We start from the raw sequence: 57671 nt of genomic DNA, 5'->3' as shown, positions 1-57671 counted from the left end.
AGCTGCGGCTGGAAAATGCGCTTCCCGATATAATCGCGGTCTCGACAAGCAGCCTGACAGAATATGTCCAAAGAGGATGCAGTCCCATGTATCAGAGAGTCAAGAGCTGCATGCAGGAATGGAGGCAGTCGTATCCCGGTATTTTGTATAACGACTATCATCTGACCAAGCTGACGTTATTGATCATCTCCAGCATGCGCTATAACAGCAAAAGGGCCTTTCTGCTGATCGGCGAGGAATTCTCCATCCGCCATTACGTCGCCAAGCTTATCAAGAATGAAATCGGTGACGAATTGATCATCAACACCTCCATTTTGGAAGGTCTTACTGATGAGATGATTCAGAAGCACGGCATCGATTTTGTGATCAGCACATTTCCCGTTGAGCTGAATTCGGTACCGGTAGTCATCATTTCAACGATACCGACCAAGCGGGATCTGGAAAATATCCGCAAGGAACTAATGCAGCCATGAGACCTCATGGTTGCATTTTTCCGTTAAGCTCCGTAACTTTCTGGTCTTGGTTATCGCTCCGATTCTTACTATGATGAAGGCAGATAGATAATAAAGCGCTTTCCTAAAGGAAGCCAGTAATCAGGAGGAGCAGGATGAGTATACATCTAGGAGCAAAACAGGGAGAAATCGCAGAACGTGTGTTGCTGCCCGGCGATCCTTTACGGGCAAAGTTTGTAGCAGAGCACTTTTTGGAGGAGGTGTATTGTTACAACGAAGTGAGAGGCATGTATGGGTACACCGGCCTTTATAAAGGGGTTCCGGTTTCTGTCCAAGGTACAGGAATGGGCAACCCGACCATGAGTATTTATGCTACAGAGCTGATCCAGGATTACGGGGTCAAAAAGCTGATTCGCATCGGTACATGCGGCGCCATGCAAAAAGAGCTTCAGGTTCGCGACATCGTACTGGCCCAAGCCGTATCTTCGGACAGCAATTTGATGGAAAAAATATTTTATGGCTGCAATTACGCGCCAACAGCCGATTATGGCCTGTTAAGCAAAGCCCATCAACTAGCTCGGGAGAAGCAAGTAAATGTCTTTGTCGGGAACATCTATAATTCCGATGAATTTTACAGGGAAACTCTGGATCGTCTTCATAAATTTATGGATTTCGGAGTGCTCGCGGTTGAGATGGAAAGTGCTGCCTTGTACACGCTGGCTGCCAAATACGGCGTAAGGGCTCTGTCCATATTAACGGTAGGCAGTCATCTGCTGACCAATGAACGCTCGTCCCATCAAGACAGCGAGAAGTCCTTCCATGACATGGTGGAGGTAGCACTCCATACCATCTTGGCTGACGAATAATCTTTAGTTGAATTGCTTTTATGACAAACTATGCTCTAGGGGGAATAAGCAATGGAAATCAAGCGCGGATTTAAATATGATTTTTCGTTGTTGGCCATCTTGTTAATTCCGATCGGTATCGCAATTAACTTTGTCGGTGCGCAAATTGTGCTGCTGCTCAAGCTGCCGATCTACTTGAACACCATCGGAACGATTCTGACAGCCATGATCGGCGGCCCTTGGGTTGGTATGGTTACGGGGGCCAGTACCAATCTCGTCGTCGGAATAACGAATCCGGTCTCGTTCGCATTTACGCCCGTACAAATGGCCGTCGGTCTTATGGTCGGCCTGCTGTCCATGAAAGGCATGTATACGAAGCTGTGGAAAGTGATCTTGTCTTCATTCGCCGTCGTACTGACCGTACTGGTCGTTGCATCTCCGATCCAGGTGCTGATGTTCGGCGGAGCGACCGGCAACTCCTCGGATGCCGTGGTTGCTACATTCCTGGCTTCCGGGCAGCAGATCTGGACGGCGGTATTCTCAACCAAAATTCTGGTGGAAAGCGTCGACAAAATCATCAGCAACGTCATCGCCTTTATCATCGTTATGAAGATGTCCCCGAGATACTTGTCCAAGCTGAACTACGGCACGATTTTCATCAAAAAGAAATGACGTATAGTCAGTAATGGGTACGCTTTCAGAAGGAGGGGGTTCTTGTGAATAACGAACGGTCCATGTTGAGCCGTCTTTATCCAACAACCAAGTTTATGATTACTGTCGCTTTATGTTTGGCTGCATTTATCGTACCCGGCTATGGGTTCAGCTACGCCATTCTGCCGATTTGCATGGTGCTGGCCTACTTTGCCGGCAGCTTCAAGGAGTTTTCCAATCTCGCGGTCAAGGCACTGCTGATGATTGTAGTATTTATCTTTATTCTGCAAAGTTTCTTCTATCCCGGCAATGATATTCTGTGGAGCTGGAGCATTTTTTCCATCAAGCGGGAAGGTGTTGAATTCGCCCTGTTCCTGACCTCCAAAATCGTGGCGGTAGCTTCGGCATTCATTCTGTTCTTCCGCATCACCAAGGTTAAGGATTTGGTTCATTCGCTGGAACAGATCGGCTTGCCGTCCAAGGTAACCTATGTCATCTTGTCCACGCTGCAGCTCATTCCTGAGATGAAAAAGCTGACCCATGTTATCATGGACGCACAAAAAACAAGAGGCGTTGAAACCGAAGGCAAGCTGCTTGTCCGCATGAAGGCCTTCCTGCCGACACTTAGTCCGCTTATTCTCGGATCTGTGGCAAGCACGGAGGAACGGGTACTAACGCTGGAATCGAGAGCGTTCTCGGCCAATGTTAAAAAAAGCAGCATCTACAAACTGGAGAAAACAAAGCATGACCGGCTGATTCAAATTCTGCTGATTGTACTGCTTGCTATCTTAATCGTCTGGAGAGTTGCGCTATGAGTATAATTACGATCAAGAATCTATCATACCAGTATCCGATCAGCGAGTCTGATGCACTCAAGGGAGTGAATATAACCATCGAAAAAGGCAAGCTGTATGCACTGGTTGGTGCCAACGGGGGCGGAAAAACGACCCTGTGCAATGTCATCCGCGGGTTTATCCCCCACTTCTATAAGGGGGATCTGCGCGGCGAGGTGCTGATTGAGGGCAAGGATATCCGTGAATGGGAAATGGGCGAGCTCTCCCAAAAAATCGGCTATGTCTTCCAGAATCCTTTTACACAAATTAGCGGCGTGAAGGATAACGTGTTCGAAGAGATTGCATTTGGCCTGGAGAATCTGGGCATGGAGCCTGAACTCATCCGCGAGAAGGTGGATCAGGTGATCCGGATGCTGGAGATCGATTATTTGCGGGATAAAAACCCGTTTGAGCTCTCCGGCGGTCAGAAGCAGCGGGTTGCCCTAGCTTCGATCATCGTGATGGAGCCGGATGTGCTGGTGATTGACGAGCCGACCTCGCAGCTTGATCCGAAGGGAACGGAAGAAGTGTTCAAGATTATCGAGCTGATGAAGAAAAAAGGAAAAACCATCATTCTCGTTGAGCACAAAATTGAGCTGATTGCCGAATATGCCGACTATATCATCCTGCTAAACGAGGGTGAAGTGGCTATGCAAGGAAACACGAGAGAGATTCTTACCGATGAGCGTGCACTTGCGTTCGGGGCTGCGCTCCCCCAATATTCGCTGTTCGGCCTGGAAATGCGCAAGCGGCAGATGGAGCTTGGCAGCATCCCGTTAACGGAAAAAGAAGCCATCGAAGCCGTGAAGACATGGATGAAGAAGGGGGTTAAAGCATGAGCTTTCTGACTTTGACGAATGTTTCCTTTGCCTATCCGAACGGCTACAAAGCGGTAGATCGAGTCAACATGTCCTTTAGAAAGGGCGAATCCGTTGCCATTGTCGGCCAGAATGGGGCGGGTAAAACAACGACCGTCAAGATGATGAACGGGCTGCTCAAGCCTTCCGAAGGGGATGTCATCATCGATGGCTGGAATACGCGGGATTATACCACCGCACAAATATCGAGAAAGGTCGGCTATGTGTTCCAAAACCCGGACGACCAGATCTTTCATAACGATGTGTACAGCGAGATTGAATTCGGCCCCCGCAAGCTGGGTCTTCCGGAGGAGCAGGTCAAAGCGAACGTCATGAAAGCGGCAGAGCTGGCAGGCGTCGTTCCATTTCTTAAGGATAATCCTTACAATTTGCCTTATTCCATGCGTAAATTCGTTACGATTGCCTCCGTGATTGCGATGGATTCCAGTGTCATCATTCTGGATGAGCCGACAGCGGGCCAGGATATTCCGGCCATGGAACGGCTCTCCCGTCTGATCGAAGCATTAAACAAGGAAGGAAAAACCATTATCACGATCACGCATGATATGGAATTTGTCGTAAACAACTTCCATCGAGTCATCGTCATGGCGAACCGCCAGGTTATTGCGGATGACGACAAGCGGGCCATCTTCTGGAATCTGGATGTACTGGAGCAGGCGATGCTGAAGCAGCCGCATATCAGCAGGCTCAGCTACTCCCTGGATATCGGCAACAAGATCCTGGCGATACCGGAGCTTGCGGACGAGCTTGCCAAGCTTAAGTGAGGGAATAAGGGAGTGACGACAATATGGAGCAGGAGCAGGTAAAGCACATCCTGTTGGATGTGGATACCGGCGTGGATGATGCCCTGGCGCTCATCTTTGCCGTAAAATCCAATAAGCTGCATATAGAAGGCATTACAACGGTATTTGGCAATGTGGATGTGAAGCAGGCGACGGAGAATACGCTCCGGGTGCTGGAATTGGCGCAGCCCCGTTACGAGATTCCGGTTGCCATGGGGGCGGACGCCCCTTTGTTTCGCCCCCGCCGCGAGAATGTAACCGCCATTCATGGAGCCAACGGCCTGGCCGGGTATGAACTGCCTGAGACGCGCCAATTGCCGGTGGACGAGAGAGCGTCCGATTTCATCGTGCGGAAGGTGCGGGAACAGGCACATGACATTACCCTAGTATTCACCGGCAGGCTGACCAATTTGGCGGTGGCGCTCGCCAAGGATTCGTCGATCGCGAAGAAGGCGGAGCTCGTGTTGATGGGAGGCGCCATCAAGGTGCCGGGCAATACGACGCCCGTGTCCGAGGCCAACATCCACGGTGATCCAGAAGCGGCGCACCGGGTGTTTGAGTCCGGGATTCCGATTACGATGGTAGGTCTGGACGTAACCGGGAAGGCCAAATTCAGCGAAGCTCATTTTCATAAGCTCATGAACGGCTTTACGGATGAACAGGCAGAATTAAGAGCATTCATGCATCATATATTTACATTCAGCTTTGAGGCAAGCGACCGCTTGAACGAGGGTAAATACCGGCTGATGCACGATCCGCTGGCTCTGGCTGTCGTCGAGGATGCTTCCCTTGTGGAGACGGAGGATTATTACGTCTATATTGAGACGAAGGGACAGGTATCCTCTGGAGCGACGCTGGTCGACTTCAGACATCCGCAGTCACGGATCAATGCCTCCGTATGCATGCATGTCCGTGAAGAGGCATTCCTTCAGCATTACATTCGCACGGTGCTGTCATAACCGTCAGAGGAAGGAGGAGCATGATTGATGCACCGAATATTATTGGATGTGGATACAGGAGTTGACGATGCGCTGGCGATTGCCTACGCTGTCCGATCCTCGGCTCTGGATGTCATCGGGATTACGACCTGCTTCGGAAACGTACCGATAAACCACGCGACACGCAATACGCTCCATGTGCTGGAACGATTAGGAGCCACCGGAATTCCTGTCGCTATGGGGGAAGCCGCCCCATTGTTCCATCCCTTTACGAAGGCTTATCCTGCCCACTTTCATGGCGAGAATGGACTGGGCAACCTGACATTCCCCGATCCGGCGGGCAAGCCGGTATCAACGCCCGCAGCGGCCTTTATGGTGGATCAGATCAGACGATACCCGAAGCAGGTGACTCTAGTCTGTATCGGCCCATTGACCAATCTGGCCGCGGCCATTATGCAAGCGCCGGAGATACCTTCGCTGGTTCGGCAGATTATCGTGATGGGCGGAGCCGTCAACGTGGCGGGCAACCGCCGTATGCATGCGGAAGCAAATGTATATTCCGATCCAGAAGCGGCCCAACTCGTCTTCCAATCCGGAGCTCCGATTACGCTGGTCGGACTGGATGTGACCATGCAGACCGAGCTCAGACTGGAGGATATTCAGCGCTGGAGAGAGCTGGATTCGGATCTGACCCGCTTTTTGGCTGATATTACCTCCTACTATATCGAAGGCTATTGCCAGGCCTTTAGCGATCGGGTAGGCTGTGCCCTGCATGATCCGCTGGCGGTAGCTGTTGCGATCGACCCCAGCCTGGTCGAGGTTCAGCCGATGGTACTCCAGATAGATTTGGAAGGCATCCACTCCTATGGCAGAACCATCGCCGATCTGCGTCCGCGTTGTACCGACCCGCCGAATGTCAACGTCTGCATCGGTGTCGATGCCAAGCGGTTTCAGAGGCATTTTATTCAGACATTGATGATATAAGCTGCTCGGATAAAATCGAAGTCGATGCTTTGGCCAAAGCTAACGGGGTCAGTTGATCTGGAAATCAAAGTTGGTGAGGTTAAGGGCAAAATCCTTCACAATAAATAATAGCAATGAACCACTCCGTTCCCGCTTCAGCGGATAATAGGGTGGTTCTATGCGATTTAACAATCCTCCTCACATTACCGAGGCCGAAAGTGATATGACGAAGCTTCTATCGCAGAAGGAACCTTTGTCGGCTATCGAGAAAATCAACATGACGTTTTAAGAGCTTAATATGTTCACCCTGTTCCCCAGAACTTAGGACACCATGGTCTGAATGCAAGATTTGCGAACAGTGTTCAATTCCTACCATCAATCCATTTCTCGCCAAAATTGTTCTGGATTCTCGATCTTCACATCATCATATTTGCATACAATCTCTTCAAGCCCGATCGGTGCGTCAAAACCAACTTCATACCATGGATTCATATCTGGTGGACCAAAACTAACCTTCAGCTTCTTTTCAGTTACATCAAATATCATACTTCTAAGTGTACCCATCCCACTTGAATAAAAATGACAGCATGGACCATACGGATACGGAGTTTGCAATAACCCTCTTATCTTATCTTCATTGATATAAGGCGCATCTCGCAATAATGTATTCCACACAGAAGAATAGCGCATTTCGGAATGCCAAAAGTGATATACATCAAATTCTTTCATTTCATGGCTCACATAATGATTTGTGGCGACCAATAAACCACCAACGGGTTTCCTCACAGCCATTCTTTTTTTGTCTGCTGTAAAGCTTGCCACCTCGAAAATTGAAACATTATTAGCAGCGTCCGCTACCAAGAAATTTGTATTCGTACATAATGGTATTTCTTCAAGCAAACATTGCGCTTCATAAACATCTTTACAGCGATCTAAAATGGCACGAATGGCGACCCAGAACTCACAACCATCCCCATCAAGAGGCTTCAAGTACGCAGTACTGGACATGGAAACGACGAGCCCGTATTCATTCATCCCGTCCATTCTTCCCGCATTTTGCAATGAGAACCCCATATGCTTTGGTTTTCCTGTTACCCGGGTAATGCATAAACTTCTTTCATCCCTTACAAAATATTCATAACTCCTTCCCACATAAAAATGCCCGTCGCTCGTGTTTGAAGGAAGCACTGCAAATTGACAGCAATGCTGAGAATCTTGATATGAATTCGCATAGCATAATATTTTTTCCGGCTCTATACCTATTTCATCAGCAAATCCTTGTATTTCATCCACAAAGCCTGGACATATTTTATCAATCAACATCATTCTCTTATGGGCCGTTACTGTAGAGATATAATCCTGTCCTTCCATCGGACTAATAAAATAAGCAATATCCTGCGGATATTTCTCTTTAAATGTAATCGCCCGCTGTTTACCCACCTCATAATTGCTTCCTTCAGCCACATGAATGTCAAAAATCATAGGGTCTTTTTTTTCGTTATTTTCCATATCCACCAACCTATTCTCTAAATAAAAATTATTAGTCAAGATATCTTCCATTTTCCACCGAAATCTTATCATATTAAAAAAATTAGGTCTAATGAATTTGAAAATAATCATTGGTGACCATCAAAAAAGCTGAACCCGATAGTTCAGCTTTCAAATGGACTCATGCCTGCCGTATTTACTTTCTCTCCTTCAATCGAAATCCCCATTCCTGTTGTAATTTTACGATAAAAACCAACACGGCTAGCTATACGACGGTCGGTTTCATCTAAGTTGCCTTCAAGATTGCCGTTAATGATCATAATGGTAACACCAAAGCCCGGCTGTATTAATCCTTTAGAAATATCCGACTCAGAGGGCGTCCAGCTGCCAACCATCACATCATGAGCGGAGGGCTTCGGAGGCTGCGGCGTCATCCAGAACAGGATAGCCGTCATAAAGCCTAACTTGCCATCGTTCACAATAAGCTCAGGCTGCTGAAGCAGCTTATCTTTGGTGCCATAAATAATTCCACTAATCAATCCGTAATTGTAGTTCCAGCTCAGCTGCATCGGCCCACGTCCATGATAAGACTTGCCCTCTACTGGCAGAAAGATGTCATGTGCTTCAACATAATTGACACTGGTGGTGTTAATATAAGATACTTCCTCATTCCAATACAAACCCCAAGCAAGTGAGCCTCCAGGGAATGTTGGCATACCTCCGCCCGTTTCGTGCGAAATATTGGCGAGAAAAGCTGCCAGCTCATGCTTTCGCTTCAAGTCAGACCCTTCTTTAATAAAGGAACCAAAATCAACCGTTTTCGATATAATTGGAACCGTCATATTTGAGGAGGTATTAAAGTTCGTATTCTGGTAGATGAGCGTTTCTGTCTTTGTTTCTTTATCTAATCGAAATATGCGACTGTTCTTAGTATCGTCCTGTCTGTATTCCACCTTATATTTGATATTAGCTACTTCCGTAACGGCAGCAATCAAATTGTTGTACGAATAATAGTCGGTTTGGTCTGCATTGTAATATGGTTGATTAGCGGCAAATTTGTGCCATTCCGTCGTGCCAATTCGATAGGGAAACAATTGTTCATACTTCTCTTGCGGCAGTGCACTTTGTACGGCAGCAACAGCATTGTCTGGTGAAAATTGTGGATCTATTCCACCCCACAAGGATATGACTTGGGAATCGGTAAGAACGCGGCTTTGGCTAACAATTAAATCATCTAAAGCTTCGGATTTCGCTTCACTTTTCATTTCACTTTCCCTCCAGTTTTCACTTTAGATGAGGTGGTTCATGGGGCTTGCGGTAATATGACAGGCAGTACAACGGCGCTAATAAAAAAGCTTTTTGCTTGTCAGCTTTGTTTCCATCCTCATCCTTCAATTCAGAAAATACAACTATAATTCCAATTATAGTAAGCGTTAAAATTGATTTCTATATGAGTAATCAACTATTTTGATAGACAATACCCTTATCTTCAGATCGAACATCCGTACGAATGAAACGAAAGGCACCCAGAATGGGTGCCTTTCTCTCTTAAAGGAGATTTATGAAGTTGTTTATTTAATTTGTTTCCATACGTCTGCTTTATTAGGAAGTTCATTATATGTCCACCATTTAGCTTCATAGGTAGCACCATCAAATTGCACTTTATCTCCACCTACATACGCTTTTTTGGCATCCCATTCCGGGTAAAGACTTCCTTCATTGCCTCCCCCGCCTGCTCCATCTTCAGTTGCTGTCTTCACCGTGAACGGAGATGATGCTTGTGATTTAATACCAGCACCATCAACAGCTACTACCGTAAACACATAAGAAGTGCCCGTTGAAAGTCCCGTTGCTTCATAAACCGCTGATGTCGACTTACCAAGCAAAGTATTATTTAAATAGATTTCGTACTGTGCAGCACCTTCGGAAGCTGTCCACATAAGAGATACGCTTGACGATGTGGTTTTCATCGAGTGAACACCTGTAGGTACTGAAGGGCCAGTAGGTCCCTGACCTGCATCACTAATTAATTTCCATACTTGCGTTTTACCAGGAGTTTCATTCTGTGTCCACCATTTAGCTTCATAGGTAGCACCGTTATATTGTACTTTAGCTCCACCTAAATACACTTTTGTGGAAGCCCATTCTGGGTAATTATTGTTATTGTCACCGCCGCCGCTATTACCTTCAGTGGATGTGGTAACTGTTACAGCTGGAGAAGCTTGTGATTTATCACCTGCTCCGTCAACCGCTCTTACTGTGTACACATAAGAAGTGCTGGCAGTAAGGCCTTGATCTACATAGGTATTTGTTGTTGAAGTTCCAACGAGAACACCGTTACGGTAAATTTCATAACTTGCGATTCCTGTTGGCGCTGTAGAAGCTGTCCACTTTAACGTTACACTTGTAGCTGTTTTGCTCGTTGCGTTAACATTTGCTGGAACAGTCGGCCCTTGTACTGCGCCACTGCTCACAATATTCGCATCGATGACTTGATAGAAGGCATTTGGTGTATCTGCGATTTCCCATACGCCAAGAATAAGATGATAACCTGTGCGATCAGCAGGGATATTGAATTGGTGTGAAGTCGTAGGATTTGGCTTCGCTCCGTTGTCATCAACAGAGAAGAGCAACTCAAGATCATCACGACCAAGTGGCTTATTTGGATCCCAATTTGCTTTCGTAATGTAATATTTCCATTCACTTGTTGCATGAGCAGCCGTTAGCTTCCAAGTAAATGTATTAAGACCTGTTTGTAAGGTTACTTTATTCCAACGATCAGCTTTTTGCTCATAAAGCTCTTTAAAAATACCGCCGCCCGTGATTTCTCCATCTACAGGACCTGTCGTCGGGAAGTTGCCAATCGCTTCAACACTTTGCGGTTCATATTGAATAGCACCACAGTTCGTATTCTCGCCTTGCTTACACATATAAGCACGGCTTGCTGGTGACTCGATATAACCGTGAGCGGAAGCACTATTTGCAAACACGGTTAACAATAAAAATCCTAGTATAAAAGTTGAAAAACCTACCATGAGTGCTTTTGCCTTGGAAGGCAAGCGAAGATTGAAATATTGCGTTGTCATTATTCTTCTCCTTTTTCAATAATTTTGTTGGTGAGGTTATTAGCCGATGGTTAATTCTAGGCTCCCACCTCTTGCAGTTAAATTTTTCACAACCGCACACCAATATTACCCATATTTGAGAGAGTTGGGTATAGGCTATAAGTAACTTTTGCAAATTTCGTAGAATATTGTCAACATGTAATGCAGCTAAATCATAATATTAAGAAAATATATTTGTTTTTTATAATATTTCGTTGTTTTTTGTAACATTTTGTTATCTATTTAACCTATGATAGATTCATATGCTAATTATTAGATATAAATCCCCCTCCAAATGTAAGGGGTACATAGAACCAAAGGCATCCTCTAAAGCAGAGAGTCTTGAATTAATTAATCGTTTTAGACTATATGAATTCCAACGAATCGAGGGGCTTTCGGAGTAAATTTATTGGGTATAATTACCTTGCGCAGGGTCGACTAGACTTCATTGAATCGAAAAATAAGCAGAGAGAAGGACTCTTCTCTCTGCTTATTTTGATAACAATTGGTTTGCTAACCTCCGATTTCTTTATCTTTTGCCATGGTTTAGATATTTTTAATAGTGTCGAATTTTAAAGATTTCAATATCATTGTCTCTGACCATAATGCGATAATGCCGGCCATAGTTGAGCTCGTAGCAGGCATCACCCGTAAGCTGAATATCTGCAGCTGGTACGTGGTCACCTTTGTAAGGAACTAATACAGTCAAGAAGGTAACCGTGCCGCTGTAAATTCCTTGGAATCGGACTCTTGTTGCAGGCCTTGCGATGTCATTCATATCGGACAGCCTTCCCGGCAGAAGCTCTACTTCTTCCTGGGGATACGTAAATATGGCAAGATTCGCAATGTCACTCGTGGCGATGACAGCCTCCGATGCTGCCTCTACCTCTGTATAATCCAAATGAAAATACCGCTGAACTCCGTTATGCTCTAAGCCTTCAACGCAATCTGCAATAACAATGAGTTGGTTATCCACCAAGGCCATATGACGATGATGAACAATAGGCTCATAATTCATATGGTAAGCGCTTGCTATTTGGTAGAAGCCCCTGTCTTCCACATTGTAAACTGCCCCGATCTTCTGTGGACCAAATTGAAATGAACTTATATACTCAAAATGATCCCTCTCATCAATTAGAAGAGTTGAATGATAGTTGGCGCTTTTAAATTGCTTGCGATCCTCATCCTCTCTATAGCAGAAAATACCGGGATCACAAATCATATTTTTCCCTAGTGCTGTAAAGTCAAAGCTCATGAGATCGATATGAGCGTGGGAATTTTGAATCGGGCTTCTGCATGTAAACAGAAAGCTCAGCGCCTCGAAGTCCCATCCGCTGCGAATAATCGCTTGATGAAGTGTTCGGTTCCAGAAGGTTGTAAGCTTATCGCATTCATAATGCTTGCCTTGCAGGGATTTCAAGTCCTCAGAGAACCGCTGTACATCTAAAGCACGCCAAACATGCTTGCTAGCCTCACGCACCGTCTCCTGAGTGCCGATCAGATTAGTTGCTAGCCCTAGCCATGTTAAATCATCTAACGCCATGTAGCCATAAACCGCCCCCATAACAGCCAGATTGTTGGCATGCGAATCTCCTACAGGCACACATTTTCCAGTTGGCCGCAGAGAATAAATAGAATAATCGAGGTTCTTGCGGAACAATTCCATGTACTTATCTGAGAACTGGAAACGAAAACGCTTGGCCAGTACGACAGCCAGCCCAAACCAAAACATACAGCCATTATGGTAGGAAGGACATCCCTCAATCTGGCCGCCGTCTTCGGTCAATTGCGCAAGGCAGCATCTCTCGATCCCCTCGATCGCAAAGGCTCTCCACTCTTCAGCCTCTCGCAGCTCTGGAAAATATAGTGCAGTTGTCAATATACCAAGGCATTCCATAAGAAAATGGTTATGATCCGCCTTAGGCCAAAGCAGCGGCGATACCTTGCGCAAGATCTTGATTTGCTTGTATACAACCTCTAAATACTGCTCCAATACGGCCTCTGTAAACATCTCTGTATGCCCCAGATGCTCTAATATTAGCGGCCAGGTCTTGTAATTCCGAATGCCGAGCTCTAGTGCCCGCAATGGATGGCATCCCTCAAAATAGCTGATCGGATAGTCGATCATGTCATCACGAATCTCGACCGTTCCGATCCAATCCAACATCTCTTCAATAACTTTGCGTCCGTATTTCTCATCCTGTGTTAAAGAATATGCTTCTAATAAGTCCTGCCAATGCGTCATTCGATTCAGCTGCCAGAGAAATTCATTATCATTATGTCTGATATCCAGCCAGCAGGGGGGACTCCCTACAAATTCACGCACGCCTCCTGTGCCTGGAAGTTTAAGAAATCCCCGATAAGCCTCCTCTGCATTGGTTATTGTTTCTCGAACAAGCTCTGGCATGTGATCAGAAATATAGGCGCTCTTGACTGCGATAGGTTCTAATCTAGACCGCAGGTTAGCTAATAATTGCCCGGTAGATATCGGTTCTTTCAACAAGGCTTGTATATTCATCTTTGTTTCTCCTTAAATAATAGGCTGTAGAGTATGACATCTACAGCCTATCCGCATTCTTCTATTTTTCTTCCAGCTCAGTAACATACCGATCATATGCAGCCTGGTTGATCTCTACCAGACGACGCGCATCCAGCTTTTCAAGCTCTTTGACAAATGCTGCATGATCTACTGGCTTCGCACCCAAAATCCATTGCTGTGTCGTTTCAGCAATATAAGTATCGATTTTAGGGGAAATCTTCTGGATTTCTCTTTGCTCCTCCGTTGTAAACTTCAGAACAGGATATTTATCCATGAATACTTGTTTTTCTTTATAAGCGTTAATACCTTCTTTCGCCAGAGGCAATGTCCATTGTTCTTCGTAGAAATAGTCTTGCTGGAAGCCAAAGCTGGATTGAGCTCCTGTCTCCCGAATCACATCTACAGGCGCTTTATCGGACTTCATCACTTTATCTGTGAAAATCGGCTTGCCATCGACCATCGTATACGTATCGCCTTCCATACCGAAGTTCGCCATTCTTCTGCCTTCTTCTGAGAACCAGAAGTCAAAATATTTAATAGTTGCAATCGGATCCGGGTTGCTGTGGGAGATTCCCCATCCAAAGTTTCTGGCGCGATCCCGTTTGGAAGGCTCTTTCACATTGCCATCAACATCCGCTGGCGGAAGCATAGGATTAAATTGGAATCCAGAAATTTTGCTCTCCAATTGCTCGTTATAATTCCCTGTCGAAGCGAAGAAGTCATGAGTTAAACCTCCAACGTTATCAGCAAGCAGAATATCTCTGGCCTTGCCTCCACGAGTGAAGATCTCTTTATCAATAAGCCCCTCTTTATACCACTGCGCCAGATTCTCCATGGCCACGCCATATTCGTTCTCTAGAGGCCCGTATATCACTTTGCCATCAAATGCCCGATAGCCTGGATATCCATTCCACAGCGCCATAAGTCCTTCAATTCCAAGGGAGGTATTTCTATGGAAAAATCCAATTTCGTCTTTCTTGTTGTTGCCATTAGGGTCATTATTCACGAATGCCGTTAATACATTATGCAGCTCGTCAACCGTTTTCGGTTCATCCAATCCCAAATTCTCTAACCAGTCTTTGCGGATAAACCAGCCTTTTTCAGCTTCTCCATCTTGGATGAATGGGATAAACCATATTTTCCCTTCTATATCCGAGGCCGCGCTTCTTACATCCGGATTGTCTTCAAAAAATTTCTTCAGATTAGGAGCATGCATGTCAATCAAATTATTAAGCGGAAGAAAAGCCCCTTCCGGACCAAACTTCAAGAAATCATTGGACAGCGCTTGCATAATATCTGGCAGCTGACCCGATGCCATGACGACACTAAAGGTTTCCGTAAAATCTGACACCGTACTCGGCAATGTTCCTTCCAGTGTCACATTCGTCATTTCTGCCGCTTTCACGAAGATCGGCCAGTCATTCTTAAATACGCCTGATTCTTTCGTTCCCAGATGAACCTTTAATTTAAGCGGCTTCTCAGAAGCCAGATTCGGGTTCTGACTGTCTTGTACCGCCGTTTCGGCTGGAGCAGCAGCTTCTTCTTTAGGTGATGATGACGATGAGCATCCTACAAGAGCACCTGCCAATAACGTTGTTGCAGCTAAAACACAAACGATCTTTTTCAATTTCATGAATGTCACCCCGATTTAGAATATATGATTTATCCTTTTACTGCCCCTACCAACATACCCTTTATGAAATATTTCTGGATATAAGGATACACAAGTACAATAGGTATAATTGAGACAATAATGGTAGCGTAAGTTACGGTGTCCGCAGATATAGTAGAAGAAAAGTCCAATGCAGCTGTAAATTCCGATTGCAGGTCATTTTCCACAACCATTTTCTTCAACAATACTTGAAGTGGAATCTTATCCGTATCCGTCAGCAGGATCATCGACCAGAAATACCCGTTCCATCTCTCAATGGCATAGAATAGTCCAACTGTCGCAAGTCCAGGCTTTACCAACGGTAAGTAAACTTTAAGAAGCACATGCAGATCATGGCCACCATCTACTTTCACCGATTCTTCCAACTCATCTGGCAATCCTTCAAAGCTTGTTCGAAGCAGAATAACCTTAAATGCATTACATGCAAAAGCTATAATAATACCTGTTCGCGTATTTATTAGCCCCAAATCTCTTAAAATAAGATAGAAAGGGATCATCCCCGCATCAAACCAGAGCGTCAACGTGACTAATACCGTAAAAAACTTCCTTCCTCTCAAGCGCTTCTTCGACAAAGCATAGGCACCACAGATCGTAAAGAACATGGATACCGCCGTTCCGGCCACGGTGTAGAATATGGTGTTTCCATAAGCTATCCATATGTCCGGATTGCCCAAAACCTCTTTATATGCATCAAATGTAAGTCCTTTGGGAAATAGCAGCACCTTACCCGTAATTACGTTATAAGGCTTACTTATAGAAGCGGATAATACATATAAAAAAGGATATAACGCCGCTGTCGCCATCAGAGCTAACAGGATATTATTGATGATCTTAAATATTTTCTCTCCTCTTGACTCAATCATATCTATCACCTACCATAAGCCTGCATCAGTTACTTTTTTACTAATCCTATTCGCTAAAACGACCAAAACTAAGGCTACGATGGAGTTGAACAATCCCACAGCTGTCGCAAAGTCATATCTGCCATCAACGAGCCCTGAACGATAGACATATGTACTAATGACATCCGCCGTCTCATACGTTGCCGGCTGGTAGAGCAGAATGATCGTCTCATATCCGACACTCAGCAGGCTGCCGATCTTCATAATGAGCATAACGACAATGGTGGGCAGAATTCCCGGCAGTGTTACATGCATAATCTGTTTAAATTTATTGGCTCCATCCATTTTTGCAGCTTCGTAGAGCTGCGTGTCTATACCAGCAATAGCTGCGATAAAGACGATTGAGGCAAAGCCCGTCTCTTTCCAGAGGTTCATGGTAGTATAGATTCCTCTGAAGTAACCAGGATCGGTCAAGAAATAAATCTTCTCCATCCCCAGCTTTTCTAAAATAAGGTTAATCAAGCCGTTGTCCGGAGCCAGGAATGTGGTTACGATCCCCGCGATAACGACTGCTGATATAAAGTGAGGCAGATACGTAAGCGTTTGCACTACTTTCTTAAAACGCTCCCTGGTAACCTCACTAATCATAATGGCCAATATAATCTGGGCCGGAAAGCAAATCAGGAGTCCATACAAGCTGATGATGACCGTATTTTTAAATACTCTTAAAAAGTACTCGCTCCCCATGAATTCTCGAAGGTGTTCAAAGCCAACCCATTCGCTTCCGCCGATCCCTTTAAATAAGCTAAAGTCTTTAAAGGCAATTTGAATTCCCCACATAGGAAGATACTTAAAAACTAAGAACCATACCAAAAATGGAATAAGCAGATAATACAGCATTCGATCCTTAATTACATCTCTTATTAATTCCTTAAAGTACGTTTTCAGATCTCTTTTAGGCCTCACCCTTTTATCAAATTGGGTAGGTGATTTCATTGGCGCAGCAGAATTTCTCACATTCAAGTTATCACCTCCTGTTATTGTGCTCTGCCATAACTGAATCCTAAAGGAGATGGGGAGAAAGGTATATCTTGAATATTTGATATCATGTTGTTTTATTGATTCGTGACTAAAATTGCCGAATATCGATAAGATTGAAGGTGAACAAAAAATCAATATTCTCCGATATAAATCACGAATAAAGCGCTTTCTGTAAGGTTTTCAACAGGTCAAGAAATGAGTATAGTGCTCATTTGTTAATTTTTTCAATAGGAATCTACCCGAAGAATGATATAGACTCGATTTATCATGAAGATTTGAAGGGGAGTATTTAATGATGGTCAAGAAGAGGTTTTTATATCAGATGCTAACCTTGTTTATCGTAATTGTCCTGCTATATTCCTTGATCACCTCATCCATCATTTTTTATAAAAGCTACCAGATGGCCGATGCCCAGAACAATCATAGTAATAAGCTGTATATCGAACAAAACAGCAATTATGCGGACTTCAAGCTGCGTACTGCAATGGAATTTGTATATAAGATATCTACCCTGCAGGGCTTGATCGATTATCGCTATAATACAGATACAAATTACCTATATATTGCGAACTTATACAATGAGCTGACCGATCAAATGCAAGGCTTCGGCCAGCTAGGCTTCACCTTTGGGATCACCAAGATTACAGATGACCTAGTGGTAACAGCTTCAGGGACTTATAATATTAAAAATTATTTGAAAGAGCTCGGTATCGATGCAAAAGCACTAGATCAGGTTCAGCATATGGATAGCCCATTTCTTGCGTCGAATACCTATGTCGTTCCTGAGTCACTGTCCAAGAAGCCTGGCAATATTGTGATGATCCATCAAATGGTAAATTCAAATTTGGAACCGCTTTATTTCTTTATTGTGATCGATAGAATCTCTTTGTTACCCGGCATTGCCGATAACCCTAAGGGCAATTTCTATCTGCATACCCATGAAACGATCAGCTCCTATATTCATAATAAAATGTTAGATACAGAAGTCTTAACTCAAATCAATACACTGAACAATCAGGAAAATATTAATCATCTGAGGGTGGGATCGACCATCAATTATATTCATCCCTCCAAGGTGATTCCAAATCTTAACTATGTTTATTCCAGTGAAGTAACTTCTTTTGGCACTATATTTGCCCAAATTTGGAAGGCGGCGTTATTCCCAAGTTTGCTTTTGCTGCTGCTGGGTATCGTACTTGCCTACATGGCTACGAGATCAAGTTACAAACCGATCCGTCAGTTGCTTCATTTCCTGGATGAGCAAAGGGGAAATTCAACTGCGGCTTCGAATGAAAATGCCAACCAAATTCATGAGCTTGATTACATTAAATCTAGTATTGAGCAGGTGTATTCCATCAATCATGCCTTGCAGGATAAGCTGGATTATTCCTTCGTACATTTGCGGGAGGATTTCTTCCGGAAGGTGGTTTACGGAATTGCGAGCGACGAGTTTATTCAAGAGAATCTCCCTCTGCTGAAATTAGAGAGATTTAAAGAGGATTTGAATATCATCCTTTTAGAATGCGAAGGGATTGGAACACTGGATATGACGGTGCCTGCTCCAAATCTATCCTTGATTTTCAGTAATCTGATCAATAAAATCCAGTGCGAATACGAGGATTTCTTTACGTTGCCATTAGATAAGAATAAATACTGTATTATTTTCAATCACATCTCATCAGAGTCCTTGAAGCAAATTGCTGAGACGGTTGTCCATACCATCGAGAAGGATCTGTCGCTCGATATTACAGCATGTATTTCCAGTACATATCAGCTAAGCGAGTTAACCTCTGCATTGCAGGAGCTGCTTCGGATGAGCAGCTATCAATATGTGACGGCGAACAAGGTGTTGACCGCACAGTGTGTTCAGGATCTCGAAGAAGCGGTTTGTTATTATCCTATAGAGACAGAGACTTGCCTCATTAACTATGTCCATTCAAATGAATTGGGCAAGGCATACGATCTGCTCAAAAATCTTCTGGATCACAATATAAATCAATCCACACTTAGTCCTGTGAATCTGTCGAGCCTGAAGCATTCGATCTTAACGACCTTTAAACGATGCTTGAATACAAGTGGAACAACGTTGAACCAATTTGTCAAAGAATATCCTGACATTCTGAATGAGTTTATGGAGGCTCCTGCCTCAAAGTTTACGGAAAAAACCTTCACACTATTTGAATTGATCTTTAATTATTGCAACAAGGAAAAATTCTGCTTAGAGAGCTCTACCGCTTCCCAAATCTTTATTTATATCCATAAGAATTTTGATAAAGATTTATCGTTAACAGATATTGCCGATGAATTTAACCTGTCTGAGAGCTATGTCAGCAAGCTATTAAAGAGTTCACTAGACATTAACTTCAAGCAATATGTCAATACATTGAAGGTGAAAAGAGCTAAGGAGCTTCTAAATCAGGGGAATTATAAAGTCCACGAGGTGGCGACCATTGTAGGATGCAATAATACCAATACCTTCATACGAATTTTCAAACAATATATTGGCGTATCCCCCGGGGAATATGTCAAGAGCCTGAATTAATGGCTAAGCTTATTGGATCATGAAAACGGAATAAATTAAAAGCGCCTTACAGACGGATCTGCGAAGGCGCTCTGGGCATTTACTCTGGATCAATTAAACAATACTATTTCTTCAACCATAATGCCGGTACGATAGTCGGTTCCCAGCCCACCATCGAAGTATGTGCTTGACGGCACTGGTACGTTGCTCCACCGTAAGTCACTTCGTCCCCAATCTTATACGATACGCCCGGTGCCCAAGGCGTAGTCGGGGACGGTGTCGAATCGGAATCCGTCGTTACCGTTACGGTATTGCTTGCTGCAGACCGATTACCTGCGGCGTCTCTCGCTTTAACTGTGAAAGTATATGTTGTATTGGGCGTCAAACCGGTGATCGTCGCCGAAGTATTCGTAACTGTGGCCGCTAATGAGCTTCCTTGATATACTTCATAAGCTGTTACGCCCACATTATCAGTAGAAGCGCTCCAGCTAAGCGATACGCTTGTACTGGTTTTACCCGCGGACGTTAAATTGCTAGGTACGCTCGGGGCTTGCGTATCTCCGCCACCGCCGCTGTCGCTGAACTGAATCGATGTATTGGCTGAGCTAGGCTGATAGCCTGAAAGTGTGGTCTCGGCTAAAATTTGATAAGTGCCAAGCATTGTTTGCACGTTGGAGCTTATCGTCCAGGTTGCTATACCCGAACTGTTCGATGTAGCCGCGCTGGTGAGGATGGTGCCGTTTGGACGGGTTAAGGTAAAGTTTACCGAAGCTCCTTGCAGCACATTGCCTTGCTGGTCCGTAACTCTTGATGTGATGTTAATATTGTCCCCACGTTGATACACTGTTTTGTCCGTCTGGACTGTTGTTCTGGTTTCTCGATCTGGCTGAGGCGTACCGCCGCCGCCTGCCGCTTGCACAGCAGCGTACGCATCAACAATGCCATACCCATACTGATTGGAGCTTCCAGCAGGCTGCGCTGTATTCCTGAGAATATCTCTGGCCGCAGCAGGGGTAAGATTCGGATTGACCGATCTCATTAGCCCTAGTACCCCCGCCACATGGGGGGTTGCCATCGAAGTGCCTGACATGCTTGTATATTGACCGTTCGGATATGTGCTGTATATATTCGACCCAGGAGCCATCACATCAATACCCGCTCCATAATTGGAAAAGCTCGAACGCGTTCTGCTCGATGTAACGGAACCAACGGCAATCGAACTGCTGTAAGCTGCCGGATAGGAGATGCTTGAAAGCCCGTCATTACCAGTGGCCGCCACCACGATTGTGCCCAAGCTGACTGCTGTTTGAATCGCCTCATCTATCCCGCGCTCGTAACCGCCGCTAGTTAGCGACATGTTGATGACATCGGCTCTAATATTAGCGGCGTGAAGAATACCTTGTTGAATGCCATACGACGTACCTGAACCGCTGTCGCTAAGCACTTTAATAGGAATCAGGGTCGCGTTCTGCATGACGCCTGACACCGAGCCATAACTGGCGATCGTTCCCGCGACATGAGTGCCGTGCCCATGACGGTCGCTTGTGGTGCCATCTACAAAGCTGCGCCCCAAGCTAGTGTTCACCAGGTTACTCAAGCTTGGATGGTTGCTGTCAATTCCCGAGTCAAGCACGCCAATCCGCACTGAGCTTGACCCGGTCGTAACCCCCCATGCTTGCGAAACCTTAATCATGTCATAATGCCAACGCTGGTTATTGTGAATAGCTTGAACTGAAACATCTTGCATGGTTTCGGTTTCAAGCGCATACACTTTGCGGTTTTCCGAGATGTACCGAACTTTGAGACCGAGGTTGTCTAGTGTTTTTTTCAATTCTTTTTTGGCGGAATCGATTGACCCGTAGTCCTTTACAGAGTACTCGACCAAATATACCAATCCCATTTTTTCTACCGCCGTAGCCTTGACAGCGCTATCTAGCGACTGCACCGTGAAGCTGCCAGCATCCTGTTCGAACAGTGAATCGACAATAGCAAAACCGCTCTTCGTGAGCGAAGCCGATTTCATCAATGTATGATCCGTGCTTTGAATCGAATATACACCGGACTGTTCTGCGATCGACACCACGAGTTGACCTTCAATATAATCATTCGAGCTGCCTTGAGTGGAGCTGCCAAACGATACCCCTGTAAAAAAGCTTGCCATTAACAAAATAGCGACTAGCATAGAGCTTGTAAACTTCTTCATCATTAAACCCTCCTCCATGGAATAAATATGAGTCCATTGTGCTGGTTTTTTGTCTACTACATGATGAAGTGGAGTTCGTCACGATGCTAAGAAAGCGCATTCAAAAAAATATAAATTTACCACAGCTCCTTCCTTCAGCTCTCTTTCCTGATTTTCTTAATTCCCCCCTTCCTAACATCATTAATAATTGGGGATTTCGGGTAAATAAATTACTCTTTTTCCCAATCAGACCCATTCTATCATCTTTTTGTAAAAATAAACACCATTTAATAGAAATTTTTATTGCAACGCGCCGAGTATGAAAAACGAGAACGTACCCTCAATTTACTGTCGATAATGTATCTTTTAATGTGAAAGCGAGCCCATGGCTACCACCGATGACAAACACGACATGCTCGTCCCATACTTTCCGAGCTTGCCGATCTGGGCGGCGAGCTCCTCCGAACTCTACAGCTCGCCGCCCACATCCAAAGCGATGACATGCGCATCACTCTTCACCTGTGCCAGCACACGTTCACCCTCGCGTGCCTTAACCGCCTGCACCTCCGCCTTACTCATCATCTCCGGTGCTTTCTCGTCGGGCAGCTCCACGACTTGAAACTTCACATACAGCCCGATTGCTCATGAGCGTAACATTGTAACATTTCTGCTGAACCAACGGCATAAGGGGCTTTCCCTTTTTTCGGGGATAGGAATATCCTTTTCGATTTCGAATGTCTTGCCCAATTACATTATATTCTTTAGCAAGCTCAACTAGGAAGAGTAAAGACGGGATCAATATCCTGCGCAATATCCGTTTCTGAGAGAGTTCCACCGTTCAAAGTCCGCCTCAGACATTGCTTGAATACCATTATTTGGGGGGCCCGTTTCATAACGGGTTTTTACAATTTCTTCTCTTCATAAGAATTTGAAGCAAGCTTAAAGAACATACTACTTTCTGAAATGCAATAAAACTAAAGGAGTATGCAGATGAAAGCCGCTGTAGTAAAAAAATTCAAAGAAAAATTGGAATTGCAAGATGTACCCAAACCAAAACCCGGACATAAAGAAATCCTTGTCCACATTCAGGCTTGCGGGGTGTGCCATACTGATTTGCACGCCGCTCATGGCGATTGGCCTGTTAAACCGAAACTCCCCCTTATTCCCGGACATGAAGGCGTTGGAATTATTGAAGAAGTAGGTGAAGGAGTTACACACTTAAAGGTAGGCGATCGCGTAGGAATTCCGTGGCTGTATTCAGCCTGCGGTCATTGCGAATATTGTCTGACAGGAAGAGAAACCCTTTGTCTGGATCAGCAGAATTCCGGATATTCCGTAGATGGCGGATATGCGGAATATTGTGTGGCAGCCGCCGATTATGTAGTAAAGGTGCCTGATAATCTAGGCTTCATCGAAGCGGCTCCCTTATTTTGCGCTGGCGTTACGACCTATAAAGCTTTAAAAGTATCGTGCGTAAAGCCGGGGGAGTGGGTAGCCATTTTCGGCATCGGAGGATTGGGGCATCTTGGCGTGCAATATGCAAAAGCGATGGGTATGAATGTAGTGGCGATCGACATGTCGGATGAAAAGATGGAGCTTGCCAAACAACTTGGCGCAGACAAAACCGTCAACGCGTCAAAAGAAGATGCAGCAGCATGGATTCAAAAAGAAATCGGCGGTGTTCAGGGCGTCATTTGTACAGCGGTTGCGAAAAAGGCATTCGACCAAGCCTATCGTGCCATTCGTCGCGGCGGTACCTGCGTTATGGTTGGACTGCCTCCTGAATCCATGGATGTTCCGATTTTTGATACGGTATTAAATGGTACAAAGGTTGTCGGCTCGATTGTCGGCACTCGCAAGGATTTGCAAGAAACATTGCAATTCGCTGCGGATGGGAAAATTAAAACTATCATCGAGACACGTAAATTAGAGGATATAAATGAGATTTACGATCTGATGTTAGAAGGCAAGATCAATGGCCGAATCGTCCTTGACATGACGAAATGACCCAAAATTTTATCCTAAATTCAACAGTAGCCCGAAAGAAAACACGGTGGAAAAGTGTTATTTTTCGGGTTTTTTAATTTGACGAAAATCTCCCTGCTTTCACTGTCTCACTCTAACGGCGAATATGGTTGATCCATCTTTTTCAATATGAAATCTTCAATACAGTGTGACATAAGTTATAAACTATACATTCTAATCCTGATAATTTATATTATGCATACAACATTGTGAAATATTACACAAGGGAGAACGAGCACAATGAATAAAAAAAGCTTAATCGGAATTCTTATTTTAGGACTTATCATGTTATTAGCTGTTGGTTGCAGCCCAGATAAGTCATCGGGAGATAATGAGGAAGCAGGTAAGTTTACACCAGGAACTTACGAAGGCATCTCGACGGGTCATGGCGGAGAAATCACGGCAAAAGTAACGGTATCCAAAGATAGAATTGAAAATATTGAAATTACGGCAGACGGTGAAACAGGAAGTATTGGAGACGGAGCCATTACTCAGTTAACAGAAGAGATTATTAGCACTCAAAGTTTAGCTGTCGACGCTGTTTCAGGTGCAAGTCAATCAAGTGCAGGCATTATTGAGGCAGTTACATTAGCTCTTGAAAAAGCCGGTGGAGATATTGCAGCTCTAAAAGACCCATCAAATAAATTAGTGGTTGAACAAGAAAAACAAGAGGATATAACAGTAGATGTTGTGGTCGTTGGTTCAGGTGGGGCTGGTCTTTCCGCAGCTGTTGAAGCTAAAGAAGCCGGTAAATCTGTTATTATCCTCGAACAAATGCCTATTATCGGGGGTAACACCAACCGTGCTACGGGTGGAATTAACGCAGCAGAAACAACCATTCAAGAAGAGGCTGGAATTACGGATTCAAAACAAACCTTCTATGATGACACTTTAAAAGGTGGACATAATATTAACGATCCAGAATTACTTCAGACTTTAGTTGATAATGCTCCTGAAGCTATTTATTGGTTAAATGATATGGGTGCAGGCATTTCGAGGGTTACTTTATCAGGTGGTGCAACAAATCCAAGAATTCATACACCTACAGATGGCTCACCTATTGGTCCGGTAGTCGTTGATGTTCTATCGAAGAAATTAAAAGAGCTAGATGTTGATATTTTATTAAATACCAAAGCGGTAAAACTAATCGAGCAGGATGGTGTTGTCGTAGGCGTTGAAGCCGTTGATAAGAATGACAATCCATTCAAAGTTAATGCAAAAGCAGTCATCCTAGCTACTGGCGGATTTGGTGCAAACAGCGAAATGGTAGAACAATATCGTCCTGAATTAAAGGGCTTTTCAACTACCAACCATGCTGGTGCTACTGGTTCAGGAATTGTAATGGCTCAAGAGGCTGGAGCAGACTTAATGCAAGTTGAAGAAATTCAAATTCATCCAACAACAGATCCTAAGTCGGGGTATCTATTTACAGAAGGGCTTCGTGGAGATGGTGCTATACTTGTAAATAAAGAGGGTAAACGATTTACAAATGAATTATTAACTCGCGATGTTGTATCACAAAATATTCTGAAACAAACTGATAAAATAGCGTACCTCATTGTAAATCAAGAGATGGCAGAGGAAAATGCTTCTTTAGCAGGTTATATTGAAGATGGATATGCTACAAAGGGTGAAGATCTAGCCAGTTTAGCTAATGAACTCGGAATTGATGCAACAACACTCGAAACAACCTTGAACACATATACTCAATATGTTAAAAACGGTAAAGATGAAGAGTTTGGTAGAGAACATTTAACTCAAACGCTTGAAAAAGGATCTTATTATGCAATCCCCGTAACGCCTGGCATTCACCATACTATGGGTGGTGTAAAGATTGACACTCAAACACATGTGTTGAATACAGAGGGAAAAGCTATCTCAGGCCTTTATGCAGCCGGTGAATTAACTGGTGGCGTACATGGCGGAAATAGAATTGGCGGCAATGCAGTTGCAGATATCATTGTCTTTGGACGTATTGCAGGACAAACTGCAGCTGCGGAAATAAAATAAACTAAAGCACAATGAGGACAGGTCAAGATCAACTCTTGCACTTGTCCTCTTTTTTTGTCCTGTCGCTCCGCAAAAGTTGTCCGAAATGATGTGGAGAATTGCCGCTCCATTCTTCATCTCCTTAAATATTCTGCATGCAAAAACGCTCACTCTTATTGAAAAACTGTGAAGTATGCCCTGACATTTTTACGAGAGTATTAGTATTGTCCTAGCAGACCTTTCTTCATGGCTATTTTTTCGCAGCGATGAAATATAAAGAGCCCTACAATTAGATATACCAGCGAATTTAATATTAAGGCCGCATAGTCCGCCAAAGGCAGTTGTGTCAACGTCAAATCCTCGATCATCACCGTCCTTACCATATTCACTCCTTTGACGAATGGGGCAAATGCTAGAAACGGAGCTACAGTTAACGGAACAAATACAAGTCCCATCAATACAAATTGGAAAATCTGTAAAAACGCCTGAATTTGCTTCACTATAATAGCTAGGCCAGCAATCATAAAGCTAACACCCACCATACTTATCATTGTAATTACAATGATCGGGATCGTCGTCATGGGATTAAGATTCAACCACTGCCCGGAGGTAAGCATCGCAGCAAACAGCAAAATGACCATAACAACAGACTGTAAGCCAAATTGCCCGATGATGCGTGTAAGCATGATTTTCCATACCCCCATAGGAGACATATATATTTGTTCCAACGTTCCGCGTGTTGCCTCTGTGATCACCGAATAACCAATGAAATTCATTGTCATCATCGTTAAGCTCCAGAAGGCTACACTTACAATCGAATACTGGACATTCGTATCAAAGCTTGCTGGATCACCGATGAACATAATTCCGAAGAATGCAGCCAAGAAAATAATATAAAAAGTGAATACTAACGCAAAGGTGTTCGGCAGATAACGTTTCAGTTCGATATATTCCTTACGAAAATTAGCACTCAATAAGTGTAGCCATTTCATGCTTCTTCCCTCCCTTAACAATTTGAATAAACACTTGCTCAAAGTCGATGGTTATACGATCAATACTCTCCACAATGGTTCCTTCCTCTTTTAGAAGATCGAACAACTCGTAGATGTCCTGACTATGCTCTAAATTAACTTCCACGATGCTCTCATGGGAGCTTGCTTTATATATACTTAAAGGGAATCGACTACACAGCTTATTCTCCTGTTCCAAGCTTAATTGCTCACCCAACTTAATAGAATATGCCCTTGTTTCAAACAGCTTAAGTAAATTCTCCACCCTGTCGTCGATGACAACTTCACCTTTATTAATGATAATGGCACGATCACACAACTCCTGAACGACGGGCATGTCATGTGAACTAATAATAATCGTACGTTTTTCTTCCTTAACGATCGTCTTCAAAATTTCACGCAATTCATAACTAACCTCAACATCCAGACCGAGAGTTGGCTCATCCAGCAAGATGACATCCGTATTAGCTAATAGTGCTACTGCGATTGCCAGCTTTTGTTGCATCCCCCGAGACAAACCATTAACCAGCTCATTCTCCTTCTCCTTAAGGTTGAATTGCTCTAATAATTTATTCGCTTGATCGGCAACCTGCTTCCGAGAGTAACCGCGATTACCTGCAAAATACTCCAGGTTTTCCCGGACGGTAAGACGCCAATATAAATTTCGGTTTCCTTCTAATACAGCACTAATATGCTCTAGAGCTTTAAGTCGCTTCTTATTAATATCCAGACCATTAATGGAGATAGAACCAGCATCGGATTCCAACAAACCACAGAGCATCTTTATCGTTGATGTCTTCCCAGCCCCATTGGGCCCTAATAAACCGACAACCTCTCCACGGTTCACAGTGAAAGAAACATCACGAACCGCATGGATCTTCTCTTTCGTTTTTCTTCGTCCATACGCTTTGCTGATGCCCCGTACTTCAATAATTTTGTCCACCTCACAACCATCCTCTCCCGAACGAAATAAAAAAGTGATGCCATTATATACCTTCATTGTATTTTTGTATATTAGTTTTTTTAACTGGCTCCAGATGGAAATGGCCTCCGCCTGAGGAAGGAGATTAATGTTGTAAAAGTAGATATTAGTTTAGACCTACATAAGAGGATTTTGTAAAACCAATATCGAACATGATATTTCTGTGCACGGATTGCAAGGTGCTATCCTCTAACATCCCTTATAGTAACCTTGAAAGGAGGATCTGAATGGATTGGCTGAACCGCATGAATAGGGCAATGGAATATGTCGAAACACACTTATCTGAAGAAATTGATTACGAACAAGTAGCTAGAATCGCCTGTTGCTCCACTTACCATTTTCAGCGGATGTTCTCGTTTATAACCGGCGTGCCGCTTTCGGAGTACATTCGGCGCAGGCGGTTGACCCTTGCCGCATTCGAGTTGCAACAAAGCGATACAAAGGTAATCGACACCGCTTTGAAGTATGGTTACGAATCGCCCGAGGCATTTTCAAGAGCGTTCAAAAAATTGCACGGTGTTATGCCCAGTTTAGCGCGCGACAAAGGAGTTTCACTAAAGGCCTATCCTCGATTATCCTTTCATATTTCAATTCGAGGAGATGTGGAGATGAACTACAAAATCGAGGAAAAACAAGCTTTTGACATGTTCGGCGTCTCGACTGTAGTCAACGTCGACGAAGATTTCTTAGAGCAACCATTTGTTGAAATTCCTAAATTTTGGACCAAGTGTGTATCCGACGGAACCGTAGATCGTATCCGTGCCGCCGCAGGCTTGGGGGAAAACGGCCAGATTCATGGGGTATTATATAACAGCCAGGGCGAGAAATTTTCTTACATGATCGGTTATTTCTTGCCTCAGAGTGGCTTGCCGCAAGGATTTGAAAAACTTCAAGTCCCCCCACAAACGTATGCTATTTTTTCAACTGGCCTCTACCCTGACGGACAGAGCGGTATTCATGAATTGTGGAGAAGAATTTGGGGGGAATGGTTCCCGAGCTCTAATTACGAATTCGCAAACGGATCCGAATTTGAAATAACTTACGATCGAGGCAACAACATGTACGAAATGGAAGTTTGGATCCCTGTCGTTAAGAAGCCTGGTGTTTAGAAAAGAGAGCAGCACAAGTGCCTGTCACTACGTGTTGCTCTCTTTATGAAATCCGGATATTTAAATTTTGTAGAAGTTGATGGATTCTAATTGGCTTTCTATAACAGTGAAAGTACATATTAAATCCAGCAAAATGATAGAATAAAATCATACATACTAAAGGAGACCAAGAGGAATGACCGAAGTTTCAAATTGGAAAACAGGCGCTTGTGGACATAAATTTATAGCTTCCTTTAGCGGAGGAAAGGACAGCACACTAGCCTTATACAAAGCTATGAAGGTTGGAGAGGCCGTTGGACTTATCGTGATGTTAGAAGAAGAAGGATACCGCTCCCGATCCCATGGCTTGCCTCCAGCGTTCTTGCAGGCTCAAGCGGAGTCTATAGGTTTACCCCTTTATACCGCTGCCTCAAGCTGGGCAGATTACGAAGAGAACTTTATACGGCTGCTGGTAAACGCTAAAAATCAAGGGGCAGAGGTGTTAGTAACCGGGGATCTAGATATGCCTGCCCACGGATGCTGGCATGACAAGGTAACAAAAAATGCTGGATTAAAGCTCGGCATGCCTCTATGGGAGATGAATCATCGAGACGTTGTTGAAGAATTTATCGACCTTGGATTCATCACAATTATCGTTACGGTGAATGTATCGTTAGGCATGAAAGAGGAAGACTTGGGACGTGTGCTAACTCTGGATTATGTAAAGGAGCTCGAATCCCGTGGGATCGACCCCTGTGGAGAGGGTGGGGAGTTCCATACGGCAGTCATCGATGGCCCCCTATTCCATAAGCCAATCTCCGTAAGCAAAGGTGAGATCATTCGTAACGGAGATTATGCTTTCCTTCCAATGGAGTTGGTAACGTAAAATAAAATATCTACGTCTACAAATGACAACAGCCCCTCACAGAGGGGCTGTTTTGCAGCTCTACTGTCTCAACGTGTTCTCCCTTGATAATCTTCGCCTGGTCAAGCGGTATCCGTTACGGTTCCGAAGTTCCTTCCACCGTACTTTCACGTATTCGCTCAGCAACTTATAACAGCTCATCTGCGATCATTTTTGCCTTGTCCGCAAGCTCTCTCATATCCTCAGCCGGAACAAGCTCAGCTAACTCATAGGCCAGCGGATTACGGGAGAACTTGTACAATTCATCCCGTAGCAGGATTCTTTTTTCTTCAGAGGCATCTATATAAAGCTTGTACGGCTGCCTGGCCTCATCCAAATCATGCAAATCGACATAGCCTGATTTATGACACTCCAATACAATGGCTGAGAGATCGATTAGAACAGAGCAGGCAATATCAAGCTCCGCTCGAAACGTGCCGTCAGCATTTTTTATATCAAATCCAAGGTCTCCGCCGTTTATCAAGTCTCCCTTGGACAGCAGAACATCCAGACCCAAATCCTTGAAAATCTGATTGAGCGTCACATCCGTTGAGCCCAATTGTTCCAAATAGTCTATTAATGCCAGCGAATCATCGGAACCGCCAATCAAGTCTCCCCACCATTTGCTTATGTACATGTTCTTCTCCTACTTTCTATTAAGCATTATAATTACTTAAATAAGATTCATTATATAAGAGTCATGGGCTTTAATTACGCTTAATCCCTCAAAAGCATACTTATCAATGCCGCTCTCAGCGAGCCGCCGTCAGGCTATACCCGCCGCCTTTAGCAGACGAAGCAGCAGCTCCTTGCGCGGTTCCTGCGCCTTGCGAGCTATTGCAGCCAGCTTCTCCGCCTTGCCCCAGATCGGGTATAGTACCCGCTCGGCCTCGTCATCCGACAGAGTCTCTATATGCTGCACGAATAGCGACAGCTTGTCTTCGTTTTCCAGCTCCGGCTGAATCTTCAGCTTTAGCGAATCGTGGGAGCGCAGCAGGCAGGCGGTCAAAGTAGGAGTCGAACGTTCCGTTATGCCATAGGTTTCGGCAAAAACGGCTGTGAACTTGTCATGCCCCAGCTGATGTTCATCATCCACAAGGTTCATGTAAGCTTCAACAAGCGGAAAATACTGCTCGGACGAAAGCCCCAGCCCGAACACAGCATAACTGCCTGGCATAACGCTTTTTTCGTCATCCGTATCTTCATACCATTCGAATTCGACCATCGCCTCACGAGCGTATTCCTCCAATAACGGATACAGCTCGGAATAAGCCAGCGCATTCGCAAAGAAACGGTGCGTGTCCGATTTGGCTAGCCCCTTGATAGGCAAATACTCTCTCACGGTGGATTTTAGCTTGATTTTGTAGCTTTTCGGGAAGTCCTTTCGGAGCAGGGAGAGAATAAACGAAATCGCCCGCTCGTACGCTTCGGCTTCTTCCCTGCGAATAACGATGGTGAAAAGGGAGAAAACATCGTTAGCCTTGCATTCAACCAACTCATGGCGCATATGGACTTCGTCGTGTGAGAAGCTGTCGCTGCCCTCCTTCAGCATGCGTGCGGCTTTGCCGCTGCCAAGCTGCTTCGCCAGCTCCAGAAAAGTCTGCCCCCTAGATTTGCTGTAGTTCGGCTCATAACGAATAATCATTACCGCTCCGTACAACAGAAGGTCAATAGGCTGATTCGGCTCATCCTTATTCTCAAGAACCGCATCCGGCTTGATCACATATTCATTGGTTCTGTATTCGGAACGGGTAACGTCATAATAACGTGGCAGGAATACATCCTCGGCCCAGCTGATCAAAGCCCCAATGATATCTCTTCGATGCTCCGCGAGAGCTTCAACCCGCCCTTTATTCAACTCCTGAATCCGGTCAAATAAAGCTATCGTCTTTGCAGCCTCCGGTTCGGGAAATAAATACGGATCCAGCAGATGACGCGCCAAAAAGAAGGTTTCCAGCGGCTTTGTCGGATAAGAGCCCTTCTCCAGTTTCTTCTCAATATAGGACTGAATTCGCTCCAGAAGCTGCTGCTTTTTCTCTTCATATACCATTTCCAGCACCGTTAATTCCACAAGCCCGTCTGTTGTTGCGAAGCTTCCTTCGAAGGTAAACCGGTAGTTGATCAACGGCGACGTTTCCAGCTTGTCCAGCCTCTCCCTTACGATTTCCGCCAGCAGGGGCTGAACCTCATGCAATATCTGCTCCCGCGTAAAGGGTGAAGCCTTCATCGACTTCCTGCCTGCGGCACTCCCCATAGATTTCGAACTGTCAACCCTGGTTCTGCCCGGGCGATAATCCAATATGATAAAATTAAAGATCCCTACTTGCAGCGTGGTGCGCAAGACCACTTTCTCTACGTCAATTCGATTCTCCTGTTCGTCAAACCATTTATAAATGGCCGTTTTCATCTCTTCCAGCGCTTCCTTCTGTAGTTCGTCCATTGTCTTCCGCCTTTCCGCGTGTTTCATCTTTTCTCAACATAATCATACTAACACAAGAAGCCACCTCCCTTGAGAAGCGGCCTTTTGCAAAAACCTTTAATAAAACATACCTGTTTAAGCCTGCGCCCCCATGCCATTTTCCGGGACGGAAACAGGCTTCACGAGGGCCTTTTTCTCCCAGGCCCGGCTTCTCCAGCGAAGCAGCATGATCATACCGCGCAGCCATTCGTCCACCGTAAAAGCAATCCATACGCCAAGCAGCCCAAACCCGAAATGAACACCCAGCGCATAAGCAAGCGGCACCGAGACTCCCCACATGGAGAGCACGCCCATGAAGACGGGAAAACGTGCATCCCCGGCGGCCCGCAGCGAATTGATGATGACCATATTGAACGTCCGGCCGGGTTCGAGAATGATGGAAAGCAGAAAAATACCCGCTCCGGCGGCAATGATCTCGGGGTCTTTCGTGAACATGCCGATGAGCTCATGCCGGAATATCGATGCCACACCCACGATAGCTAAAGTTAACCCAAAGCTGATTCTCACGCTTTTCATGAGTCTCTTGTAAGCTGCTTTCATTTCCCCCGCACCGACCATTTGCCCGACAATAATTTCCGTACCTGCTCCGATCGCCAAAGCAATCGCCATAAAATAGTTCGAGATGTTCATGACGTAAACGTGGGTATTTAGCGCAGTAATGCCGATCATATTAACGAAACTGATGATCATGAGGTACTGCGACTGCCAGGCGAGATGCTCGCCTGCAGCGGGCAAGCCGACATGCAAAATCTGTTTTACGTAGGTGCCGTTCCAGACCACGTAATCTTTTCCACGAATCGGTGCAGGACTGCGGCGGTACAGAATGATAAAAAGAACGACGATGCCGAGCAAGCGGCTAACGACCGTGGATACGGCTGCTCCCGTCACGCCCCACTCCGGAAAGCCCAGGTTCCCGAAAATAAGCAGATAATTTCCTGCGACGTGAACGAGATTGACGCCCAGGGTTACAAACATCACGCTTTTGGTGTGTCCGCTCGAACGGATAACCGACGAAACCGCATAAGAGAGCGCCTCAATCCAAATAAAACCGCCGATGATTTTTAAATAATGGCTTGCAATTCCGATTTGGTCGGGATTTAACTTCATCAGCTGCAAGATGGGCTCCCCATATAGAAAAAGGACCAGACTGACGAGCACTCCGAAAATCAGGTTTAACGTAATGGCGTTCGCCGAGATGCGGCCTGCCTCTTTCTCCCGTCCGGCGCCGATATACTGGGCAACCGCAACGCTGGTGCCGATGCCGACAAAGCCGAACATTAGAATACAGAAGTAAATAATTTCGTTGGCCAAGCCTACGGCCCCGGTCACCTTATCGGAGATCCGGCTTAACATAAATACATCCACCGTGCCCAGCAGCATCCGGAGCACGGAATCGATGAGAATAGGCCAAGTTACAGCAAAAAGACTAAGTTTTTTCCATGATGGAATACGATCGGTTAATGTCACTTTTAACAAGCTCCTACCCTATTTTTTCTCTGTCGCTTTACCTAGTGTAGTGCCCACAATCCAACAAGTCTATAATTAAATTTTCCTTCTGGACGAGCCGCTCCAAAGACATATCCTTTTCAATTATACAGCTGCTTCATTAATTGTAATCATGGTTACCATTCCGAAAAAAACTTGCCCTACTTATGGCATGGCTCTCCGCGGTGTCTGTAACGGCAAGTTTTAGGGCCATCCCGCAAAGGATGACCCTTAAAGATGTTATTTATATAAATGAGAGCATCACCGAAGTAATCGTCTAGTGGTAATGAGCTGTCTACTTTTTTGTGATTTTGCCTTCGAAATAGGCAGCAAAGCCAAGCGAGATTCCCCAGACAAGGAACAGTGCATACCATACATATCCCCATGCCGCCATCGGGCTTGCATCCTGTTCTGCAAAAGAGGGAGCGGAAACGACACGTCCAATCGCCATTTGAAACTTCAGGACAAAGAAGCTAAAGCCCCATATGGATAATCCAATACATCCGATCCATGCAGGAATGAGCTTCAACAGCCTCGGCAGCTTATCTCCCCACTTATAAACGAATGATAAGCTGAATAGGGCAGCATCCGGTACCTTTGCAAAATCTCCAGGGAAACCAAAAGAAATCCCCAAACCCCACCAAAAGTGCGGAAGAGCATATAATAACCCGCAGATGAACGCCACATACCCTGCCCATTTCCTCTTCTTAACGTTCATTCTCATCACCTCAACAGCATCCTAACATTCTTAGGTTGGCTTTTTGGTGCCGTCAGGTTTAATCTTTGTTTAATTTTATGTACGAATGTATAGGTCGTCCCCATTTTGGTGAAAATATATAGGCATTTTACAGCTCTCCCTCAAGAAACTTTATGAGGTACATTTCAGGCTGCGTGAGGAACTCGGTAAAGCTGCATAAATCCGCATAAGCCTGATGCTCCACGTCATAACAGCCTATCAGACCTTTTTTCTTCGGATTCCAAACCAACTGCAGATCGGAGTAATTGTCGATATCGGCTGATAGACGCAGCAGCTTTTGCCTGCCGACTTTCATCTCAATCGTATCCGTCAATGTGAAAAAGTCGATATAACCGATTTCATATTCATTTTGCGCCAGCTCAAGGCGGAGCTTGTCTCCAGTAAGAAAACCGACCAGTTCATCGGTTAATTTGTATTTTTTCAGCTCATACTTTTTGTTTTCCACATTATGAAAATCAACCGGCTCCAGCGATTTCAAATAGTCAGCCAAGACTGTATTCTTATTGCTGACTGAAATGGTATACGGCCGCTCGCCGTCCTTTTCCGCTAAAGTAACGTCCGCGCCGTGATCAATCAAAAATTTGACCATAGCCAAATTACCCATACGCGCTGCCACGGTTAACGGAGTTGCTTGGTAAGGATAGACCATATCCGGTTCATTGTAATTAATGTCCACCCCTTGATCGAGCAAATACGTGAGTGTCTTATAGTCATGGCTCGATACGGCTTGACGCAATACAGCACCGCCATGCAGCTTGATATCTAATCCCAGCTCATAAATAAGCGGAATATTGTTTTTGTTGCCATAGTAGGCCTGGGAATATGCGCCTGACCCCGTTTGATTGAGCTTGTCCATCTTGGCGCCTTGCGCTGCAATGTAGCGAATGATATCCTCCTTGCAATAGCGAACAGCTCGCAAAAAGGCCGGATTATGATTAACATTCAGGTTGACGCCATGCTCTACCAGCAGCTTCACAACATCCATTCTCTCCGATACAAGCGCCAGATCCAACGGACTTAACGTGGTATACTTGCTAAGTTCGATGCCATCCTCAATATCCCAGCCTGCTGCAATTGCAGCGTGTAAAGCCGGAATATTTCCTTTGTAGATATGCATCGCGATTTCCGGCAGCTCCTCGAACCTCCCGATATCTTTCAGAACGATCATCCCATACCACACCCCTACTTCAAAATCTTACGAAATCGTTTCGCACCCTTTCGATAAGAGCCATTGCTCTATCACGGCAAACGCCTGTTGTGCATCCTGATCATAGAAGACAGCCACCTCTTGCTGATAGGCATAATTCAATCGCACATAGCCACCCAGTCGCTGGTAGAACAGGAAGCAAGCATATGAGGTCTCAATGGACAAATCCGGTGGAAAATCCACTTGGCACATTCCGGCCAACTCGGGCAGCGAAATCTGGCCCTTCCCTGGTGGTAAACGCAAAAAGAGATGACTCCGAGTGCCCGTCCACGGTTCATAATATACGGCTTCCTCTTGGCTGCTTCCATACACCTTACGGTATATTTCGTCCAGCACCAAGGCATACATCCCATCGTCTTCCTGCTCACGTGTCTGCGGCGAAATGGCTTTTATATGCTCCGCATGCCGAGGCAGCCAGAGCAGCCCAGCCGTCTGGGGATGTACTGCCAGAAAATCACCGTCCACCGTCGTACCTATAGCGATACACTCGCCGATCTGCTGCTCAGTAATGGGGCTGTCTTCGTCACACTCCCATAACCCGTACTCGGCAAAAGGCTTCAGCACCTCCGGATCAGGCAATTGGACATTGATCCACCCTCTGTAAGTCCCTTCGCCGAATCGCCGCAAAAACCGAAGGTAGCCTGGTGGATAAACAGCGGCGTCTTCCTTCGCAAGCACTTGGTTTTGGCCATCAGGCAGCGGTTTTGGCCGTGATACGATGTACATGAGTACTCCCCCTGTCTTTCAATTCGCTCATAGATTTCAAGGTGGACATGCAGGACTCCGTACCGCCCCGACCACCTAATCTACCAAACTGGACTAACTACCATTCATAAAAATTATCCTCGATCAGCTCCCTGAAGGAATCCGCCAGCAACTTGATCTCCCTGTATCGTGATAACAGATGAAAACCTTCCCTGCCTGATTAATGATAATCGGATCGCCGGATCCATCCATAGAAATGACATAACTGGTTCGCAGAACCTCTGCAAAGGGAGGTTCCTTGAATTGATCTCGGAACCCCAGCGTCAAATCGATAACCGTTTCATTTCCGAGACTAGAGCCATTAGAGAATGCATGTATCGCAAGACCTGCATAGGCTCCCCCAAACGTCTTGATAAAGTGTATGTAGTCCTCATGAAAGCTTACATTCAGTCGTTGCTGTGCCTTAGCAATTTCCTCTTCGCTCGCCGGAATGCCTACTAGTGTTCTATTATCTTCCCGATGGAGAAAAATCTTTAATCTCTCCATTAACGCATCTTTCATAGGTAATCTCCTTCCCAGCCAATGCTGTTTTCGGGATAAACTTCGTCTGTTTTTATTGACTTACTTATCAATAATTTCCCAGTTCAGCTCAGCAGTTATGCCTTCTAATAATTGCAGGAGTGCGGATTCAATAAGCTCAAGGCTAACAATGTACTTCTGTGGGAATTCACAGGCTTGGCCGCCTACTGTAATCTCAACAAACTCGTCTTCTTCCTCCAGTGGGCCGAGAAGGTTGTGAATCGCAGCACTGGTCTCCACGGTAACAATGAACTCATGACTGCCGCCGCCGATCATGATCATGTTCTCCATGTACCGAATCGTGACCTGGCTGCATATGAATCCATCCATTCGCCGGATGACTTCCACGCACGTGTCAAGCGATGCATGGGAATGCTCGATCGTTTCCGCTACAGCTCCATTCCGCTGTTCCTCATAAACGGTGATCACCGGTCAACACTCCTCTCCCAATTTTTACTGTTTCCAGTGCCCGTTCATAAGCACATTTTAATCAGTAATCGCGCGCTGCATCGAACCAGTGTTGAGCCATCTCCTCCGTTATTGGCTGGCCAATCAGGTGATCAGACTGGCTGAGTTGCCATACTGCTTCGCCAAGGTCTTCTCTTTCGGTGGTTTCGATGCCTTTGAGGGTATTGAAGCGCACGGTGAAAGCGGTAATGGCTGCCTCGGCATCGGCAAAGCTGCGGGCCTGAGCCAAGGCTGCCTGTGCAGCGTTATAAGCTTCGTTAGCCAGTTTGGCCAGACGTTTAGGCCAGGACGAGAACGGGCGTCCGAATTCGCTCGTCCACCACTCAGACTTTCGCAATTGGCTCACTGAAGCATAGCCGGCCCATGGGCGTGTTTTAGCGCGTGCTTTCATTTGCTGCCTTAGGCGCTTGCCCGTGGTCTCTTCCACATTGTAGGCGATAAATCTGTCAAGCAACGGCCACGTGTCCAAGGAGGGCAAGTCCTTCAAATCAGGCATGAAGCGCAGCTCCAGATTCGTTAACTGGACATGACGAGCCAACAAGTCCATGTCACAGAAGTTCCCCCACAGGCTCAGTGAGTCAAGGTTTGGGAACCGGTCTAGACAGTCCAGCGAGATGGGCTGTCCCAGCGGCGTGTTTTGCAGCGTCAGGCTCGTCACCTGGTGCAATTCATCCAGGTCGGGCAGTGTGAAAGGAGGATCATTCTTGCGTCGGCTGGTGCGCGGGGCTAGTGTCAGTGAAGACGGCATATTTCCAGTGGCCGAGAAGCGTAATAGATCGCCGGACACGTTCAAGCGGAAAGGCTTCTTCGGAAGCTTCAAGCTCAAACGCCCTCCAGACGGGCCCAGCTCGATATGCAAGCCATAAATATTGGACTGGCTGGCGTCCATCACCGTATCGGCAGACAGGACCGGAGCCCACGTCATCTCTTCAATGGGACGCTTCTGCGCCCAATCCAAGAAGCCCGCGTCACTGCCTGTATAGTGCAGAAACCTCGGCCAGGGCGAGCCCGCCGGCGTGGCAAAGGCATCGAATACGGTCCAATCGATTCTCTCGTCTGGCGCAACGTGAAGGTCCGCCTTTTTCCCCAGTTGCGACGGTCCGATGGATAGGCTGCCCACACCGGGCTGAATAACAAGAGTGTGACTGCGGGAACCCGTCAGGTCGATGGGATAACGACCGGCTTCTCTAACAGAAGCCGAAGGGCGAGCATGGTTATCATTTGGCACTTCCGTCATCCTTTCTTCTACTCTTGATTTAGATGCTCCATTTTTGAAAACCCAGCTTCAATAAGGAATCTTGTATTTCTTGATCTGCTTTGCTCTTAGAGGTCATGAATTCCAACTCGGACAATGGGCTTGGAAGCCTTTGCTGGATGAAGGATTCAAAATCGATGGCCGTTTTGAAAATGCGGAGCTTGCGCAGCGACGGCAACCGCTCCATTCCCGACAAACGAGCCAAACCTTTACAATTAGAAATGGTTATCTCCTCCAGCGCCTCCATCCCCCGGTCAAAGCCGATTTCCCGCAGCCTGGCTTGATCCTCAATCTTAAGGCTCGTCAACGCTCGGAATTTCGTAATATTGCTCAGGTCATGAAAACCCCGGGTTCTACAAATCTCCAAGTCGTCGATATCATTCTCTTCGATTTCCTGAATATGCTCTCGCCCTCCAAGCAAAATACGAAGATGCTTCAACTTCTTCAATCGATTTATAAAATGTAACGGTAATTTACTAATCGAATGTAGCGCGAGGTAATTTAAATCTTCCAGATCGCCTATCGCGTCCAGGTTTTTCACCTTGCCCCCAACATGCAAATGTTCCAGATGAGAGAACTCTTTAAAATATTGCAGGTTGAGAATCTTTTTATCCGAGATAATGGTTAAATCTCTTAAAGAGTGCAGCGAGTCTATTCCCAAAATATCCGAATTCTCCAGCTCATATATGCCCAGATTCAAACTGTGCAAGTGTTCCAGCCTGGCCAATGTTTCGGTGTTATGTGCCTGGACGAGACAATTGAGATGCAGCATCTTGACATGGGGAATCCTCAGGAGCGTACGACCATCGAACGAAAGGGAATAATGCCCGTAGAAACGTACTCCGAAGTTCTCATCCAAACGCGCGCAAAGCTCATCTACTTCCTCCAAAATGGAGGCATAAAAATCCGGGTGAGAGAACTGAACAATTACTTGGTTACCGTCGCGCAAGTCCTCCTTGATCTGTACCCGATCCAGCGCAACAGGATTATTGATCAGAATCTTTCTTTTCCATTTTTTGCGCATCCGTAACCTCCTATTTGGCATGAAGCAGAAGTCTGTGATTTACTTGCTGGTCATAACAAGCTTATATTTTTTAAAAATCCAAGAGTTCGTTATGTCATTTATCGCATTTTTGCTTATGCGAAAAGGCGGCTTTTGCTCTTGCAAAGCATTTGCCGCATGTGCAAAAAAACGAAGCGGTGTTGTGATTTTTTTAATATGGTTTGCTACTTCGTTAAAAAACGTATACGTCAATGGCTGATGTTCCCGAATATCCTCGTAAATATAATACTTCCCTTTTTCGTCCTCCAAATCAATTTGAAAACCTTTCGGTAAGGAAAACATAATATATGGCAATTCATCTTCTGCCCATTGTTGGAGATATGGAAACCTAATACTTTCGTTTCTTACAAAGAATCCAGAACTTTCATGATCAGCAGTAAAAGAAATAGAATATACAAAGAAAGGGTGGTAATCGGGCTTTTCTTGCGGTATGAAATATTGGTAGAACTTTTCATAAGCCTCATAAACTTGTGTGTGGTCATGTTTTGTCTGGGCATAATTAGTACGGCTAAATTGTGCTTGTTTCTGCTCAAAAAGTTTTAAAACATCGTTAAATTCCTCTGGCGTTATAAAGAATTTAAGTTTATAGAATCCGCTGTGTTTTAATCTATTCATTTATTTCACCGCCTAATAAGTCAGAGAGTGGATTCATCTTTCTAAAATTCAGATACTCTTACTCCGCCGCCTCCGCCAGCCATGCCTGCATAGCCGAAGACTCCGCCCGATTCAAACGCAGGGCGATTTCGGTATTGATTTCATCCGGCGGCATGACCTCGACAAGAACGCACACCGACTCTCGCGGTTGATTCAAGGCAAACACGCCTTCATCATCGAGCATTTTCATCGCTAGCTCCATAGCCTTCAGCCTCGATTCAAACTCGCGATTCCTTTCATCAGCCTCAAGCCCCGCCATGGCAGGACGCTCCATAAACAATTGTTTAACGTCTCGAAGTTCTCATCCCTGAAACAACAATAGGGCGAATCGGCATAGGACCATTTGATGAGTTCCGCAATCATTGATTCCGGCGTGTTGCTTTCGTCTCCTTGCCTGGCCGCTTCCCTCTCCAAGGCCTCCCATGACCAAGCGGAGATGCTTGGCGCATGTCCCTCTTCAGTAGTAAATAGGGTGCAGTAATAGAAACGCTCACCATTTTCAAAAAGAGTGCGAAAAGACATCCTGGCAGCACCAGCGATCTCTGCCGCCAGCTCCTCAATCTCTTGCGTCGATTTCATAACCGTTGCCCCCTTTCTGTTTTTAAATTTCGGATTCACTATGGATCCCAATCCATATGCATTCTACAAATGGTATGGCGGGGCTTTTTCTGCTGCAATGTTATCCGGATGAGCTTCAGTTGGCTCATAGTCATGCATGCGGAGAAGGATATACTCAATTTCTTCTAATGGCATTTGGAATTGTCGGCTGACCTCGTAAAGCCCCGTATTCTGCGTAAGTAGCGCCCTTGCTCTATTGATCTTTCCATCCAACCAATTGTTTTCTAGCATCCAATTTTTTACCCGGATCGATAATTGATCTTGTGTTTTCTCATCTGCGTGCTTTTTATATTTTGTAATTGACTCCGACATATAATCATAGAGATAAATACCTAAAGCTTCGCGTTGTTCATTTTTTGACATCCGTTGATACTGCTCATAGATGATGCTGATGTCTAAATATAAAACGTGATCCCTGCTATCAAAGCGTCTGAATGTTTTTCGACCGTAACTTTCAGGTAAAACACGTAATATAAAATGAATATCATACGGAAACTTCCATGTTTCTGCCAATTCCTCTAACGGTAACAGTTCATCTCTCAATTGACCGACGCACGTTCCATGTGTATCTAATGAGAAATCTAGCTTCATTTATACCTCCTTGGACAGATCTCAAACAAAATAGGAATCATCAAACGCAATAACATCGTCAGTATACGAAAATTGATTGGACTGGAGCCTCTTTAAAATTTCGTTAGAGAATTCTTCAAATGAGTTTGCAATCACCTCTTGATAGCTCATACCTGAGTGATATTTAAAGATTTGTCCCGAGATGCCGTTTTTCCCCGGGTCTAAATCCAGTATCAGACGCGAGGATGCTTCAAAATCGGTAAACGGAATCCATTTTTTGCTCCAAATCAGAGGCTTGATCCGATCTTCGTCGATCCAATCCACCCGCTCTTCGTCCTCAAACAAATCATTCATCATGGACCATGTTTCGATGATATCCGGGATAGACAAAAAGGAGTTGTAGCCGATAAAAGGTACTTGCTCTTGTTGTCCGTTCCATGTAGACAGATAGCTGCGAAAATGACTAGGTAGTTGGACGTTTAATGTGCTTTCCAAGAGGTTTATTTCTTCCTCTGTAGCAGGAGGGTTTACCGTAGAATAAATCGGTTGCGATATCGTTTCAATATGTTTTAGAATGTTCTCCCATACGTCCTTAGCCATTCTTGGTTCACCGCTACTCTTTCAAAATTCATATTTCTCAAATCTACTTCTAAGAGTTTCTTCGTATGGTATCCACTCCGAATCACTCCATAAAGACATTTTTACAATTTCCGACAGCTTATCTACGGCTTGTCCTGGGCTAGTGATCCTTATAAAATCGTCAAGATCCTCATTACGGATATCCAACGCTTCTCGCAAGTAGTCATCATTAAGACGTTCTTCTTTAAGCTCATATTCATCCCTCGTCCACGGTTCGCAAAAGATTCTTTCGGCCTGGATGTCTCCATCCTCGAAAATCGACAACTCGAATATTTCCTCATTCATATATCCGGCGGTCATTATTGGCTCCCCGGTAAGCTGAGACAATGTTTTGCCGATCTTCTTTACCGTGCCCCATACAAAATAATCATGGAGCACGCTGACCCAGTTCTCGTTGCTTTTGCTTATGTACATAACAACTTTAGCCTCTTGATTCTCATTTTCACCTAATACTTTGGGATGCCCTTTGCTTAACTCTCTTAATGCTTTGATAGTCTTCTCAAGGTTATTCGACTTAATATGCAAATTTGCGAATGATCTCCCCACAGGATAACCTCCATTACCAATAAATTAGCCCTATATAATATGTATCTTATTTTCATTATAGTGTTCGTTTGTCCTGAAACCACCTACTTTTTACCTGAATTCTGGAAATGTATATGATTCACTCCTCATGAGAAAAGAGGGTGTCTCTCCGTCACTTTAGAACTTCGAGACACCTTCTTTTGAACTATTCCGCATCTTCTATATTTTCGCCGTCACTTATGATACGGTTCACCGTATCACTGCAAAAGCGAATAAACTCTTCATGGATAGCATCCATGAAGAGTTCAATTCATAGGGTTTCGATTTTAGAATCGATCATTGGTGAGGATGTCGATTCAGAATGATATCGAGGCGAATGCACGTCTTATATGCGCCAAATTTATACCAATGGATGTGGTATATACAATTCCTCTAAACTGGTAATTTCTTGAGACGTCAATTTAACCGATAACGCCGAAACCGCATCTTCGATATGACTGATTTTGGTCGAACCGATAATCGGTGCCGTGACCTCCTCCTTTTGCAGCAGCCATGCAAGTGCAATTTGTGCGCATGGTATTCCTCGGTTAGCGGCAACCTCCGCAACTCTTTTCGCGACTATGCGATCGGCCTCTTCCGTTTTAATAAACAACGACTTTGCTACTTGGTCATTCTCGGATCGCGAGGTCTGCTCATTCCAATCCCGGGTTAAGCGACCTGCAGCCAAAGGAAGGTAAGGAGTGACGCCAACACCTTCATCTTTGCAAAGGGGGAGCATTTCTCTTTCTTCTTCCCGATAGAGCAAGTTAAGTCTATTTTCCATAGAAATGAATCGCGTCCAGCCGTTGCGCTCTGCGACATGCTGAGCTTTCGCAAATTGCCATGCCAACATGGAGGATGCTCCAATGTATCTGACCTTGCCTACTTTAACTAAATCGTGAAAAGCCTCCATTGTCTCCTCAATAGGCGTATTAGGATCCCAACGATGGATCTGGTACAGATCAACGTAATCTGTCCCAAGTCGTTTTAGACTATGATCAATTTCGGTCATGATAGACTTGCGGGAAAGCCCCATTGCATTTGGGCCTTTGCGCATTGGAACAAATACCTTTGTACTGATAACGACGTCGTCACGACGAGCAAAATCCTTTAAAGCACGTCCAAGAATTTCTTCACTTGTTCCGTCGGAATACATGTTAGCACTACTGAAAAAGTTAATGCCCAGTTCGAGTGCCTTTTTAATAATCGGTCTGCTTTGCTCCTCATCCAGCGACCATGGGGTATTGCCGCGTTCAGGCACTCCAAAGCTCATGGTTCCAAGGCTTAGCTTTGAAACCTCTAATCCGCTACGTCCAAGTTTTACATATTCCATCTGATAACACACTCCTTGTATTTGTGTAGATATCCACATCTTCAGGTTGTCTATACATATCTCAACATCGATCCAGGTTCGAACTGCTTTACCATGAGAGCTGGCGTTTCGCATTGGAATACGCGCCCGCCAGTACGAATTAATCCTACGCGATTTGAGAATTAATTCCTTGATTGGTTCCGGTGTTCAAGGCAACGGGTTATCATGCATGAGCATGAACTCCTTTCAAGTTTATTTACTGTTCGATCATGTACCACAAATTTATAGTTGATACATCAACCATAAATTTGTGGTATCTCCTCAGGTTGACGTGTCAACCTGAGTGTACTTTAACACCTTGATGTTGATATGTCAACCATGCTATTATATATGCATGGATATGAGCGAACTAAACGAAGACGAGATGCAAATATGGAATATGTGGAAAGGCTCCTTTAAACGAATCTTCGGTCGCGTAGTAAAGGAGATGTCTGAACACACAGGACTATCAGAGGGTGATTTTGGGGTGTTAGACCGGTTAGTCCAATTTGGGGATGGTAAGCTTCGCCAACATGAATTAGCTGCCTCAATGGACTGGGATAAGAGCCGATTATCACACCATCTAACGCGGATGGAAAAACGCGGTCTTGTTCTGAGAAAGCCACTAGACACAGATCGTGGCGTTCAAGTCATCATTACTTCCGCCGGGAAGTCAGCCTTAGATGAAGCCCTCCCCATAGTTTCAAAGTCAATACGCAAGCATTTTCTAGATCTATTAACCGATCAAGACATTGAATCGATTACTAAACTGTCGGAGAGAACAAAAAAGCGATCGTAGCCTCAGGTATTCCTGTTGCCTTGATCGCTTTTTTGGTGGTGTGCCCGCTTCATATTTCAAGACCAACAAGAAACTGAACCGGCAAGTTTAAAGCCATCCTTGCGGGATGGCCTATCTTTTAGATGTAAATTTTAAAGTATTGAAATATCCGTTCCATAAAGGTGAAGACGGAGGCGTCTTGCAATGGAAAGCGATGAATAATTATCCCATGATGTACTATACAAGGGAATCCTCCGAGACCGTCGTATCGCTTGGGCCCATGAGGACGTTACGCGCATCGCATATCCTTTTCCACGATAATCTTTCAGTGTCTCGACTCCGGCCTCTGCAGCCTTATCGCTACTTCTTGCACTAAAACAGACAGATACAGCCATGTTGTTTTCCGTCATCATAAAACAAGGCCCTCGAAACTTCAGTTCCGATAATAGAGTAGGGAACCCTGGTTCCAAGCAGTATTTATTGTCTTCCGTAACCAAGGTGGCACCCATGTAATCCTTTACGGTTTCATGAAATGTAAAAGCCGGGCCCATCCATAAGCCTCTAACTTCTCTATCCTTGTCCAACGTGCGTATAACATTGGCAAGTTGCTCAGTTGAATCGCCCTGATCCATAAATTGCAGAATGTCATGGACTAAGCGCTCGGGTACATCGCTCCGGAATCGTACAATACGGCCAGCAACAGTCTGTCCCAAAAAAAATCGGGGAGCAGGCCTGTTCGTTGGCTCATTGATCGTCGTGATCCGTCCAGCATGATCATGAATATAGAGAACCTTTGCTTGAATGCTCATTAGTTCTAAATGGTTATACAAAGGGGGGGCTGCTATTCCCGCCATATTTTTTGAGTACAGCCTTTACTTTGGCAAGCAATATGCTAAGTGTATATGGCTTTTGTATGTAATCATCTCCGCCTATGTTCAGTGCAATGAGAACATCATCATCACTAGAACGGGCGCTAATAAACAAAATGGGGATCTGCGTCGTTTGCCTCAGCCTTTTGCACAAATCAAAGCCAGATGTATCGCCGAGATTGATATCCAGGAGGATCAATGATGTTTCATTTTCCCGTAAAAATTGTACACATCCATCTGCGCTAGTCACATAAGCGGATTTGACCTCGAACATATTAAAATACTCACTCGTAGTTTCCGCAAGGACCGTCTCGTCATCCACAATTAAACAATCATAGTTCATATAGGTTCTCCATTAACGATAGAATTGTAATCGGTTTGCCACCCCCATAAGATACCATGAAATATGAGACTTCCGATATCTTTAATTGCGGCGCGTTTCACTACCGTATTTTTATTGACCGCCTTCAACATTCCCTAACTTTCCCCCAACAAAATTTTTCGCCGTCACTTGTGATAAGGTTCCCCGTAACACTCTAAATGCGGAATTTTAAGGGCACCTGAGTGGGTGCCCTTAATGTGTTCAGAAGGGTATTTAAGCCAACATACCATAGTTTTGCAAAATCAAACTTCAATATTGCATAGTCAGTCACTCTACTAAGATTAATTAATTTGGTTTAGAATACTGATGATTTCTGGAATTAGTTTTAATGATCTTAAAACAATTGTTAAAGTTTCAGCTCTGTTAGAAGGCTCATCTGGAGCAAAGGCTGATGAATCCTTACCTTTAATTAATCCTATCTCGGCTGCTTCTTGTATTTGTTAATTATTCCGATGACCAGATATATCTTCAAAATGAACATTACTTGGTTTTTCTATAGAACTGAAATTAATTATACGAGCAATAACTGCAATAATTTCTGCACGTGAGATAGCTGGACTTCACGTAAGTGACCAGTTGATTCCGGCCGTCAACCAGTCTATTGACAGAGGTCCAAATTAAAATAACCTCGATTGCGTACACTGGTTTCGAATGCAACAAGGTATACTTCTCAGCCTGATCCTAAGTTCATAGCTCTACTAAACATCTCATTTTCCGTTATCTAAAGTATCTCCCTTCAGGGTTCTACTACAATGATTGGCGGGAAGTAGTCATGCTAAACTGGGAAGAACCTAATTTTGCTGCAATGACTTTAAGCCCTTTTCTCTTTGCCGTAAATTCGGTGGAGCATTTCTGTTCGGCTGCTCACTTCTAGTTTGTTATAAATATTCTCCAAATGGGATTTAACTGTATGAAAACTGATATGATTGTGTTTAGCAATATCTCGGTTAGTCATTCCCTTTGCCACCAGACGAACGATTTTCCTCTCGGTCGATGTCAGCTGTAAAATAAGGTTATCCTCTTGATTGCCTTTGGCTAAAAGCCTTTCAGTGGACATTAATCTTTGAGCCTTTATCGAATTGTAATAACTCAATCCCAAATGGCGAGAAAGAAGACTCATGACCTCCTTGTCACGGGGCGTAAAGTTGCCCTCTTTTTCCTCTCTAAAGCACCCAAGGCCGCCAATGAGCCTATTATTATAGTAAAGTGGAACGGCCAATTCATAATAAAGGTTCTCTTTACGGAGGAAATCATTATAATAAAAAGTCCGCTCATATTCATGAAAGCTCATAATATCCTCAATTGACATAACCCCGACAATGGGCTTCTTAGGAATATACAAATGGTTAAACATGTCATAACGGTAGTAAAACTTGGTGTAACTGTCACACAAATGTTGTACTTTATTAATTCCAACGGGGTTTGCTAGTTTATCTGATTTATTGAGTGTAAGAAAGGTAAGGTGATGAAACCCCGGGCCTAGCCCTTCGGCCAGGACATTCAGTGTTCTCTGACGATACGGCTGATCATAATAATCCATCATTAAGCACAAATCAAGTATCATTTGATAGTCCTCTACTGTAATATGTTTCATCTTATATCGCCATCTCCCTTACTGTCAGACTGGCTATGTTAATTTCTATCAGCGCTTTGATTTCCGTATATTATCAAGAAGAAACGGCTTCGCCGTCTTTATAAAGACGGATGCGTTTCTTAAGGTGACACTTAGAATTTATGACACGAAAGTTATAAATTCTATATCACTCAACAAATATCGGTAATATTACCGATGTTTTGTCTTACTCCCTATTATACCATAGAGGCAACAAAAGAAAGGTGGGGTAACTCTATGATTGATATAAACATGAATGGTAAAGTAGCCATTGTAACGGGTGCAGCAAGCGGTCTTGGAAAAGCCATTGCTCTTAGATTTGCACAAGCAGGAGCAGATGTGGTTGTTGCTGACATTAACATAAGCAGCGCTTTGGAAACTGCTGAGGAGATTAAAAGCTTGTGTCGCAAAGCCATTACATTCCAGATTGACACTCGTGATTCAGAATCATTTAGCAAACTTATTGATACAACAACAGATAATTTAGGCGGACTTGATTTTATGATAAACAACGCAGGTATTGGTATCATGAAACCTATCCATGAGTATTCTACCGACGAAATAGACCGTCTAATTGACATCAACTTAAAAGGTACAATTTACGGTTGTAAGGCGGCTCTAGCTTACATGATGCCACGAAATTCCGGACGAATTGTAAATCTTTCTTCCATTGCGGCAAAAATGGCAACTCCAGCTTCCAGTGTCTATGCATCTGCAAAAGCTGGTGTTATGGCTCTTACTGCCGCATTAGCTAGAGAAGCTGCAAGCTCAAATATTAACATCAATGCAATTTGTCCTGGTGTCGTCAGAACCGATATGTGGGAGAAACAGCTTAACGAAATGGCAGGTAACGGAAATGAGGAGGAAAAAGCTAAAATTTTTGCAAGTTTTACCGATATGATTCCACTAAAGCGCCCACAAGAACCAGTAGATATTGCTAACATGGCTGTGTTCTTATGCAGTGATCTTGCCAACAATATCACGGCGCAGTCATTTGCAGTTGATGGCGGCTCTACTATTTAAGTTTAACTGCCGTGTTGCCGATTATCTTACTTAGCATAGCAGAACTACCATCAGGGCCGGTATCCGCTTCAGTTAAAACACATTCGTGTGGTGGATGCTTTTTCGTGGCCAAGCATCCCCTGTATAAAATCTAAGGGGGCACCATTATCCAATAACTGGCATGCATAGGTATGCAGGAACCGGTAGGGTTTAAACTAAATTTTACTTCATTGAACTACCGTACCCGTTAGTTCAGCAACATACCTGTTATTTATAGCACGGTTCTCCACGCTGTCTGAAACGGCAAGATTTTAAGGCATCCCCGTCGGGATGCCTTATGTGATTTATATTGATTATGAATGACGACATAAAAAATGAAATATTTCAGCGTTAAGCCACTCATGAAATTGTCCTCGATCGAATCCCGGTGGATCTTGGGAAGGAAGAAATTACGGGGTTATCAGCGATCGGAGTGCACCTTCAACCCAAAACCAAACTTTACCAAACAAAATCAGTTCCACGTTGATTGTCAGTTTCGGGTCTTATTGGGTCTACATTGTCCATTTTGGCAAGCTTATTATTTATGATTCGCTTCATCGGTCTGGATGCAACCTACATGATGTTGAACATTCCAATAGCCTTTCAACAATTGGTTTTGGCTATATGGCTAATCATTAAAGGATTCAACCGGGCGGAACAGGATTCTGTATCCAATTAAGGTGAATGCTTTACAAAAGAAGGTGTAACTGAACTGAATAAATCAGAAAGTTTTTGGGACAAAAAAGCAAGTAAATATGATCAATTAGAGATGAAGGATGAACATACTTACATCAATATAAAAGAGCGAAACATTGCAAATATAAACTATACTCATTCGACCATTTTTGATGAAAGGTTTAAGAAAGAGCCGTTTCACCAAATATTTCGCCTTATTTATGGTACGGTTCAGCTTAACGGGGCTATCAGCGAAAATTAAGAAAGGAGCAGCCAAGGATGCTCCCCATTCAATCACTTATTTATCACCTAGCTTTATCCCCGCTATTCAACCTGTTATGTACATGAAAAGTTACCTTTGTCCCTATACCTAACGTACTTGTGATATGAAGTCCTGTTCCGAAGTGCCGTTTTAATCGTTGATCCGTATTGATCAATCCGACACCTGACCTCTTATCTGCTTTACTTTGTAAAATTCGTTGCAATTGAGCCTCGTCCATTCCGACCCCATCGTCTTCAACGGTTATCTCTGCATGCGTTTCATGGACAGAAATTCGAATACTAATCTTTCCTCCACGAGTGCGCTTCATAACGCCATGTCTTATCGCGTTTTCCACCAGAGGCTGAATCGAAAGAAATGGAACTTCCAATTCTCCGTATTCATCGATCTCCCAAGCAACCTCCAGCCTTTCTTCAAATCGAACCTTCTCAATATATAAATAAGAGCGTACTAGACTTAGCTCCTCTTCAATTGGAACAAGTCCATCCATATTTTGAAACGTAAATTTATTCCTCAAAAAATTGCTAAACTCATCGAGCAAATCACGCATCTTGTCTAGATTAATCTCACTTAAAGCTGCTACAGCATTTAAAGCATTAAATAAAAAATGAGGCTGGATTTGCGCTTGCAGCCATGCAGCTTCTAATCGCAGTTGATCTCGAACGGATTGTTTAATCGTAGCTAACGTCTCGATCCGCGATTTTATTTCTATTGCTTCCACTGGCTTCGTCACATAATCGTTTGCCCCCGCTATAAAACCGCTCTGAATATCTTTCGGTTGGCTTCTTGCGGTAAGGAGCAATACAGGGAGCTCCGTGAGCGTAAACCGCTCACGAATCATTCGTGTCAGCTCATAACCGGACATCTGTGGCATCATGATATCGGAGATGACCAGATCCCATTCCTTAGTGTCTAGTATAGCTAATGCCTCTTTACCGCTCGTTACCATCGTTAAATCATATTCGTCTGGTGGTAGTATGGCTTCAAGTACTTGAAGGTTGACAGGATCATCATCAACAACTAATAGAATCGGACGTTCACGATTCATTTCTATTAAAGTTGTTTGATTCGTAGCTGGCGGAATTTTCACTTTTTCCATATCCACTGAGGAGGCTATTTCTTGAATCGGCATGAATTGTAATGGTAATGGTTCAAATGAGTTGGTCACATCATTCTCTTCCTCCGCTCCCAAACCTGCTAACCTTAATGAAAATGTAAATTTCGAGCCTTCCCCTAAAACAGAGGATACATCTAGCGTACCTCCATGAAGCTCAATCAGCTGTTTGCTTATGCTTAAACCTAACCCAAAGCCGCCTTCAATCATGGTCACACTCGTACTGCCTTGCTCATACGGACGGAATAAGCGCTTAAGCATGTGCTCATCCATTCCGATCCCCGTATCAGCAATCACAATATACGCTCTTCCATCTTTGGCAAAAGCTTGAATTGAAATTGTCCCTTCATTCGTATATTTCACAGCATTATGAAGTAGATTGAACACGATTTGAACAACCCGGTTCTCATCCGCATTTACTGGAGGAAAATCTTCAGGAATTTGATTTGCAATTTTTACAGACTTTACTTCTGCATTAAATTGCAGCATATCCATTACTCCGGTCACGATCGGCTGAATAAATATGACTTTTTTCTGTAGACGCGGATTGCCTTCCTGTAAGCTCATTACATCAATTAAGTCGTTTAATATCCATGTCAGCCGACGTCCTACAGATAAGACCGTTTCAAGCTCCTTGATGCTTCGTTCCTGCAATAAATGCTGCTCCCTTTGTAAAACAGATTGTGACATGTTAAGAATGCTATGCAGCGGATTTTTAAATTCATGCGAAGTGTTTGCCAGAAATTGATCCTTATGATCATTCATTCTTTGCAAGGTTGCAGCAAGCTCTTTGGTGTTCGCATGCATGATAAAGTAACCCTTAAACCATTCAGAGGCTAAACAGCCCATCGCAATAATCATATCGAACGGATAGTAGACAAGACTCAAACCGCTATCCAACAAGATTAACGACCAAAGAGAATGGTTCATCAACGCAAAAAAAGAGAAAAGCAGTAAAAGATTGCTTTTTAAACCTTTGATTACTTTTTTAAACATTGTAATCAGCGTAATAACTCCAGCAGTACCAAGTAATAGATAATAAACCGGAAAGAGCATAATCACTTGAGTTGGATCTAAAAACAAAGTGATGCCAGCAGTCCCTAGATTCATTACTTTATAGACAGGGTACATCCTACGCCAATATGGAAGCTCGCGATGATCCGTACACTGGAGCAAAGCATAGGCTGCAATAACGAAAGCAATATTAGTCACCCTGAAATCCCAATTAATCCCAATGTAAAATAATTGATGGAACAACTTCTCATCCGTACTAAAGACACTCATGATCGTTACACATAATGCAAGCAAACTGAAATAAAGCAGCTTCTTTTCCTTATTTCCTAGCAAATACAAAATAAGCGCATAGACAGCATGCATAATAAATATAATCGCTGCCAAAAATTGCATAAAAGTGGAAGCTTTCATCTCTTTGGCAATGGCTTCTTCTGAACCAAATTTAACGGATCGGACAATGCCCCCGCTTCGACTATCCACATAATTTGCCGCCTGAATGACGATTTCGATTACACCGTTGTCATCTGCTGTAAAGGTTGTAGAATAAGGTAGGTCCTTCGGAATATATTCATCCTTTGTTGTCGCTACCTGTCCGGATTTAGTAAGCAATCGACCGTTTACATATAATTCTGATGCAGTGCGTACGCTGGGTACACGAATACTATAATTAAGGTGCTTTGCCGGGTCTACATAAAGACGCAAACGATAAGAGCCATACCCGTATGGAGATGGCTTGTCAGCATGCAAAGCTTCACTCCATCCTCCCGGTACCTGAATATGCCTTGGCGCATTATCGCCTAACAATTGTTGCCGACTACCATCTATCAACCATTGCGAGGGATAAAACTCCCATTCGCCATCAAGTAAGAGAATGCTGCCATCTTCTGCATTCCAATTACGCAAATCGGATTGCCCATTATAAATTAACGCCTGTTTGGGAACATGAAACGTTTCCATCCACAAAATGCGCAAACCGGTTAAAACAACTAATATGGAGACTAGCAATAATATAATATAGCTCTTTTTCATTTGATATTTGGATGAGTGAGTTTCCAAGAAGTATTTCTCCCCTAGTCATTTTCTTCTAAGACATTTAAATAAGCACTCTCCATAATTTACCACAGTTAATATAGCAGAGAAACGGACGATAGAGACATCTTTATGTCTATCATATAGAAATACCTACTTGGAATTTCGCGAGTTTATTGTTCAAAGGTAATTTCAAGGTGCCGTCAAGCCGAGGCCCTCGAGCCCGCAAGCGAGCCTCCCGAAAACCGTACTGCACACTCCCTTTTACTACTAAATGAAGTTCCTTATCGAGTATATGTTGTGACTTCCTTTGTACAACACCCATCCGAGCATAGATATGAAGAGCGACAGCCTTGCAATCTCTCCTGCAGCACTCACTACTGATGTTATGATAAGAATAACCACACACCTTGGGGGATTAAGCCAATTAATTCGCCCTATTTATGATATGGTTCCCCCCGATTGATCTTCACCGCGCGATAAATCTGCTCCGCCAGAACCAGACGCATGAGCTGATGGGGCAGCGTCATGCGCCCAAACGACAACCGCTGCTGCGCGCGGCGGAGCACGCTATCGGCAAGCCCATGGCTCCCGCCGATGACAAACACGACATGGCTCGTCCCATATGTGCCGAGCCTGTCGAGAGAAGCGGCGAGCTCCTCCGAGCTCCACAGCTCGCCGCCCACATCCAGAGCGATGACATGCGCATCGCTCTTCACCTGTGCCAGCACGCGCTCCCCCTCGCGTGCCTTCACCGCCTGCACCTCCGCCTCACTCATCGTCTCCGGCGCTTTCTCGTCGGGCACCTCCACGACTTGAAACTTCACATACGGGGCAAGCCGCTTCGCATACTCCGCGATCCCCTGCACCAAATACTTCTCCTTCAATTTGCCGACGGCTACAATTTGTATGAACATTCCAAGCATCTCCTGTCCTGCCTGCCCGATCGCAGCAGCTGATATTTTGCGATAAATCGCTCTTTTATACGATTTATCGTTTATGTAAATTCCTTATAACACTCTGAATAGCGTTACAAATGACAAATGGATTGGCTCTAGTTGGCCCTCATACCCTAAGTAATTTCCGCTCTCCCACCCATTTTACCCATACACAGCCCAACCACGCAAAAAGGCCGCTCCCCATACCCAAGGATGAAGACGCCGCCCTCTACATTCAATCACTGATTCCAATAAGTTCACACTGCTGAAACTAACCCCTGAACCAAAATGCATCTGCAGTATTCCAAACATAAGCCGCAATGCACTTCCCAGGCTAGCCGCACGTCAAATAATCAAAAACTTCGCCCGCTGCTCGCATTCCTGGCACGTTACGGGAGGATCCCATTCGATAAATTTCGTCTGATCCAAATCGACAATGTCCGGTGCTTCCTCGAATTCATCCACGAACATATCAATCGCTAATTCCACATGATCTTTGCAAACTACATACATAAAGTGAAAGCATCCTTTCTCTAGCGCGTCTCACGATCCGACTCTCGATTCCACAATAAACAAAGTATACCCTTTTCAGTTCTACCACACTCCCGGGCAAAAAGGAACATCTTTACGCACAAATTGTACTGTAAATATACCCCGTTTTCGCATCTTCCCGCGCCTAATATTCTTCCGCTGCATCCTCCGGGACAACTGCATTATGCAGCTGCTTCTCTAGCTGCTCCAAATAACGAGCTTGCTCCTCAACACTCCAGCCCAGATAAGAAGCCATATACGCGGCAGCAGGCCCCTTCCATTTCTTCACCCAATCGATATCGAACAGCAACGCCCCTGTCCGACGGACAAAGAAATCCTCTAGCGTCACCGCCATCTCATGCTCCATCGCATACCTCAGCGGCACGCTGACTTCTAGAGGGAGCCCAATAACCTCAAATATTTGGGAACTACCGGATGTTTGCGATGCTTCAGTCGTTTCAATCCCATCTGGAAAACTAATTTCATTAGAAAAATCATTCTCACCAGATAATTCCATCGTTCCAGCCAGTCCAACCTGATAAGCTGCTTCTGTTGTTTCTACTGTTTCTACTGCTTCTGCTATGTCAGATGTTTCTGGTACTTCTGATGCTTCTGCAGCCTCTGCGGCCTCGACCGATCCTGCCGGTTCTATTGCCTCCAATGCCTGCTTCACTTGAGATCCATCCGTCCACATCTCCCGCACCAGCTCAAACAAACGATCCACATTGGATCCATAGCAGGCCGCCCATTGTGCTGCCAATTCACGAGGCAAGCCGAGACCGATCCCTTCTAGGGTCTTCTTCTCTACATAGCTCTGAAAAGAAGCCGATCCCCCCACATGACCGCCCGAAATCGGCAGCTCCTTCGTTCTGCACGGTCGAAACCTCTTGCCTGAACCCAAAGAACCGCCTGTCTGAACCCCGCCGTTCGGAGCGCCATTGTCGAAGCCGCCAGCGCCCTCGTAACCAGAGCATAAACTATCCCTGCTGCCATCGGATAGCTCCCCGCCCCGAGAATCACTCACGCTCTGAGCCCTATCCTTATCCTTATCGTTGTCCTCACCCTTACCCGTATCCTGCCCCTGACGCCTGCCCCCGTTCTCCCCATCACGTCCTTCTCCACCGCGACCAATACCACTGCCTCGGCCGGTTTCCGCCTCTAATTGAGCCACTAGCTGAGCCGCAACCCGATCTACTACGGTCTCCGCCATCTTGCGATAGCCTGTCAGTTTGCCGCCAGCGATGGTGATGAGTCCCGACTCGGATTGCCAAATTTCATCCTTGCGGGATATTTCCGAAGGCCCCTTTCCTTCCTGATGGATGAGCGGACGGATGCCGGCCCAGCTGGATTCGATATCCTCCTCCGTGATTCTCACATCGGGGAACATGCCGTTCAACGCATCCAGTACATACTGCCGATCCTGATCCGCCATGCGGGGATGCATCATATCCCCCGTATATTCCGTATCCGTAGTGCCTACATAGGCCTTGCCGTCCCGAGGGATAGCGAACATCATCCTGCCGTCCGGCGTATCAAAATACACCGCCTGCCCCAGCGGAAAACGGCTCTGATCCACCACCAGATGAATCCCCTTCGTCAACAGCAATCGCTTACCCTGCTTCGAGCCGTCGAGCTCCCGCAGTGTATCGACCCAAGGGCCGGCCGCATTGACGATGCGCCGGGCCTTGACCTTATACAGCCTGCCACTGAGAACGTCCGCAATCTCTGCTCCTACAGCTCGGCCATCCTCATAGCTGAATCGCTCAAGCCGCGCATAATTCACGGCTAGCGCCCCATGGGCAACAGCTTCCTTAAGCACCTCTAACGTCAGCCGGGCATCGTCTGTCCGGTATTCTACATAATAGCCCCCGCCCTGCAATCCCTCGCGGCATATCAGCGGTTCCTTCGCTAGCGTCTCGGCCGAATTCAGCATCTGACGGCGCTCCTCCCGCTTCACGCCGACCAAGAAGTCATACACCTTCAGCCCAAGCGCCGTACTGAATCTGCCGAAAGTGCCTTCTTTATAAATCGGCAGCAGCATCCATTCCGGCGTCGTCACATGCGGGCCGTTCTCATACACGATCGCCCGTTCCTTGCCCACCTCGGCTACGACGCCGATATCGAGCTGCTTCAAATAACGCAGCCCGCCATGGACAAGCTTCGTCGAACGACTCGACGTGCCAGCCGCATAGTCCTGCATATCGATCAGTCCAACCCTCATGCCGCGTGCAGCCGCGTCGAGAGCAATTCCGGCGCCAGTTATCCCTCCGCCGATGATGAGTAAGTCGAGCGGTGCCTGTTCCATATTTTGAAGAAAATGCGGTCTCATCTTGCTTGCAAACGGAGCTGTCATACTCGTCTACCTCCTCTTATTCGCAAGAAAGGGATCACAATTACTTATTCACCGTACGCATGCGGCTGCCTTGTAATGTGATCCCTCTTATTAACTTCATTCACTTCTTTTCAGGCTGATTTATCTCAGGTTCTAAGGACTGGGCTCCAATTCCTCAAAGCCAAAGCCCAAATCGCTGTCCCCATTCTGACCCTCATCATATATGTCATCCTCCAGCTCGCTGTCGGCTGGCTTATCCGCCAGCTTGACCTTCACGCGCTGCAGTTGACCGTCCCGATAAAAGCCAACCTCCAGCTCATCCCCAATCTTCTTATGACCGTATAAGTACTTGCGAAGATCAAGCGTCGAATGGATCGGCTGCTTGTCGAGCTGAACGATGACATCATTCAGCTTGAGCCCTGCGGTCTTCGCCGGACCGTGGGCTTCGAGCACAATCACGCCCTCCTTCACATCCTTCGGCAGCATCAAATCCCGGCGGTCTTCCTCGCTGAGCCCGGTGAACGGATTATTCAAATCGAGGGTGTATACGCCCAAATAAGGACGCGACACTTTCCCGTGCTCCATTAAATCGTCAACTGACTTCATGACCTCGCTAACTGGAATTGCGAATCCGAGACCTTCCACGCCCATATCAGCAATCTTCATCGTATTAATGCCGATCAGCTCGCCGTTCAGATTCACCAACGCCCCGCCGCTATTGCCATCGTTGATGGCCGCATCCATCTGAATGACTTCCTGCTCCCAGTCATAGTTACCGTCCTGATTAATCGATACGGGAATCACCCGGCTCGTATAGCTGACAATGCCAAAGGTTAACGTTCCCCCCAGACCCAATGGGTTGCCTACGGCAAGCACGGTCTCTCCCGGCCGCAGGCTGGTGGAATCGCCAAGAGAAATCACCGAAGTAATCCCCTTATCATCAACTTCCAAAA

50 protein-coding genes and 3 pseudogenes (2 of these 53 cut by a window edge) are annotated in these 57671 nt (G+C 45.0%); 16 read left to right on the top strand and 37 right to left on the bottom strand.

Going from position 1 to position 57671, the window contains the following annotated elements; all coding sequences use genetic code 11:
- From ACE3MQ_RS10495 to ACE3MQ_RS10460, 8 genes are all read left to right on the top strand, one after another.
- Nucleotides 1-473 carry the final stretch of a helix-turn-helix domain-containing protein gene (locus ACE3MQ_RS10495; protein WP_379392564.1) on the top strand. It extends 979 nt beyond the left edge of the window, so only the last 473 of its 1452 coding nucleotides appear in the window; its start codon lies beyond the left edge, outside the window; its stop codon occupies nucleotides 471-473.
- Nucleotides 474-607: 134 nt separating this feature from the next.
- The gene (gene deoD, locus ACE3MQ_RS10490) at nucleotides 608-1318 is read left to right on the top strand and encodes a purine-nucleoside phosphorylase (protein WP_379392563.1); all 711 of its coding nucleotides are present in this window, start codon (nucleotides 608-610) and stop codon (nucleotides 1316-1318) included.
- A 51-nt stretch (nucleotides 1319-1369) separates the two neighbouring features.
- On the top strand, nucleotides 1370-1969 hold the full coding sequence (locus tag ACE3MQ_RS10485) for an ECF transporter S component (RefSeq protein WP_379392562.1): 600 nt from the start codon (nucleotides 1370-1372) through the stop codon (nucleotides 1967-1969).
- 44 nt (nucleotides 1970-2013) lie between these two features.
- On the top strand, nucleotides 2014-2763 hold the full coding sequence (locus ACE3MQ_RS10480; protein ID WP_379392561.1) for an energy-coupling factor transporter transmembrane component T: 750 nt from the start codon (nucleotides 2014-2016) through the stop codon (nucleotides 2761-2763).
- Nucleotides 2760-3620, top strand: coding sequence for an energy-coupling factor ABC transporter ATP-binding protein (locus ACE3MQ_RS10475; RefSeq protein ID WP_379392560.1), 861 nt, complete (start codon nucleotides 2760-2762; stop codon nucleotides 3618-3620). The genes ACE3MQ_RS10480 and ACE3MQ_RS10475 overlap by 4 nt, the downstream gene beginning before the upstream one ends.
- Nucleotides 3617-4423, top strand: a complete 807-nt coding sequence (locus ACE3MQ_RS10470) for an energy-coupling factor ABC transporter ATP-binding protein (protein ID WP_379392559.1) — start codon at nucleotides 3617-3619, stop codon at nucleotides 4421-4423. The genes ACE3MQ_RS10475 and ACE3MQ_RS10470 overlap by 4 nt, the downstream gene beginning before the upstream one ends.
- A gap of 23 nt (nucleotides 4424-4446) precedes the next feature.
- Nucleotides 4447-5400 (top strand): nucleoside hydrolase, encoded by a 954-nt coding sequence (locus ACE3MQ_RS10465; protein ID WP_379392558.1) that lies wholly within the window; start codon nucleotides 4447-4449, stop codon nucleotides 5398-5400.
- A 27-nt stretch (nucleotides 5401-5427) separates the two neighbouring features.
- On the top strand, nucleotides 5428-6363 hold the full coding sequence (locus ACE3MQ_RS10460) for a nucleoside hydrolase (protein WP_379393062.1): 936 nt from the start codon (nucleotides 5428-5430) through the stop codon (nucleotides 6361-6363).
- 354 nt (nucleotides 6364-6717) lie between these two features.
- Here the strand turns inward: ACE3MQ_RS10460 and ACE3MQ_RS10455 are convergent, their stop codons facing one another.
- From ACE3MQ_RS10455 to ACE3MQ_RS10425, 7 genes are all read right to left on the bottom strand, one after another.
- The gene (locus ACE3MQ_RS10455) at nucleotides 6718-7902 is read right to left on the bottom strand and encodes a C45 family autoproteolytic acyltransferase/hydolase (protein ID WP_379392557.1); all 1185 of its coding nucleotides are present in this window, start codon (nucleotides 7900-7902) and stop codon (nucleotides 6718-6720) included.
- A gap of 92 nt (nucleotides 7903-7994) precedes the next feature.
- Entirely contained in the window at nucleotides 7995-9095 is a 1101-nt protein-coding gene (locus ACE3MQ_RS10450; protein ID WP_379392556.1) for a chitinase, read from the bottom strand.
- A 306-nt stretch (nucleotides 9096-9401) separates the two neighbouring features.
- On the bottom strand, nucleotides 9402-10916 hold the full coding sequence (locus ACE3MQ_RS10445; protein WP_379392555.1) for a lytic polysaccharide monooxygenase: 1515 nt from the start codon (nucleotides 10914-10916) through the stop codon (nucleotides 9402-9404).
- A gap of 574 nt (nucleotides 10917-11490) precedes the next feature.
- Complete coding sequence (locus ACE3MQ_RS10440) at nucleotides 11491-13452, bottom strand: heparinase II/III family protein (protein WP_379392554.1); 1962 nt, start codon at nucleotides 13450-13452, stop codon at nucleotides 11491-11493.
- A gap of 61 nt (nucleotides 13453-13513) precedes the next feature.
- Nucleotides 13514-15106, bottom strand: a complete 1593-nt coding sequence (locus ACE3MQ_RS10435; RefSeq protein ID WP_379392553.1) for a type 2 periplasmic-binding domain-containing protein — start codon at nucleotides 15104-15106, stop codon at nucleotides 13514-13516.
- Nucleotides 15107-15135: 29 nt separating this feature from the next.
- A complete protein-coding gene (locus ACE3MQ_RS10430) occupies nucleotides 15136-16008 on the bottom strand; it encodes a carbohydrate ABC transporter permease (RefSeq protein ID WP_379393060.1) in 873 nt (290 codons plus the stop codon).
- 9 nt (nucleotides 16009-16017) lie between these two features.
- Nucleotides 16018-17004, bottom strand: a complete 987-nt coding sequence (locus ACE3MQ_RS10425) for an ABC transporter permease (RefSeq protein ID WP_379393058.1) — start codon at nucleotides 17002-17004, stop codon at nucleotides 16018-16020.
- 316 nt (nucleotides 17005-17320) lie between these two features.
- Between ACE3MQ_RS10425 and ACE3MQ_RS10420 the strand changes: the two genes are divergently transcribed.
- Nucleotides 17321-19570 (top strand): helix-turn-helix transcriptional regulator, encoded by a 2250-nt coding sequence (locus ACE3MQ_RS10420; RefSeq protein ID WP_379392552.1) that lies wholly within the window; start codon nucleotides 17321-17323, stop codon nucleotides 19568-19570.
- Between the two features lie 103 nt (nucleotides 19571-19673).
- On the opposite strand, the gene ACE3MQ_RS10415 is transcribed toward ACE3MQ_RS10420, so the two are convergent.
- Together ACE3MQ_RS10415 and ACE3MQ_RS10410 are read right to left on the bottom strand one after the other, a co-directional pair.
- A complete protein-coding gene (locus tag ACE3MQ_RS10415; protein WP_379392551.1) occupies nucleotides 19674-21752 on the bottom strand; it encodes a S8 family serine peptidase in 2079 nt (692 codons plus the stop codon).
- A 355-nt stretch (nucleotides 21753-22107) separates the two neighbouring features.
- Nucleotides 22108-22361 (bottom strand): annotated as a pseudogene (locus ACE3MQ_RS10410) (23S rRNA (pseudouridine(1915)-N(3))-methyltransferase RlmH); the annotation flags it as partial.
- Between the two features lie 360 nt (nucleotides 22362-22721).
- On the opposite strand from ACE3MQ_RS10410, the gene adhP reads away from it, so the two are divergent.
- A complete protein-coding gene (adhP, locus tag ACE3MQ_RS10405; RefSeq protein WP_379392550.1) occupies nucleotides 22722-23738 on the top strand; it encodes an alcohol dehydrogenase AdhP in 1017 nt (338 codons plus the stop codon).
- 258 nt (nucleotides 23739-23996) lie between these two features.
- Complete coding sequence (locus tag ACE3MQ_RS10400) at nucleotides 23997-25766, top strand: flavocytochrome c (RefSeq protein ID WP_379392549.1); 1770 nt, start codon at nucleotides 23997-23999, stop codon at nucleotides 25764-25766.
- 197 nt (nucleotides 25767-25963) lie between these two features.
- Here ACE3MQ_RS10400 and ACE3MQ_RS10395 read toward each other — a convergent pair whose 3' ends face one another.
- Complete coding sequence (locus tag ACE3MQ_RS10395; protein WP_379392548.1) at nucleotides 25964-26737, bottom strand: ABC transporter permease; 774 nt, start codon at nucleotides 26735-26737, stop codon at nucleotides 25964-25966.
- Nucleotides 26709-27698, bottom strand: coding sequence for an ABC transporter ATP-binding protein (locus ACE3MQ_RS10390; protein WP_379392547.1), 990 nt, complete (start codon nucleotides 27696-27698; stop codon nucleotides 26709-26711). Before ACE3MQ_RS10390 ends, ACE3MQ_RS10395 begins: the two co-directional genes overlap by 29 nt.
- A gap of 266 nt (nucleotides 27699-27964) precedes the next feature.
- Between ACE3MQ_RS10390 and ACE3MQ_RS10385 the strand changes: the two genes are divergently transcribed.
- Both ACE3MQ_RS10385 and ACE3MQ_RS10380 read left to right on the top strand, forming a co-directional pair.
- Complete coding sequence (locus ACE3MQ_RS10385; RefSeq protein WP_379392546.1) at nucleotides 27965-28846, top strand: AraC family transcriptional regulator; 882 nt, start codon at nucleotides 27965-27967, stop codon at nucleotides 28844-28846.
- Between the two features lie 175 nt (nucleotides 28847-29021).
- Nucleotides 29022-29711 carry a Dph6-related ATP pyrophosphatase gene (locus tag ACE3MQ_RS10380; RefSeq protein WP_379392545.1) on the top strand — a complete coding sequence of 230 codons (690 nt, stop codon included), beginning with the start codon at nucleotides 29022-29024 and terminating at the stop codon, nucleotides 29709-29711.
- 166 nt (nucleotides 29712-29877) lie between these two features.
- On the opposite strand, the gene ACE3MQ_RS10375 is transcribed toward ACE3MQ_RS10380, so the two are convergent.
- The 16 genes and pseudogenes from ACE3MQ_RS10375 to ACE3MQ_RS10300 all read right to left on the bottom strand — a co-directional run bounded on the left by ACE3MQ_RS10375 (nucleotide 29878) and on the right by ACE3MQ_RS10300 (nucleotide 44105).
- Nucleotides 29878-30366, bottom strand: a complete 489-nt coding sequence (locus tag ACE3MQ_RS10375) for an imm68 putative immunity domain-containing protein (protein WP_379392544.1) — start codon at nucleotides 30364-30366, stop codon at nucleotides 29878-29880.
- A gap of 129 nt (nucleotides 30367-30495) precedes the next feature.
- Entirely contained in the window at nucleotides 30496-32169 is a 1674-nt protein-coding gene (locus ACE3MQ_RS10370) for a DUF6138 family protein (RefSeq protein WP_379392543.1), read from the bottom strand.
- A gap of 114 nt (nucleotides 32170-32283) precedes the next feature.
- Nucleotides 32284-33675: an MATE family efflux transporter gene (locus ACE3MQ_RS10365; protein ID WP_379392542.1), complete on the bottom strand. Its 1392-nt coding sequence runs from the start codon at nucleotides 33673-33675 to the stop codon at nucleotides 32284-32286.
- A 313-nt stretch (nucleotides 33676-33988) separates the two neighbouring features.
- Nucleotides 33989-34417, bottom strand: a complete 429-nt coding sequence (locus tag ACE3MQ_RS10360; RefSeq protein ID WP_379393056.1) for a DUF3995 domain-containing protein — start codon at nucleotides 34415-34417, stop codon at nucleotides 33989-33991.
- A gap of 121 nt (nucleotides 34418-34538) precedes the next feature.
- Nucleotides 34539-35618: an ankyrin repeat domain-containing protein gene (locus tag ACE3MQ_RS10355; RefSeq protein ID WP_379392541.1), complete on the bottom strand. Its 1080-nt coding sequence runs from the start codon at nucleotides 35616-35618 to the stop codon at nucleotides 34539-34541.
- Nucleotides 35619-35645: 27 nt separating this feature from the next.
- A complete protein-coding gene (locus tag ACE3MQ_RS10350; protein ID WP_379392540.1) occupies nucleotides 35646-36383 on the bottom strand; it encodes a hypothetical protein in 738 nt (245 codons plus the stop codon).
- 123 nt (nucleotides 36384-36506) lie between these two features.
- Nucleotides 36507-36923: an SMI1/KNR4 family protein gene (locus ACE3MQ_RS10345; RefSeq protein ID WP_379392539.1), complete on the bottom strand. Its 417-nt coding sequence runs from the start codon at nucleotides 36921-36923 to the stop codon at nucleotides 36507-36509.
- 60 nt (nucleotides 36924-36983) lie between these two features.
- On the bottom strand, nucleotides 36984-37370 hold the full coding sequence (locus ACE3MQ_RS10340) for a hypothetical protein (protein WP_379392538.1): 387 nt from the start codon (nucleotides 37368-37370) through the stop codon (nucleotides 36984-36986).
- A gap of 61 nt (nucleotides 37371-37431) precedes the next feature.
- Nucleotides 37432-38646, bottom strand: coding sequence for a hypothetical protein (locus ACE3MQ_RS10335; protein WP_379392537.1), 1215 nt, complete (start codon nucleotides 38644-38646; stop codon nucleotides 37432-37434).
- Between the two features lie 19 nt (nucleotides 38647-38665).
- Nucleotides 38666-39688 (bottom strand): hypothetical protein, encoded by a 1023-nt coding sequence (locus ACE3MQ_RS10330; RefSeq protein WP_379392536.1) that lies wholly within the window; start codon nucleotides 39686-39688, stop codon nucleotides 38666-38668.
- Between the two features lie 39 nt (nucleotides 39689-39727).
- A complete protein-coding gene (locus tag ACE3MQ_RS10325; protein WP_379392535.1) occupies nucleotides 39728-40342 on the bottom strand; it encodes a hypothetical protein in 615 nt (204 codons plus the stop codon).
- Between the two features lie 58 nt (nucleotides 40343-40400).
- Nucleotides 40401-40903: pseudogene (locus tag ACE3MQ_RS10320) on the bottom strand (DUF4303 domain-containing protein).
- 120 nt (nucleotides 40904-41023) lie between these two features.
- Entirely contained in the window at nucleotides 41024-41590 is a 567-nt protein-coding gene (locus tag ACE3MQ_RS10315) for a hypothetical protein (protein ID WP_379392534.1), read from the bottom strand.
- 21 nt (nucleotides 41591-41611) lie between these two features.
- Nucleotides 41612-42169, bottom strand: a complete 558-nt coding sequence (locus ACE3MQ_RS10310; protein ID WP_379392533.1) for an SMI1/KNR4 family protein — start codon at nucleotides 42167-42169, stop codon at nucleotides 41612-41614.
- 21 nt (nucleotides 42170-42190) lie between these two features.
- The gene (locus ACE3MQ_RS10305; RefSeq protein WP_379392532.1) at nucleotides 42191-42622 is read right to left on the bottom strand and encodes a hypothetical protein; all 432 of its coding nucleotides are present in this window, start codon (nucleotides 42620-42622) and stop codon (nucleotides 42191-42193) included.
- A gap of 511 nt (nucleotides 42623-43133) precedes the next feature.
- The gene (locus ACE3MQ_RS10300; RefSeq protein ID WP_379392531.1) at nucleotides 43134-44105 is read right to left on the bottom strand and encodes an aldo/keto reductase; all 972 of its coding nucleotides are present in this window, start codon (nucleotides 44103-44105) and stop codon (nucleotides 43134-43136) included.
- 340 nt (nucleotides 44106-44445) lie between these two features.
- On the opposite strand from ACE3MQ_RS10300, the gene ACE3MQ_RS10295 reads away from it, so the two are divergent.
- Nucleotides 44446-44922: a MarR family winged helix-turn-helix transcriptional regulator gene (locus tag ACE3MQ_RS10295; RefSeq protein WP_379393054.1), complete on the top strand. Its 477-nt coding sequence runs from the start codon at nucleotides 44446-44448 to the stop codon at nucleotides 44920-44922.
- Nucleotides 44923-45053: 131 nt separating this feature from the next.
- Here the strand turns inward: ACE3MQ_RS10295 and ACE3MQ_RS10290 are convergent, their stop codons facing one another.
- The 3 genes from ACE3MQ_RS10290 to ACE3MQ_RS10280 form a co-directional block, all read right to left on the bottom strand.
- A complete protein-coding gene (locus ACE3MQ_RS10290; protein WP_379392530.1) occupies nucleotides 45054-45731 on the bottom strand; it encodes a GNAT family N-acetyltransferase in 678 nt (225 codons plus the stop codon).
- Nucleotides 45724-46113, bottom strand: coding sequence for a response regulator transcription factor (locus tag ACE3MQ_RS10285; RefSeq protein WP_379392529.1), 390 nt, complete (start codon nucleotides 46111-46113; stop codon nucleotides 45724-45726). Before ACE3MQ_RS10285 ends, ACE3MQ_RS10290 begins: the two co-directional genes overlap by 8 nt.
- Nucleotides 46114-46963: 850 nt before the next feature.
- Nucleotides 46964-47746 carry a LuxR C-terminal-related transcriptional regulator gene (locus ACE3MQ_RS10280; RefSeq protein ID WP_379392528.1) on the bottom strand — a complete coding sequence of 261 codons (783 nt, stop codon included), beginning with the start codon at nucleotides 47744-47746 and terminating at the stop codon, nucleotides 46964-46966.
- 255 nt (nucleotides 47747-48001) lie between these two features.
- On the opposite strand from ACE3MQ_RS10280, the gene ACE3MQ_RS10275 reads away from it, so the two are divergent.
- The gene (locus tag ACE3MQ_RS10275) at nucleotides 48002-48787 is read left to right on the top strand and encodes an SDR family NAD(P)-dependent oxidoreductase (RefSeq protein ID WP_379392527.1); all 786 of its coding nucleotides are present in this window, start codon (nucleotides 48002-48004) and stop codon (nucleotides 48785-48787) included.
- Nucleotides 48788-48855: 68 nt separating this feature from the next.
- On the opposite strand, the gene ACE3MQ_RS10270 is transcribed toward ACE3MQ_RS10275, so the two are convergent.
- Nucleotides 48856-48963, bottom strand: coding sequence for a hypothetical protein (locus ACE3MQ_RS10270; RefSeq protein ID WP_379393052.1), 108 nt, complete (start codon nucleotides 48961-48963; stop codon nucleotides 48856-48858).
- A gap of 329 nt (nucleotides 48964-49292) precedes the next feature.
- Here ACE3MQ_RS10270 and ACE3MQ_RS10260 point away from each other — a divergent pair, with 329 nt between their 5' ends.
- Nucleotides 49293-49484 (top strand): DUF4386 family protein, encoded by a 192-nt coding sequence (locus ACE3MQ_RS10260; RefSeq protein ID WP_379392526.1) that lies wholly within the window; start codon nucleotides 49293-49295, stop codon nucleotides 49482-49484.
- A gap of 301 nt (nucleotides 49485-49785) precedes the next feature.
- On the opposite strand, the gene ACE3MQ_RS10255 is transcribed toward ACE3MQ_RS10260, so the two are convergent.
- From ACE3MQ_RS10255 to ACE3MQ_RS10230, 6 genes and pseudogenes are all read right to left on the bottom strand, one after another.
- A complete protein-coding gene (locus ACE3MQ_RS10255; protein ID WP_379393050.1) occupies nucleotides 49786-52917 on the bottom strand; it encodes a hybrid sensor histidine kinase/response regulator in 3132 nt (1043 codons plus the stop codon).
- Nucleotides 52918-53354: 437 nt separating this feature from the next.
- A complete protein-coding gene (gene rlmH, locus ACE3MQ_RS10250; protein WP_379392525.1) occupies nucleotides 53355-53834 on the bottom strand; it encodes a 23S rRNA (pseudouridine(1915)-N(3))-methyltransferase RlmH in 480 nt (159 codons plus the stop codon).
- Nucleotides 53835-54200: 366 nt separating this feature from the next.
- Nucleotides 54201-54368, bottom strand: a complete 168-nt coding sequence (locus tag ACE3MQ_RS10245) for a CxxH/CxxC protein (RefSeq protein WP_019639440.1) — start codon at nucleotides 54366-54368, stop codon at nucleotides 54201-54203.
- A gap of 163 nt (nucleotides 54369-54531) precedes the next feature.
- Nucleotides 54532-54903 carry a glycerol-3-phosphate dehydrogenase C-terminal domain-containing protein gene (locus tag ACE3MQ_RS10240; RefSeq protein WP_379393048.1) on the bottom strand — a complete coding sequence of 124 codons (372 nt, stop codon included), beginning with the start codon at nucleotides 54901-54903 and terminating at the stop codon, nucleotides 54532-54534.
- Between the two features lie 654 nt (nucleotides 54904-55557).
- Nucleotides 55558-56739, bottom strand: a pseudogene (locus ACE3MQ_RS10235) (glycerol-3-phosphate dehydrogenase/oxidase); the annotation flags it as partial.
- Between the two features lie 132 nt (nucleotides 56740-56871).
- On the bottom strand, nucleotides 56872-57671 hold the 3' portion of the coding sequence (locus ACE3MQ_RS10230; protein ID WP_379392524.1) for a S1C family serine protease. Its footprint extends 511 nt past the window's final position; only the last 800 of its 1311 coding nucleotides appear in the window; its start codon lies beyond the right edge, outside the window — the gene reads right to left on this strand; the stop codon is at nucleotides 56872-56874.

It is taken from the genome of Paenibacillus lentus, assembly GCF_042714055.1.
GTDB lineage: Bacteria > Bacillota > Bacilli > Paenibacillales > Paenibacillaceae > Fontibacillus > Fontibacillus lentus_A.
This window is presented reverse-complemented; position numbering and strand designations above follow the sequence as displayed.

What these genes read in the sequence shown, in the direction of transcription:
- ACE3MQ_RS10315 (WP_379392534.1), bottom strand. Translation starts at nt 41,590, where the DNA reads ATGAAGCTAGATTTCTCATTAGATACACATGGAACGTGCGTCGGTCAA.
- ACE3MQ_RS10285 (WP_379392529.1), bottom strand. Translation starts at nt 46,113, where the DNA reads ATGAACTATGATTGTTTAATTGTGGATGACGAGACGGTCCTTGCGGAA.
- ACE3MQ_RS10325 (WP_379392535.1), bottom strand. Translation starts at nt 40,342, where the DNA reads ATGAATAGATTAAAACACAGCGGATTCTATAAACTTAAATTCTTTATA.
- adhP (WP_379392550.1), top strand. Translation starts at nt 22,722, where the DNA reads ATGAAAGCCGCTGTAGTAAAAAAATTCAAAGAAAAATTGGAATTGCAA.
- rlmH (WP_379392525.1), bottom strand. Translation starts at nt 53,834, where the DNA reads ATGTTCATACAAATTGTAGCCGTCGGCAAATTGAAGGAGAAGTATTTG.
- ACE3MQ_RS10475 (WP_379392560.1), top strand. Translation starts at nt 2,760, where the DNA reads ATGAGTATAATTACGATCAAGAATCTATCATACCAGTATCCGATCAGC.
- ACE3MQ_RS10380 (WP_379392545.1), top strand. Translation starts at nt 29,022, where the DNA reads ATGACCGAAGTTTCAAATTGGAAAACAGGCGCTTGTGGACATAAATTT.
- ACE3MQ_RS10335 (WP_379392537.1), bottom strand. Translation starts at nt 38,646, where the DNA reads ATGACGGAAGTGCCAAATGATAACCATGCTCGCCCTTCGGCTTCTGTT.
- ACE3MQ_RS10385 (WP_379392546.1), top strand. Translation starts at nt 27,965, where the DNA reads ATGGATTGGCTGAACCGCATGAATAGGGCAATGGAATATGTCGAAACA.
- ACE3MQ_RS10440 (WP_379392554.1), bottom strand. Translation starts at nt 13,452, where the DNA reads ATGAATATACAAGCCTTGTTGAAAGAACCGATATCTACCGGGCAATTA.
- ACE3MQ_RS10435 (WP_379392553.1), bottom strand. Translation starts at nt 15,106, where the DNA reads ATGAAATTGAAAAAGATCGTTTGTGTTTTAGCTGCAACAACGTTATTG.
- ACE3MQ_RS10455 (WP_379392557.1), bottom strand. Translation starts at nt 7,902, where the DNA reads ATGGAAGATATCTTGACTAATAATTTTTATTTAGAGAATAGGTTGGTG.
- ACE3MQ_RS10255 (WP_379393050.1), bottom strand. Translation starts at nt 52,917, where the DNA reads ATGAAAAAGAGCTATATTATATTATTGCTAGTCTCCATATTAGTTGTT.
- ACE3MQ_RS10300 (WP_379392531.1), bottom strand. Translation starts at nt 44,105, where the DNA reads ATGGAATATGTAAAACTTGGACGTAGCGGATTAGAGGTTTCAAAGCTA.
- ACE3MQ_RS10370 (WP_379392543.1), bottom strand. Translation starts at nt 32,169, where the DNA reads ATGGACGAACTACAGAAGGAAGCGCTGGAAGAGATGAAAACGGCCATT.
- ACE3MQ_RS10465 (WP_379392558.1), top strand. Translation starts at nt 4,447, where the DNA reads ATGGAGCAGGAGCAGGTAAAGCACATCCTGTTGGATGTGGATACCGGC.
- ACE3MQ_RS10450 (WP_379392556.1), bottom strand. Translation starts at nt 9,095, where the DNA reads ATGAAAAGTGAAGCGAAATCCGAAGCTTTAGATGATTTAATTGTTAGC.
- ACE3MQ_RS10430 (WP_379393060.1), bottom strand. Translation starts at nt 16,008, where the DNA reads ATGATTGAGTCAAGAGGAGAGAAAATATTTAAGATCATCAATAATATC.
- ACE3MQ_RS10375 (WP_379392544.1), bottom strand. Translation starts at nt 30,366, where the DNA reads ATGTACATAAGCAAATGGTGGGGAGACTTGATTGGCGGTTCCGATGAT.
- ACE3MQ_RS10345 (WP_379392539.1), bottom strand. Translation starts at nt 36,923, where the DNA reads ATGAAAGATGCGTTAATGGAGAGATTAAAGATTTTTCTCCATCGGGAA.
- ACE3MQ_RS10415 (WP_379392551.1), bottom strand. Translation starts at nt 21,752, where the DNA reads ATGAAGAAGTTTACAAGCTCTATGCTAGTCGCTATTTTGTTAATGGCA.
- ACE3MQ_RS10420 (WP_379392552.1), top strand. Translation starts at nt 17,321, where the DNA reads ATGATGGTCAAGAAGAGGTTTTTATATCAGATGCTAACCTTGTTTATC.
- ACE3MQ_RS10295 (WP_379393054.1), top strand. Translation starts at nt 44,446, where the DNA reads ATGTTGATATGTCAACCATGCTATTATATATGCATGGATATGAGCGAA.
- deoD (WP_379392563.1), top strand. Translation starts at nt 608, where the DNA reads ATGAGTATACATCTAGGAGCAAAACAGGGAGAAATCGCAGAACGTGTG.
- ACE3MQ_RS10275 (WP_379392527.1), top strand. Translation starts at nt 48,002, where the DNA reads ATGATTGATATAAACATGAATGGTAAAGTAGCCATTGTAACGGGTGCA.
- ACE3MQ_RS10240 (WP_379393048.1), bottom strand. Translation starts at nt 54,903, where the DNA reads ATGGAATTATCTGGTGAGAATGATTTTTCTAATGAAATTAGTTTTCCA.
- ACE3MQ_RS10400 (WP_379392549.1), top strand. Translation starts at nt 23,997, where the DNA reads ATGAATAAAAAAAGCTTAATCGGAATTCTTATTTTAGGACTTATCATG.
- ACE3MQ_RS10305 (WP_379392532.1), bottom strand. Translation starts at nt 42,622, where the DNA reads ATGTACATAAGCAAAAGCAACGAGAACTGGGTCAGCGTGCTCCATGAT.
- ACE3MQ_RS10395 (WP_379392548.1), bottom strand. Translation starts at nt 26,737, where the DNA reads ATGAAATGGCTACACTTATTGAGTGCTAATTTTCGTAAGGAATATATC.
- ACE3MQ_RS10485 (WP_379392562.1), top strand. Translation starts at nt 1,370, where the DNA reads ATGGAAATCAAGCGCGGATTTAAATATGATTTTTCGTTGTTGGCCATC.
- ACE3MQ_RS10470 (WP_379392559.1), top strand. Translation starts at nt 3,617, where the DNA reads ATGAGCTTTCTGACTTTGACGAATGTTTCCTTTGCCTATCCGAACGGC.
- ACE3MQ_RS10445 (WP_379392555.1), bottom strand. Translation starts at nt 10,916, where the DNA reads ATGACAACGCAATATTTCAATCTTCGCTTGCCTTCCAAGGCAAAAGCA.
- ACE3MQ_RS10360 (WP_379393056.1), bottom strand. Translation starts at nt 34,417, where the DNA reads ATGAGAATGAACGTTAAGAAGAGGAAATGGGCAGGGTATGTGGCGTTC.
- ACE3MQ_RS10355 (WP_379392541.1), bottom strand. Translation starts at nt 35,618, where the DNA reads ATGATCGTTCTGAAAGATATCGGGAGGTTCGAGGAGCTGCCGGAAATC.
- ACE3MQ_RS10280 (WP_379392528.1), bottom strand. Translation starts at nt 47,746, where the DNA reads ATGAAACATATTACAGTAGAGGACTATCAAATGATACTTGATTTGTGC.
- ACE3MQ_RS10310 (WP_379392533.1), bottom strand. Translation starts at nt 42,169, where the DNA reads ATGGCTAAGGACGTATGGGAGAACATTCTAAAACATATTGAAACGATA.
- ACE3MQ_RS10330 (WP_379392536.1), bottom strand. Translation starts at nt 39,688, where the DNA reads ATGCGCAAAAAATGGAAAAGAAAGATTCTGATCAATAATCCTGTTGCG.
- ACE3MQ_RS10350 (WP_379392540.1), bottom strand. Translation starts at nt 36,383, where the DNA reads ATGTACATCGTATCACGGCCAAAACCGCTGCCTGATGGCCAAAACCAA.
- ACE3MQ_RS10245 (WP_019639440.1), bottom strand. Translation starts at nt 54,368, where the DNA reads ATGTATGTAGTTTGCAAAGATCATGTGGAATTAGCGATTGATATGTTC.
- ACE3MQ_RS10460 (WP_379393062.1), top strand. Translation starts at nt 5,428, where the DNA reads ATGCACCGAATATTATTGGATGTGGATACAGGAGTTGACGATGCGCTG.